Source organism: Amycolatopsis tucumanensis (genome assembly GCF_021654135.1).
In the GTDB taxonomy this organism is placed as follows: Bacteria; Actinomycetota; Actinomycetes; order Mycobacteriales; family Pseudonocardiaceae; genus Amycolatopsis_E; species Amycolatopsis_E tucumanensis.
Window position 1 is genome coordinate 1 of the sequence record NZ_JAKGSD010000016.1, and the last position, 57,545, is coordinate 57,545.

At 68.8% G+C, this 57,545-nt stretch carries 50 protein-coding genes, 1 tRNA gene and 1 pseudogene (1 of these 52 running past the window's edge); 26 read left to right on the forward strand and 26 right to left on the reverse strand.

The window, feature by feature from the left end:
- The 4 genes from L2C96_RS17490 to rimP all read right to left on the reverse strand — a co-directional run.
- A partial coding sequence (locus L2C96_RS17490) for a translation initiation factor IF-2 N-terminal domain-containing protein (RefSeq protein ID WP_237336975.1) occupies window positions 1-291 on the reverse strand: 291 nt, incomplete at its 3' end.
- Between the two features lie 78 nt (window positions 292-369).
- Entirely contained in the window at window positions 370-771 is a 402-nt protein-coding gene (locus tag L2C96_RS45090) for a YlxR family protein (RefSeq protein WP_308191160.1), read from the reverse strand.
- Window positions 768-1,790, reverse strand: a complete 1,023-nt coding sequence (nusA, locus tag L2C96_RS17500) for a transcription termination factor NusA (protein ID WP_020418714.1) — start codon at window positions 1,788-1,790, stop codon at window positions 768-770. Before nusA ends, L2C96_RS45090 begins: the two co-directional genes overlap by 4 nt.
- Entirely contained in the window at window positions 1,787-2,320 is a 534-nt protein-coding gene (rimP, locus tag L2C96_RS17505) for a ribosome maturation factor RimP (RefSeq protein WP_027935973.1), read from the reverse strand. Before rimP ends, nusA begins: the two co-directional genes overlap by 4 nt.
- 107 nt (window positions 2,321-2,427) lie before the next feature.
- On the opposite strand from rimP, the gene L2C96_RS17510 reads away from it, so the two are divergent.
- Both L2C96_RS17510 and L2C96_RS17515 read left to right on the forward strand, forming a co-directional pair.
- A complete protein-coding gene (locus L2C96_RS17510; protein WP_237336976.1) occupies window positions 2,428-3,360 on the forward strand; it encodes a ferritin-like domain-containing protein in 933 nt (310 codons plus the stop codon).
- A 68-nt stretch (window positions 3,361-3,428) separates the two neighbouring features.
- A complete protein-coding gene (locus tag L2C96_RS17515; RefSeq protein ID WP_237336977.1) occupies window positions 3,429-4,001 on the forward strand; it encodes a hypothetical protein in 573 nt (190 codons plus the stop codon).
- Here the strand turns inward: L2C96_RS17515 and L2C96_RS17520 are convergent.
- From L2C96_RS17520 to L2C96_RS45505, 4 genes and pseudogenes are all read right to left on the reverse strand, one after another.
- Window positions 3,998-4,198: pseudogene (locus L2C96_RS17520) on the reverse strand (helix-turn-helix domain-containing protein); the annotation flags it as partial. The gene L2C96_RS17515 and the pseudogene L2C96_RS17520 overlap by 4 nt on opposite strands.
- A 27-nt stretch (window positions 4,199-4,225) precedes the next feature.
- Window positions 4,226-4,861 carry a hypothetical protein gene (locus L2C96_RS17525; protein ID WP_020418709.1) on the reverse strand — a complete coding sequence of 212 codons (636 nt, stop codon included), beginning with the start codon at window positions 4,859-4,861 and terminating at the stop codon, window positions 4,226-4,228.
- A gap of 33 nt (window positions 4,862-4,894) precedes the next feature.
- Entirely contained in the window at window positions 4,895-5,908 is a 1,014-nt protein-coding gene (locus tag L2C96_RS17530) for an aminotransferase class V-fold PLP-dependent enzyme (RefSeq protein ID WP_237336978.1), read from the reverse strand.
- A gap of 9 nt (window positions 5,909-5,917) precedes the next feature.
- Window positions 5,918-6,295, reverse strand: a complete 378-nt coding sequence (locus L2C96_RS45505; RefSeq protein WP_425550241.1) for a CysS/YqeB C-terminal domain-containing protein — start codon at window positions 6,293-6,295, stop codon at window positions 5,918-5,920.
- A gap of 35 nt (window positions 6,296-6,330) precedes the next feature.
- Here L2C96_RS45505 and L2C96_RS17540 point away from each other — a divergent pair, with 35 nt between their 5' ends.
- Window positions 6,331-7,017 carry a rhomboid-like protein gene (locus L2C96_RS17540; RefSeq protein ID WP_237336980.1) on the forward strand — a complete coding sequence of 229 codons (687 nt, stop codon included), beginning with the start codon at window positions 6,331-6,333 and terminating at the stop codon, window positions 7,015-7,017.
- Window positions 7,018-7,029: 12 nt separating this feature from the next.
- Window positions 7,030-7,818, forward strand: a complete 789-nt coding sequence (locus L2C96_RS17545; RefSeq protein WP_237336981.1) for a tyrosine-protein phosphatase — start codon at window positions 7,030-7,032, stop codon at window positions 7,816-7,818.
- Window positions 7,819-7,821: 3 nt separating this feature from the next.
- Here L2C96_RS17545 and L2C96_RS17550 read toward each other — a convergent pair whose 3' ends face one another.
- From L2C96_RS17550 to cysD, 3 genes are read right to left on the reverse strand one after another with little or no spacing between them, the layout of a single operon-like run.
- Window positions 7,822-8,283, reverse strand: coding sequence for a pyridoxamine 5'-phosphate oxidase family protein (locus L2C96_RS17550; protein WP_235716144.1), 462 nt, complete (start codon window positions 8,281-8,283; stop codon window positions 7,822-7,824).
- A gap of 20 nt (window positions 8,284-8,303) precedes the next feature.
- Window positions 8,304-10,136: an adenylyl-sulfate kinase gene (gene cysC / locus L2C96_RS17555; protein WP_237336982.1), complete on the reverse strand. Its 1,833-nt coding sequence runs from the start codon at window positions 10,134-10,136 to the stop codon at window positions 8,304-8,306.
- Window positions 10,136-11,047 (reverse strand): sulfate adenylyltransferase subunit CysD, encoded by a 912-nt coding sequence (gene cysD, locus L2C96_RS17560; RefSeq protein WP_020418703.1) that lies wholly within the window; start codon window positions 11,045-11,047, stop codon window positions 10,136-10,138. The genes cysC and cysD overlap by 1 nt, the downstream gene beginning before the upstream one ends.
- Window positions 11,048-11,104: 57 nt before the next feature.
- Here cysD and L2C96_RS17565 point away from each other — a divergent pair, with 57 nt between their 5' ends.
- The 4 genes from L2C96_RS17565 to L2C96_RS17580 are packed head-to-tail and all read left to right on the forward strand — an operon-like array spanning window position 11,105 to window position 14,698.
- Window positions 11,105-11,584 (forward strand): nuclear transport factor 2 family protein, encoded by a 480-nt coding sequence (locus tag L2C96_RS17565; RefSeq protein WP_237336983.1) that lies wholly within the window; start codon window positions 11,105-11,107, stop codon window positions 11,582-11,584.
- 21 nt (window positions 11,585-11,605) lie between these two features.
- Window positions 11,606-12,772 carry a hypothetical protein gene (locus L2C96_RS17570; RefSeq protein ID WP_237336984.1) on the forward strand — a complete coding sequence of 389 codons (1,167 nt, stop codon included), beginning with the start codon at window positions 11,606-11,608 and terminating at the stop codon, window positions 12,770-12,772.
- The gene (locus L2C96_RS17575; RefSeq protein ID WP_237336985.1) at window positions 12,772-13,548 is read left to right on the forward strand and encodes an SDR family oxidoreductase; all 777 of its coding nucleotides are present in this window, start codon (window positions 12,772-12,774) and stop codon (window positions 13,546-13,548) included. Before L2C96_RS17570 ends, L2C96_RS17575 begins: the two co-directional genes overlap by 1 nt.
- Window positions 13,549-13,561: 13 nt before the next feature.
- Window positions 13,562-14,698 carry a sulfotransferase family protein gene (locus L2C96_RS17580; RefSeq protein ID WP_237336986.1) on the forward strand — a complete coding sequence of 379 codons (1,137 nt, stop codon included), beginning with the start codon at window positions 13,562-13,564 and terminating at the stop codon, window positions 14,696-14,698.
- A gap of 14 nt (window positions 14,699-14,712) precedes the next feature.
- On the opposite strand, the gene L2C96_RS17585 is transcribed toward L2C96_RS17580, so the two are convergent.
- Window positions 14,713-15,021 (reverse strand): TetR family transcriptional regulator C-terminal domain-containing protein, encoded by a 309-nt coding sequence (locus L2C96_RS17585; RefSeq protein WP_237337094.1) that lies wholly within the window; start codon window positions 15,019-15,021, stop codon window positions 14,713-14,715.
- On the opposite strand from L2C96_RS17585, the gene L2C96_RS17590 reads away from it, so the two are divergent.
- A complete protein-coding gene (locus L2C96_RS17590; RefSeq protein WP_237336987.1) occupies window positions 14,917-15,588 on the forward strand; it encodes an alpha/beta fold hydrolase in 672 nt (223 codons plus the stop codon). The two genes, L2C96_RS17585 and L2C96_RS17590, sit on opposite strands and share 105 nt — an antisense overlap.
- A 1-nt stretch (window position 15,589) precedes the next feature.
- Here the strand turns inward: L2C96_RS17590 and L2C96_RS17595 are convergent, their stop codons facing one another.
- Window positions 15,590-16,435 (reverse strand): helix-turn-helix transcriptional regulator, encoded by an 846-nt coding sequence (locus L2C96_RS17595; protein ID WP_020418696.1) that lies wholly within the window; start codon window positions 16,433-16,435, stop codon window positions 15,590-15,592.
- Between the two features lie 100 nt (window positions 16,436-16,535).
- Here L2C96_RS17595 and L2C96_RS17600 point away from each other — a divergent pair, with 100 nt between their 5' ends.
- Window positions 16,536-17,297, forward strand: coding sequence for an SDR family oxidoreductase (locus L2C96_RS17600; RefSeq protein ID WP_237336988.1), 762 nt, complete (start codon window positions 16,536-16,538; stop codon window positions 17,295-17,297).
- On the opposite strand, the gene L2C96_RS17605 is transcribed toward L2C96_RS17600, so the two are convergent.
- On the reverse strand, window positions 17,294-18,187 hold the full coding sequence (locus L2C96_RS17605) for a phosphatase PAP2 family protein (protein WP_237336989.1): 894 nt from the start codon (window positions 18,185-18,187) through the stop codon (window positions 17,294-17,296). The genes L2C96_RS17600 and L2C96_RS17605 overlap by 4 nt on opposite strands.
- A gap of 36 nt (window positions 18,188-18,223) precedes the next feature.
- On the opposite strand from L2C96_RS17605, the gene L2C96_RS17610 reads away from it, so the two are divergent.
- Window positions 18,224-19,438, forward strand: a complete 1,215-nt coding sequence (locus tag L2C96_RS17610) for an amidohydrolase family protein (RefSeq protein WP_237336990.1) — start codon at window positions 18,224-18,226, stop codon at window positions 19,436-19,438.
- On the opposite strand, the gene L2C96_RS17615 is transcribed toward L2C96_RS17610, so the two are convergent.
- Together L2C96_RS17615 and L2C96_RS17620 are read right to left on the reverse strand one after the other, a co-directional pair.
- The gene (locus L2C96_RS17615) at window positions 19,417-20,562 is read right to left on the reverse strand and encodes a serine hydrolase domain-containing protein (RefSeq protein ID WP_237336991.1); all 1,146 of its coding nucleotides are present in this window, start codon (window positions 20,560-20,562) and stop codon (window positions 19,417-19,419) included. The genes L2C96_RS17610 and L2C96_RS17615 overlap by 22 nt on opposite strands.
- Before the next feature lie 24 nt (window positions 20,563-20,586).
- The gene (locus L2C96_RS17620) at window positions 20,587-22,359 is read right to left on the reverse strand and encodes a bifunctional homocysteine S-methyltransferase/methylenetetrahydrofolate reductase (RefSeq protein WP_237336992.1); all 1,773 of its coding nucleotides are present in this window, start codon (window positions 22,357-22,359) and stop codon (window positions 20,587-20,589) included.
- Between the two features lie 260 nt (window positions 22,360-22,619).
- On the opposite strand from L2C96_RS17620, the gene L2C96_RS17625 reads away from it, so the two are divergent.
- The 3 genes from L2C96_RS17625 to L2C96_RS17635 all read left to right on the forward strand — a co-directional run bounded on the left by L2C96_RS17625 (window position 22,620) and on the right by L2C96_RS17635 (window position 25,741).
- Window positions 22,620-22,693, forward strand: a tRNA-Ile gene (locus L2C96_RS17625).
- Window positions 22,694-22,762: 69 nt separating this feature from the next.
- On the forward strand, window positions 22,763-24,067 hold the full coding sequence (locus L2C96_RS17630) for a site-specific integrase (protein ID WP_237336993.1): 1,305 nt from the start codon (window positions 22,763-22,765) through the stop codon (window positions 24,065-24,067).
- A gap of 150 nt (window positions 24,068-24,217) precedes the next feature.
- Window positions 24,218-25,741: a hypothetical protein gene (locus L2C96_RS17635; RefSeq protein ID WP_237336994.1), complete on the forward strand. Its 1,524-nt coding sequence runs from the start codon at window positions 24,218-24,220 to the stop codon at window positions 25,739-25,741.
- 103 nt (window positions 25,742-25,844) lie between these two features.
- On the opposite strand, the gene L2C96_RS17640 is transcribed toward L2C96_RS17635, so the two are convergent.
- On the reverse strand, window positions 25,845-26,333 hold the full coding sequence (locus L2C96_RS17640; protein WP_237336995.1) for an immunity 26/phosphotriesterase HocA family protein: 489 nt from the start codon (window positions 26,331-26,333) through the stop codon (window positions 25,845-25,847).
- 360 nt (window positions 26,334-26,693) lie between these two features.
- Between L2C96_RS17640 and L2C96_RS17645 the strand changes: the two genes are divergently transcribed.
- Window positions 26,694-27,077 carry a hypothetical protein gene (locus L2C96_RS17645; protein ID WP_237336996.1) on the forward strand — a complete coding sequence of 128 codons (384 nt, stop codon included), beginning with the start codon at window positions 26,694-26,696 and terminating at the stop codon, window positions 27,075-27,077.
- A gap of 100 nt (window positions 27,078-27,177) precedes the next feature.
- The gene (locus L2C96_RS17650) at window positions 27,178-27,726 is read left to right on the forward strand and encodes an NUDIX domain-containing protein (RefSeq protein WP_123682787.1); all 549 of its coding nucleotides are present in this window, start codon (window positions 27,178-27,180) and stop codon (window positions 27,724-27,726) included.
- Here the strand turns inward: L2C96_RS17650 and L2C96_RS17655 are convergent, their stop codons facing one another.
- Window positions 27,727-28,842, reverse strand: coding sequence for an NsdA family TPR-like regulatory protein (locus L2C96_RS17655; RefSeq protein WP_237336997.1), 1,116 nt, complete (start codon window positions 28,840-28,842; stop codon window positions 27,727-27,729).
- Window positions 28,843-28,968: 126 nt separating this feature from the next.
- On the reverse strand, window positions 28,969-29,355 hold the full coding sequence (locus tag L2C96_RS17660) for a helix-turn-helix domain-containing protein (protein ID WP_237336998.1): 387 nt from the start codon (window positions 29,353-29,355) through the stop codon (window positions 28,969-28,971).
- Between the two features lie 155 nt (window positions 29,356-29,510).
- Here L2C96_RS17660 and L2C96_RS17665 point away from each other — a divergent pair, with 155 nt between their 5' ends.
- Genes L2C96_RS17665 through L2C96_RS17685 form a run of 5 tightly spaced genes read left to right on the forward strand, consistent with a single transcriptional unit; the run spans window position 29,511 to window position 33,337 of the window.
- The gene (locus L2C96_RS17665) at window positions 29,511-29,789 is read left to right on the forward strand and encodes a helix-turn-helix domain-containing protein (RefSeq protein WP_237336999.1); all 279 of its coding nucleotides are present in this window, start codon (window positions 29,511-29,513) and stop codon (window positions 29,787-29,789) included.
- Window positions 29,786-30,127 carry a WhiB family transcriptional regulator gene (locus L2C96_RS17670; protein ID WP_094005818.1) on the forward strand — a complete coding sequence of 114 codons (342 nt, stop codon included), beginning with the start codon at window positions 29,786-29,788 and terminating at the stop codon, window positions 30,125-30,127. The genes L2C96_RS17665 and L2C96_RS17670 overlap by 4 nt, the downstream gene beginning before the upstream one ends.
- Complete coding sequence (locus tag L2C96_RS17675) at window positions 30,124-30,453, forward strand: hypothetical protein (RefSeq protein ID WP_237337000.1); 330 nt, start codon at window positions 30,124-30,126, stop codon at window positions 30,451-30,453. The genes L2C96_RS17670 and L2C96_RS17675 overlap by 4 nt, the downstream gene beginning before the upstream one ends.
- Complete coding sequence (locus tag L2C96_RS17680; RefSeq protein ID WP_237337001.1) at window positions 30,450-31,241, forward strand: hypothetical protein; 792 nt, start codon at window positions 30,450-30,452, stop codon at window positions 31,239-31,241. The genes L2C96_RS17675 and L2C96_RS17680 overlap by 4 nt, the downstream gene beginning before the upstream one ends.
- Window positions 31,238-33,337: an FtsK/SpoIIIE domain-containing protein gene (locus tag L2C96_RS17685; protein WP_237337002.1), complete on the forward strand. Its 2,100-nt coding sequence runs from the start codon at window positions 31,238-31,240 to the stop codon at window positions 33,335-33,337. Before L2C96_RS17680 ends, L2C96_RS17685 begins: the two co-directional genes overlap by 4 nt.
- A gap of 34 nt (window positions 33,338-33,371) precedes the next feature.
- On the opposite strand, the gene L2C96_RS45095 is transcribed toward L2C96_RS17685, so the two are convergent.
- Together L2C96_RS45095 and L2C96_RS45100 are read right to left on the reverse strand one after the other, a co-directional pair.
- A complete protein-coding gene (locus tag L2C96_RS45095; protein ID WP_308191161.1) occupies window positions 33,372-33,755 on the reverse strand; it encodes a GntR family transcriptional regulator in 384 nt (127 codons plus the stop codon).
- A complete protein-coding gene (locus L2C96_RS45100) occupies window positions 33,748-34,119 on the reverse strand; it encodes a hypothetical protein (protein ID WP_308191162.1) in 372 nt (123 codons plus the stop codon). Before L2C96_RS45100 ends, L2C96_RS45095 begins: the two co-directional genes overlap by 8 nt.
- Window positions 34,120-34,301: 182 nt before the next feature.
- Between L2C96_RS45100 and L2C96_RS17700 the strand changes: the two genes are divergently transcribed.
- The 3 genes from L2C96_RS17700 to L2C96_RS17710 all read left to right on the forward strand — a co-directional run bounded on the left by L2C96_RS17700 (window position 34,302) and on the right by L2C96_RS17710 (window position 39,907).
- The gene (locus L2C96_RS17700; protein WP_237337003.1) at window positions 34,302-35,459 is read left to right on the forward strand and encodes an NsdA family TPR-like regulatory protein; all 1,158 of its coding nucleotides are present in this window, start codon (window positions 34,302-34,304) and stop codon (window positions 35,457-35,459) included.
- A 547-nt stretch (window positions 35,460-36,006) separates the two neighbouring features.
- A complete protein-coding gene (locus tag L2C96_RS17705) occupies window positions 36,007-37,914 on the forward strand; it encodes a hypothetical protein (protein WP_237337004.1) in 1,908 nt (635 codons plus the stop codon).
- A gap of 148 nt (window positions 37,915-38,062) precedes the next feature.
- The gene (locus tag L2C96_RS17710; RefSeq protein WP_237337005.1) at window positions 38,063-39,907 is read left to right on the forward strand and encodes a hypothetical protein; all 1,845 of its coding nucleotides are present in this window, start codon (window positions 38,063-38,065) and stop codon (window positions 39,905-39,907) included.
- Window positions 39,908-40,758: 851 nt separating this feature from the next.
- On the opposite strand, the gene L2C96_RS17715 is transcribed toward L2C96_RS17710, so the two are convergent.
- Entirely contained in the window at window positions 40,759-41,076 is a 318-nt protein-coding gene (locus L2C96_RS17715; RefSeq protein WP_237337006.1) for a hypothetical protein, read from the reverse strand.
- 608 nt (window positions 41,077-41,684) lie between these two features.
- Window positions 41,685-51,458: a LamG-like jellyroll fold domain-containing protein gene (locus L2C96_RS44520; protein WP_272882787.1), complete on the reverse strand. Its 9,774-nt coding sequence runs from the start codon at window positions 51,456-51,458 to the stop codon at window positions 41,685-41,687.
- A 1,015-nt stretch (window positions 51,459-52,473) separates the two neighbouring features.
- Between L2C96_RS44520 and L2C96_RS17735 the strand changes: the two genes are divergently transcribed.
- Both L2C96_RS17735 and L2C96_RS17740 read left to right on the forward strand, forming a co-directional pair.
- Entirely contained in the window at window positions 52,474-53,385 is a 912-nt protein-coding gene (locus tag L2C96_RS17735; protein WP_237337007.1) for a hypothetical protein, read from the forward strand.
- 245 nt (window positions 53,386-53,630) lie between these two features.
- Window positions 53,631-54,782, forward strand: coding sequence for a hypothetical protein (locus L2C96_RS17740; RefSeq protein ID WP_237337008.1), 1,152 nt, complete (start codon window positions 53,631-53,633; stop codon window positions 54,780-54,782).
- Window positions 54,783-55,789: 1,007 nt separating this feature from the next.
- On the opposite strand, the gene L2C96_RS17745 is transcribed toward L2C96_RS17740, so the two are convergent.
- The 3 genes in view from L2C96_RS17745 to L2C96_RS17755 are tightly spaced (each overlapping or abutting the next) and all read right to left on the reverse strand, a layout consistent with a single transcriptional unit that may run on beyond the window.
- Entirely contained in the window at window positions 55,790-56,074 is a 285-nt protein-coding gene (locus tag L2C96_RS17745) for a DUF202 domain-containing protein (RefSeq protein WP_237337009.1), read from the reverse strand.
- Entirely contained in the window at window positions 56,071-56,427 is a 357-nt protein-coding gene (locus L2C96_RS17750; protein ID WP_237337010.1) for a YidH family protein, read from the reverse strand. Before L2C96_RS17750 ends, L2C96_RS17745 begins: the two co-directional genes overlap by 4 nt.
- On the reverse strand, window positions 56,424-57,545 hold the 3' portion of the coding sequence (locus tag L2C96_RS17755) for a sulfatase family protein (RefSeq protein WP_237337011.1). 204 nt of this gene lie beyond the right edge of the window; the window shows 1,122 of its 1,326 coding nt (coding positions 205-1,326); the start codon falls outside the window, past its right edge — the gene reads right to left on this strand; its stop codon occupies window positions 56,424-56,426. Before L2C96_RS17755 ends, L2C96_RS17750 begins: the two co-directional genes overlap by 4 nt.

Below are 57,545 nucleotides of genomic sequence, written 5' to 3' on the forward strand. Positions count from 1 at the left end.
GGCGCCCGGGACCGGGCGCGCCTGCGGCTGCTGCTGACGCGGCGCGCCGGGCTTGGGCGCCGCGCCGTTGCCGTTCCCGGCCGGCGGTGCCGGCCGGGCGCCGCCGGACCGGCCGGCGGGCTTGCTGTCCTTGGTGACGAAGGCGTCACGCAGCCGCCGGGCAACGGGTGCCTCGACGGTCGACGACGCCGACTTCACGAACTCGCCCTGCTCCTTCAGCTTGGCGAGAACTTCCTTGCTCGTAACCCCGAGCTCCTTCGCGAGCTCGTGCACACGGGCCTTGCCTGCCACTGCTCTCCTCAACTGGTGAGGCCGGGCGGCAAAACCCGCTCGACCTCGTCCTATCGTCGCGCGTTCATGGCTTCAGCTTCACGGCTGACTCATGACGGGTCGACCTGCTTCCTTCGTTCCATCCGGACCGGGGACGCTCCCCTGTCCATGCTTCCCGGTGACCTGCCCCAGGTGCTCGCGCAGCTCCGCCGCGTCCAGCGTCCCGTGGACCCTCAGGGCCCTGGGGAACGCCCGCCGCCGCTCGGCCTTGGCCAGGCAGTCCGGCCCGGGGTGCAACCAGGCACCCCGCCCCGGCAGCCGCCGACGCGTGTCGGCGACCAGCCGCCCGTCCAGCGCGACCACTCGCAGTAGTTCACCGACGGGAGCTCGCTTCTTGCACCCCACGCACGTCCGCACCGGGGTGTCGCCCCGGTGCTTCGAGCGTGCGGTATCCGAGCGCGAGCTCCGCACCACCGTCGAGTTTAACTCCTGGCCCCTCACTCAGCCGAACCGGTTGTCGCTGCGGGCGTGGCGTCCTCCTCGGAGGCGGCCGCGTCGCTGCGGATGTCGATCCGCCACCCGGTGAGCCGGGCGGCCAGGCGGGCGTTCTGGCCCTCCTTGCCGATGGCCAGGGACAGCTGGAAGTCCGGCACCACGACGCGGGCCGTCTTCGCACGCTCGTCCACCACCCGTACCGAAACAACCTTGGCGGGGCTCAGCGCATTCCCGACGAAGCGAGCCGGATCCTCGGAGTAGTCGACGATGTCGATCTTCTCACCCCCGAGCTCGCTCATCACGTTGCGCACCCGCTGGCCCATCGGGCCGATGCAGGCGCCCTTCGCGTTGACGCCCGGCACGGTGGACCGGACGGCGATCTTGGTGCGGTGCCCGGACTCGCGGGCGACCGCGGCGATCTCGACGGTGCCGTCGGCGATCTCGGGGACCTCCAGCGCGAACAGCCTGCGCACCAGGTTCGGGTGGGTGCGCGACAGCGTGATCGACGGGCCGCGGGCGCTGCGCGACACGGTGACCACGTACGCCTTGATGCGCTCGCCGTGCTCGTACCGCTCGCCGGCCACCTGCTCGCCGGGGGGAATCACCCCCTCGGTGTCGCCGACCTGCACGATCACCATGCCGCGGGCGTTGGCCCGCGCGTCGCGCTGGATCACGCCGGCGACGATCTCGCCCTCGCGGGTGGAGAACTCGCCGTAGGTCTTCTCGTGCTCGGCGTCGCGCAGGCGCTGCAGGATGACCTGCCGCGCGGTGGTCGCCGCGATGCGGCCGAAGCCCTCGGGGGTGTCGTCCCACTCCTCGTCGACGTCGCCGTTCTCGTCCAGCGTGTGCGCGAGGACGCGCACGACGCCGGTCTTGCGGTCGATGTCGATGCGGGCGTGCGGCTGGTGCCCCTCGGTGTGCTTGTAGGCCGTCAGCAGCGCGGTCTCGATGGCCTCGATGACCGTTTCGAAGGGGATGTCCTTGTCCCGCTCGATCGCGCGCAGGGCCGCGATGTCCACGTTCACTTCGGATCCTCCTCCGGCTCGCCTGCGTTGTGCTCCGAGGCGTCCTGGTCGAGCAGCTTCAGCTCCTCGGTCGGTGGTTGCCTGAACTCGATCTCGATCACGGCCTTGGCCACGTCGGCGTAGGGCACGTCCCGGATCGCACCGGCCACCAGCACCCGCACCGAGTCCTCGCCCGCGTGCCCCACGCGGCCCACGTACTCGGCGCCCTCCCGCGGCGTGATCCGCACGAGGCGGAACCGCGAACGGCGCCAGTGGCGGGGGCGGGTCAGCGGGCGGTCGACGCCGGGCGAGGTCACTTCGAGCGTGTAGGCGCCCGCGATCAGCTGCTCGTTCTCGTCCAGCGCGGCCGAGACGGCTCGGCTGACGTCGGCGACCTCGTCGAGTCCCACGCCGTCGTCGGAATCGACGACGACCTTGACGAGCTTGCGGCGGCCCGCCTGCTGGACGTCGAGCGCGTCGAGGTCGAAACCCGCGCCGGACACGGCTTCGGCCACGATCGGCTCGAGCCGGGCGGCGAGTTCTCCAGGCACCTTGGCGCTCTCCTGTTTGGTGTGCTGTCGGTCGGTGAGGGACAAGCTTATCTTGTTGGCCCCGGTCACCGCCCGTGGTCACCGGTCCCCTGGCAGGATGGGCGCACGTGAGACCCCGTACCCGTCGTGACGTCCTGCGGGCGAGCGCCCTGGCGGCACTGGCCGCGCCCCTCGCCGCGTGCGCAACCGGCTACTCCGACGAACCGGATCCGCTGGCCCTGCTGGCCGAGCAGGCCCGCGCCGACGCCGCCGCGGCCGACGCCGTGGCCGCGTCCTCGTCCGCCGACGCGGACGTGGCGCGCCAGTACTCGGCGGCCCGCACCGCGCACGCGCGGGCCCTGCAGTCCGAAGTGGACCGGCTCAACCGGCCGAAGTCGCAGCCGGCCGTGGTCGTGCCGTCCGAGCAGGGCATGGCGGGGCTGAAGCAGCGGCTGGCCACCGCCCGGCAGCAGGCCGAGGGCCTGGTGGGCGGGCTGCCGCGGTACCGGGCCGGGCTGGTGGCCGCCGTCGCGGGCGGTTGCGCCGGGCTGCAGCAGGTCGGCACCAAGCTGGGGCCGGGCGCCGAGCCGGGTCAGGTGACCGCGACGGCGTCGGCGATCCCGCCGGAGTCGGTCGGGCCGGTGCAGCAGGCCCTGTCGGCCGAGCACGCGGCGCTGTGGGTCTACGGGCTGGTCAGCGCGTTCCTGCCGGGCAACTACACCGCGGGGGTCGCCGACGGCACCGCCGAGCACCAGGACCGCCGCGACGCGTGCGTGCGGATGCTGACCGCCGCCGGCGTGGAGCCGGGCGTGGCCGAGCCCGCCTACGTCCCGCCGCGGCCGGTCACCGACGCGACGTCGGCGAAGAGCGTGGTCGCCACCGCCGAGGCCGACGCCGCCACGGCCTGGCGGGGCGTGCTGGAGCAGACCGACGACGCGGCGCTGCGGGACGTGGCGCTCAAGGCGCTGCTCGCCTCGGCGCGGCGCGGCACCCGCTGGCGCGAGGCGGCGGGCGAGCAGCCGACCGCGATCGTGCTGCCCGGCTCGGCCGCCCAAAGCTGACTGGGGGCGCGCGACGGCGCGTGACGACATAACCTTCCCCGGACACGTTCGACGCCCGAGGACGCCCCTTGCTGACCCTGACCCGCACCCTGGCCGGCCTGTCCGGGGACGGCGCCGCCCGCCTGCGCGGCCTGCTGCTGCGCCAGCTGATCCGGATGCCGCACGGGCGGCCCGGCGAGTTCGTCGTGCTGCACCTGTTCCTGGTCCCGCCCGAGCCCGGCGGCAGCCGCTACGCGCTGTACGAGGTCGCGCAGCCGCTCGTCGACGAGCCGTTGCCGCAGGTGCAGGGCCGGGCGCTGAGCGAGCAGCAGTCCGCCCACGGCGATCCGCGCCTGGTGCCCGGCGCCGACCAGGGCTGGCGGGAGGCCGACCCCGGCCGCCGCGGCGTCTACCTCGGCACCGGCGCCCGGTTCACCGGCTCGCGGCCCGGCATCACCGGCACGACGATCGCCCGGCTGGTCGACCACACCGCGGTGATGTTCGTCCTGGACGAGGGGCACCAGCCGGTGTTCCTGCAGAGCTCGAAGGAGCTGGTCGTCGCGGGCGAGCGGCTCCCGCCGTCACCGGACATCCCCGCGCTGGGCAAGCCGCCGTTCCTGCTGATCGACTCGCTGGTCGCCTACCTGCGCAACGCCGGCTAGGCGCCCAGGATGCGGTGCACGGTCGAGGCCGGCACGTCCAGGACTCCGGCGATCCTGGCGGGGCCGGGCCGGCGGTCCTGCCGCACCCGCAGGACCTTGCGCTCCACCTCCGCAGACGTTCGGGTCGGTGAGGTGTGCGGGCGACTTGGACGGTCGGCCGGCCCGGCCTCGCCCTCCTCCCGGAACCGGCGCAGCCACTTGTGCCCCGTCCATGATCCCTACAGCTAGGCGCCCGGCGCGAGGTCCAGCGCCTCCTTGCTGATGCGCTGCAGCGTGGCCTCGTCGGCGTGGCCGTCGAAGAAGGCGGACAGCACGATGGTCACCGAGGCGCCGGTGACGCGGGACAGGTAGTCGCCGTCGGCGAGTTTCGGCGCGCCCGGGATCTTCGCCGTGCCGTCGCGCACCAGGTCGTTCACGTTGCCGGTGCCGTCGGTGTCGGCGAGCTTCTTCAGCTGCTGCGCGTCCTCCGGGGTGGACATGGTGACCACCGCGACCGACACCAGCGCCCGGGTGGCCCCGCTGCTGGTCGTGTAGAGGGCGCGGGACAGCCGCTGGCACGGGTGCTGCGTGAAGAACTGCTTCACCTGCGAGTAGGAGTTCGCGGCGCAGTCGGTCGCGGCCACCGGGCCGTCGCTGACCACGAACTGGAACTCCTTGGCGGGCGACTGGGCCGCCGGCGGGGTCTCCTCCGCGGAGCCGCCGCGGACCAGCCACCACACGAGTCCCGCCACGACCGCCACCGCGACCAGTCCGGCTGCCTTGAGCAGCGGGCCGCCCGCGCGCCGGGACGGCGGCCCGGCGGGGATCCGGGGCAGCGGCGCGGTGTCGCCGCGGCCGGGAGTGAACTGCGCACCAACCACGGGGGGACACCGTAGCTCACTCGTCAGGGTGACTCACCGCAACGCGTCCACAACCCGTTCGACGTCGTCTTCGGTGTTGTACAGGTGGAAGCCGACGCGCGCCCGGCCCGCGCGGACGCTGGCCGTCACCCCGGCACGGGCGAGGGCCGCCGGATCGGCGTCCAGCGCCACGATCGCGCTGCCCCGTTCCGGCAGGCCGAGCCTGGTCAGCAGGGTGTCGGCCAGTTTGACGTCGTGCGCGCGGACCGCGGTCAGGTCCAGCGAAGCCAGGTACGGCAACGCCACCGCCGCGCCGGCGTGCGCGAACCACACCGGCGACACGTCGAACCGGCGCGGCCCCTCGGCCAGGCGCAGCGGCATGCCGTAGGTGGCCTGCCACGGGTCCTCGCCCGCGTACCAGTTCGCGGCGACGGGCACGGTGCGCTCCGCGGCGCGCGGGTGCACCGCCAGCCAGGCGCAGCCGCGCGGGGACATCAGCCACTTGTAGCCCGCGGCCACCACCCAGTCGGCCCACTCCAGGTCCAGCGGCAGCCAGCCGGCGGCCTGGGTCGTGTCGAGGGCGACCGGGACGCCCGCGGCTTCGGACTCCGCACGCAGCGCGTCCAGGTCCACCACCGCGCCGTCCCGGGACTGCGCGACGCTCACCACCACCAGGTCGTGGCCGCGGACGGCGCCGGGCAGCTCGGCGACCGGGACCTCGGTGACGCGCGCGCCGCGGGCGGCGAACGGGAACGTCGCGCTCGTGAACTCCCCCTCCGCGGTCAGCACGCGGGCGCCCTCGGGCAGCCCGGCCGCGACGCTCGCGAGCAGCTGCGACACGGCGGCGCCGATGGCGATCCGGTCCGCGGGCACGCCGACGAGCCGCGCGAAGGACTCCCGGGCCCGCGCGACGAGCGGGTCGAAGTCGCCGGGCTGGTGGGCCCCGGCGCGCCAGGCCTCGACGGACGCCGCCACCGCGTCGGCCACCGCCGCGGGCGGGATCCCGATGCTCGGGGTGTTGAGGTATCCGGCGGGGACGTCGAACTCGGCTCCGAAGGCTGTGCGCATGCCCGGACGCTAACCGACCTCCGCTGGGCGGTCACCGCGTTTTCGGCGAGACCGGCCGCCATGGCCGCGGGTGCCGCGAGCCCCGCTCCCGCCCGACGACGCCGACGTCCCGCGCCCGGTCCCGCGGCTCCGCCGCGGCGCCGAGCTCACGTCGCGCAGGGCGCGCTCGCGGCGTCGGAGCAGGTCGTGCGCCTCGGAGGGCAGGTCCGGGCCGCCGTCGGTCGAGGGCCGGTTCGTCCGGGTCGCATGCGCCGATGTCGGCCTCGCGGCGCCGCCCGCGACCAGCCACCTCGAACAGGGCACCCTCGACGTCGCCGCCGAGGCCCCGCTCCTCGTGGAGCAGGTCGAACTGCTGCTCGGCGGACGGTGACCCGGACGGGTGGTCACAGTGTTTTCACAGCGGGCGCGGGAAAACTGCGAACGTGACCAGGTTGCTGCCCAGCCCCGTGAGCACCCCGTTCACGTTCTGGTACCTGGTGGTGCTGCTGGCCACCACCGCGCTGCAGCACCTGCTCGGCGAGACGGTCTCGGCGCGCCTGCTGGAGCTGGCCAGCACCGACGCGCACAACCTGTGGCACCGGCCGGTGATGAGCCTGGTCAGCAGCGCGCTGTGGCTCGGCGACGACGGCTGGCTCGTGTACGTGATCATCTTCACGTTCGCCGTCGCCCCGCTGGAGCGCCGGATCGGCGCGGGGTGGACGTGCGCGGTCTTCGCGAGCGGGCACGTGCTCGCGACGCTGGCGACCGAGCTGCCGGTGATGTGGGCGCTGGCCGAGGGGTTGCTGCCCGCCACCGACGGCCGGTGGCTCGACATCGGGGTCAGCTACGGGTTTTTCGCCACCGCCGGCGCGCTCGTGCCGGTGCTGGCGCGGCGGTTCCGGATGTGGGCGGTCCCCGCGATCGAAGCCGGGATCGTCGTGATCTACCTCATAGACGGGCCGGGGACGCTGGGCGGGATCGTCACGTTCGCCGGGCACCTGATCGCGCTGCACATCGGGATGCTGGGCTGGTGGCGGTGGCTGGGGCGGCGCGGGGTCACCGGCACGCTCCCCGCGCCCGCCGGCCCCGGCGACTGCGCGCGGCCCTTGGCTGGATCGGCGGCGCGGTGAACGATGGGGGCCATGCACTGGCTCGAACTGGAGGGCGCGGTCAACGCGCGCGACGTCGGCGGGCTGCCCACCGAGGACGGCGGCGCGGTCGCGGAGCGGCGGCTGCTGCGGTCGGACAACCTGCAGGGGCTCACGCCACGCGACATCAAGGTCCTGGTCGAGGACTTCGGCCTGACGACGGTGGTCGACCTGCGCGGCACCCCCGAGGTGACCAAGGAGGGCCCGGGGCCGCTGACGAACGTCGAGTCGGTGCGGCACCACCACTACTCGGTCCTGCCGGAAAGCGGCGGCACCACCGACGCGACGGCCGACGACATCAGTGACGCCCTGTACCTGAAGCGGCGGCAGCGGACGATCGAGCGGTTCCCCGACGACGTGATGACCGCGCTGTACCTGGGATACCTGGAGGACCGGCCGGAGAGCATCGTCGGCGCGCTGCGCACGATCGCCGGCGCCCCGGGCGCGGCGCTGGTGCACTGCGCGGCGGGCAAGGACCGGACCGGCGTGGTGACCGCGTTCGCGCTGACGGTCGCCGGTGTGCGGCGGGACGCGGTGGTCGCCGACTACGCCGCCAGCGGCGAGCGGATCCGCGCGATCCTGGACCGGCTGCGCGCCTCCCCCACCTACGCGCCGGACCTGGACAAGCGCCCGGACGACGACGACCACCGCCCCAAGCCGGAGACGATGTCGCTGTTCCTCGGCGAGGTCGACCGGCGTTACGGAGGCGCGGTAAGGTGGCTGGACGCGCACGGCTTCGACGCGGCCGACGGGGCCGAGCTGCGCGGCAAGCTGCTCGGCTGAGGGCTACGGCGCGGTCGATCCGCCGAGCGGCATCGGGTCCAGCCCGAGCTTGCGGTGGTCCCACGAGCGCACCCGCACCGGGTCGACCCGCACCACCACCCGCTTGTTCAGCATCATCTCCACCGCGGGCCGCAGCTCCGCCGAGTACGGCCCGTAGTAGCGCTCGAACACGTTGACCCCGACGGCCCAGATCTCGTCCGGGTCCTCGCTGATCACGCCGCGACCCTCGATCGACACGCCACGCAGCGCGTCGTAGGTCAGGCCGTCCTCCACCAGCACCGTGATGCGCGGGTCGCGGCGCAGGTTGACCGCCTTCTGCGACTTGGCCTTCGTCTCCAGCCAGATCGTCCCGTCCAGCACGGCGAACCACATCGCGACCAGGTGCGGTGTGCCGTCCGCGCCCAGGGTCGCGATCGTCGCCGTCCGGCTCGCCGCCACGAACTCCGCGATCTCCGCCTCGGTCATGCGGATCTCCGCCCGCTGGTTCACTCCCACAGCGCACTCCGGTTCAGCAGGGTCAGGATCCGCGCGGCCGGATCGGGATCGTCCGGCCGCAGCACCAGGTCCGGTGAGACCGGCGCCTCGTAGGGGTCGTCGACGCCGGTGAACCCGCGGATCTCCCCGGCCCGCGCCTTCGCGTACATCCCCTTCGGGTCCCGCGCCTCGCACACCTCCAGCGGCGTGTCCACGAACACCTCCAGGAACGGCAGCCCGGCCCGCTCGTGCACCTCCCGCACGCGGTCCCGGTCCGCCCGGTAGGGGCTGATCAGCGACGCCACCGCCACCACACCGGCATCGGCGAACAGGCGCGCCACCTCCCCGACGCGCCGCACGTTCTCGGCCCGGTCCTCGGCGCTGAACCCGAGGTCGGCGTTGAGCCCGTGCCGCAGGTTGTCCCCGTCCAGCAGGTACGCCGGACGCCCCGCCGCGACCAGCCGCCGCTCCAGCTCGACCGCGATGGTCGACTTCCCCGACGCCGACAGCCCGGTCAGCCACACCGTCAGCCCGCGCGTGGCACGTTCCTCCCGGCCCACCGCGGCCGCGTGCCACACCACGCGCGACGCGGGCAGCGCGGGACCGGTGATCATGCCGGCCGCGACGGTGTTCCCGGTGGTGTCGTCGACCAGGATGAAGCTGCCGGTGGCCCGGTTGCGCCGGTACGGGTCGAACAGCAACGGCTTGCGGGTGCGCAGCTGCACGCGCCCGATCTCGTTTAGCGCAAGCGCTTTCGCGGTCTCGTCGCGGTGCAGCGTGTCCACGTCGAGGCGGTAGTCCAGCTTCTGCACCGCCGCCGTCGTCTCCGCCGTGGTGTGCCGGATCGTGTACGTCGCGCCGGGCGTCAGCGAACCGGCCTCGGCGAGCCAGCACACCATCGCGTCCAGGTCCTGCCCGGTGTGCGGCCGGTTCGCCGGGCGGCAGATCAAGTCGCCGCGGCCGACGTCCAGTTCCCCGGTCAGCTGCACCGTCACGGCCTGCGGCGGGAACGCCTCGGTGACCGGCATCCCACCCGGCCCCCAGATCGCCGCCACCCGGCTGGACAACCCGGACGGCAGCACGACCACCTCGTCGCCGGGCTTGAACACCCCGCCCGCCACGGTTCCCGCGTAGCCGCGGAAGTCCCGGCCGCCCTGGCGGATCACGTACTGCACGGGCAGCCGCGCGTCGATCAGGTTGCGGTCGGAGGCGACGTGCACCTCCTCCAGGTGGTGCAGCAGTGATGTCCCCTCGTACCACGGCATGCTCGCCGAGCCGTGCACCACGTTGTCGCCGTGCAGCGCGGACACCGGGATGAAGGACAGGTCGGTGACGTCCAGCTTCATCGCGAACCGGCGGAAGTCCTCGCGGATCTCGTCGAACCGCTCCCGCGACCAGCCCACCAGGTCCATCTTGTTCACGCACAGCACCAGGTGCGGGATTCCCAGCAGGGAAGCCAGGAACGCGTGCCGCCGGGACTGCTGCAGCACGCCCTTGCGCGCGTCCACCAGGACGAGCGCGAGGTCCGCTGTGGACGCTCCGGTGACCATGTTGCGGGTGTACTGGATGTGGCCCGGCGTGTCGGCGATGACGAACTTCCGCCGCGGTGTGGCGAAGTAGCGGTAGGCCACGTCGATCGTGATGCCCTGCTCGCGTTCGGCGCGCAGGCCGTCGGTGAGCAGCGCGAGGTTCGGGTAGTCCTCGCCGCGCTGCCTGCTCGCCCGCTCCACCGCGGCGAGCTGGTCGGTGAACAGGGACTTGGAGTCGAACAGCAGCCGCCCGATGAGCGTGGACTTGCCGTCGTCCACGCTGCCGGCCGTGGCCAGGCGCAGGAGCTGGGGCATCAGAAGTAGCCCTCCTTCTTGCGGTCCTCCATGCCTGCCTCGGAGATCCGGTCGTCCGCGCGGGTCGCGCCGCGCTCGGTGACGCGCGTCGCGGCGACTTCGGCGACCACTTCGTCGGCCGTGCTTGCGGTGCTGTTCACGCAGCCGGTGCAGGTGGCGTCCCCGACGGTGCGGAACCGCACGGTCGCCTCGTACGGCTCCTCGCCGTCGAGCAGCCGCAGGAACCTGGTGTGCGCCAGCAACATCCCGTCGCGCTGCACCACCGGGCGGCGGTGCGCGTAGTAGATCGGCGGCAGCTCGATGCGCTCGGCCGCGATGTAGGACCAGATGTCCAGCTCGGTCCAGTTGGACAGCGGGAACACGCGGATGTGCTCGCCGCGCCGGTGCCGCCCGTTGTAGAGGTTCCACAGCTCCGGCCGCTGGTTGCGCGGATCCCACTGGCCGAACTCGTCGCGGAAGCTGAAAACGCGTTCCTTGGCGCGCGCCTTTTCCTCGTCGCGGCGGGCGCCGCCGAACACCGCGTCGAACCCGCCCTCGCGGATCGCCCGCAGCAGCGTGACGGTCTGCAACCGGTTGCGGGAGGCGCGCGGGCCGGTGTCCTCGGTGACGCGGCCGGCGTCGATGTCGTCCTGCACGCGGGCGACGTGCAGCCGCAGGCCCATCCGGTCCACCACCCGGTCCCGGAACTCGATCACCTCGTCGAAGTTGTGGCCGGTGTCGACGTGCAGCACGCCGAACGGCAGCGGCGCGGGCCAGAACGCCTTGGCGGCCAGCGCGAGCATGACCACCGAGTCCTTGCCGCCGGAGAAGAGCAGCACCGGGTGCTCGAAGGTGGCCGCCACCTCGCGGAAGATGTGCACCGACTCCGCCTCGAGCAGGTCGAGGTGGGACAGCTCGTAGACCGTGGTCACCCGGAAAAATTAGAACACGTTCTTGCCAGCGGTCAACCGGGCGAGCATGCTGGGCGCATGGACCTTGCCGCGATCGAGGCGATCCGCCGGACCAAGCACGCGTACCTGCGCTGCGTCGACCTGAAGCGCTGGGACGAGATCGGCGGGACCTTCACCGAAGACGCCACCGCCGACTACGGCACCCCCACCTACGGCGACCCGATCCGCCTGTCCGGCCGCGACGCGATCGTGGGCTTCCTGCGCGAGCGCCTGGTGCCCGAGATCATCACGGTGCACCTGGCCACGCAGCCGGAGATCGACGTCGACGGCGACACCGCCACCGGCACCTGGGCGTTCCAGGACCAGGTGATCGCCACCCAGCACAACGTCGCGATCATCGGCGCCGCGTTCTACTCCGACCGCTACCGGCGCGAGGCCGACGGCGTCTGGCGGATCTCGCACACCGGGTACGTCCGCACCTACGAGGCGATGCTGTCGCTGGCGGACCTGAAGAGCTTCCAGCTCACCGCGAACCGGTGGGCCGTCCCGTCCGCTTAGAACACGTTCCAGGAGTCGCCGGTGCTCACGCAGCCGTTCGCCGAAGCCCTCGCCGAGGCCGAGAAGATCATCCGCGAAGCCCCGCACATCGCGGGTGAACAAGATCTGGTCGAGGGTCTGGACTACCTGGCCGGCAGCATCCGCGCCTCGCTGCAGATGGCCTGGGCGTACGAGAAGGACTTCCCGTTCTTCGTCCGCTCCACCGGCCCGTACACGAAGATGGGCCTGGACAACCCGGACACCCTGTACTTCCACTCCTACCTGCGTGACGACGCCGAGTACGTGGTCACCGGGCAGCGCGGCACCACCGCCGACCTGAGTTTCCAGGTGCTGAACGGCAACTACTCCCCCGTCGAGGTGCCGGACAGCCTCACCGCGTTCGACGACCGCGCCTTCGACATCGACGACGACGGCCGGTTCGAGATCCGGTTCGGCCCCGGGCTGAGCGGCCGCAACCGCTTTCCGCTCGGGCCGGGCTCGGCGATGCTGATCGTGCGTGAGGTGTTCAGCGACTGGGCCGCCGAGCGCCCGGGGATGGTGCGCATCCACCGCGTCGGCGCCGAAGGGCAGGCTCCGCCGCCGCTGTCGCGGGACACGCTCGCCAAGCGGTACGGCGTCGCGGGCAAGATCCTGCTGTCCCGGCTGAACACCTTCCTCGCCTTCCCGAAGTGGTTCTACCTCGACCTGCCGGTCAACACGATGACCGAGCCGCGCGCCACGCCGGGCGGGCTGAGCACGCAGTTCTCCTCGGTCGGGCACTACGACCTCGACGACGACCAGGCGATGGTGGTGACCGTGCCGCGCTGCGCGGACGCGCCGTACCAGGGCATCCAGCTGGGCAGCATGTGGTACATCTCGCTGGACTACGCCAACCACCAGACGAGCCTGACCGCGGACCAGGCGCGGGTGGACCCGGACAGGAAGATGCGGTTTGTCATCAGCGAGCGCGATCCCGGCGTGGCGAACTGGCTGGAGCGCACCGGTCACCGGCGGGGGTACGTGCAGATCCGGTGGCAGCGGCTGTCGCGCGACCTGAAACCGGACGACGGGCCGGAGGTCGAGATCGTGCCGGTGGCCGAGCTGCCGGACCGGCTGGCCTACTACGACCAGGCGACGGTGACCCCCGCGGAGTGGTCCACCCGGATCGCGGCCCGGCAGGCCGCCACGGCCGCGAGGATGCTGGGCTGATGTTGTTGCGCGACAAGGTGGTCGTGGTGTCCGGGGTCGGGCCGGGGCTGGGCCGGTCGATCGCGGTGGAGAGCGCGAAGGCAGGCGCGGACGTGGTGCTCGCGGCGCGCACCGAGTCCCGGCTGGCGGAGGTCGCCAAGGAGATCGACGAGCTGGGCCGCCGCACGATCTCGGTGCCGACGGACATCACCAGCGAGACCGACGCCCAGCGGCTCGTCGAGGCCACTGTGGACACTTTTGGCCGGGTGGACGCGCTGGTGCACAACGCGTTCGCGATCCCGCCGATGACGAACCTGGCCGACGTGGACCTGGACGGGGTGCGCGCGGGGTTCGAGGCGAGCTCGATCGCGGCGCTGCGGCTGACCCGGCTGTTCCTGCCCGCGCTGGAGTCCGCGGGCGGCTCGGTGGTAGTGATCAATTCGGCGGTGCTGCGGCACTCGCGGCAGCCGTACGGGCCGTACAAGATGGCGAAGGCGAGCCTGCTCGCGCTCGCGCAGAGCCTGGCGACCGAGCTGGGGCCGCGCGGCATCCGGGTCAACTCGGTGGCGCCCGGCTACATCTGGGCGGACTCGCTGAAGTGGTACTTCGGCTACCTCGCCGAGAAGCGCGGGATCACGCGCGACGAGGTGTACGCCGAAACCGCCTCGACCATCGACCTGCGCCGGCTGCCCGAACCCGACGAGATCGCCGACGCCGTGATCTTCCTGGCCTCGCCGATGGCGCGGGCGATCACCGGGCAGTGCCTGGACGTCAACTGCGGCGAATACCACCACTGAGGAGGCTCCGGCGATGAGCATCGGACGCGACAGCGTCGGCACGGTCGACGACCTGCACGCCTCCGCGACCCGGTTTTGCGGATTGAGCGACTTCGGGGGCGACGAGTACCGCGAGGGCCTGGCCGTGCTGCTGGAGTCCTACGCGCGGGACGCCGGGCTGACCCCGTTCGGGAACAAGATCAAGCGCGCGTTCCTGCGGCAGGCGCTGGTGGCGCGGCTGCTCAGCGAGGAGGCGTGGAAGCGTTTTCCCGAGTACGCCGAGGTGCGCCTCGAGCGGCCGATCTTCGTCACCGGGCTGCCCCGCACCGGGACCACGGCCCTGCATCGGCTGCTCACCGCCGATCCGGCGCACCAGGGGCTGGAGGTGTGGCTGGCCGAGGTGCCGCAGCCGCGGCCGCCGCGGGAGACGTGGGCGGACAACCCGGTGTTCCAGGGCATCCAGGCCGGGTACGAAAAGCACCACGTCGAGCACCCGGAGTTCCTCGGGGTGCACCACAGCTCCGCCGAGCAGGTCGAGGAGTGCTGGCAGCTGCTGCGGCAGTCGGCGAAGTCGGTGTCGTACGAGTGCCTGGCCCACGTGCCGACGTACTCGGAGTGGCTGGCGGCGCAGGACTGGACCGACGCGTACGCACGGCACCGGCGCAACCTGCAGCTGATCGGGCTGCCGGACCGGGACAAGCGGTGGGTGCTGAAGAACCCGTCGCACCTGTTCGCGCTGGACGCGCTGCTCGCGGTCTACCCGGACGCGCTGGTGATCCAGACGCACCGCGCGCCGGAGACGATCATCGCGTCGGTGTGCAGCCTGAACCAGCAGGCGTCGGCGGGCTGGTCGACGGTGTTCGAGGGTCCGGTGGTCGGCCGGTCGCAGCTGGAGCTGTGGTCCCGCGGGGCGGCGACGTTCAAGCGGGAACGGGCCAAGCACGACCCGGCGCAGTTCTGCGACGTCGACTACGCCGACTTCGTGGCCGACCCGCTGGCGGTGGTCGCGTCGGTCTACGAGCACTTCGGGTTGCCCTTCACGACCGCCGCGGAGTCGGCGATGCGCGCGGTGTACGAGGAGAGCACCACCGGCGCGGGCCGCCCCTCGCACCGCTACACCCTGGAGGAGTTCGGCCTGACGGCGGAGGAGGTGCGGGAGCGCTTCGCCTGAGGCTGCTGCCGCCGTCACGGCGTCAGGCGGGACAGGTGGTGATCCACGAGCGAGATCACCTCCGCCGGCGTCCGGTGCCCCAGCAGGACCGCGTCGCCGAGACCGGTGACGAGGGCCAGCAGCAGGTCGGCTTCCCGGATCGGGTCCAGGTCCGCGTGCAGGTCGCCGTCGGCCTGGCCGGCGGTGATCATGGCGGAGACGGCGTCGCGGAGTTGCGCGTGACCGAGGCGGAACCGCTCGGCGATCTCCGGGTCCTTCAGCGCCTGATCGGTGAGCCGGGACGCAGCGAGCAGACCGCGCCCATCCGCGACGCCGACGACCAGGCCGCGTGGCTCGGCACCGTGCTCGCCACGCTGGGCCTGCGCGACGTCCACCTCGTCGGCTACTCCTTCGGCGGGTGGCTCGCAGCCGACTTGGCCGTGCGCGCACCGGACCGGCTCGCCTCGCTGCCCCTGATCGACCCGGTGCGGACCTTCGCCCCGTTCCCGGTCCCCCTGCTCGTGCGCACCGCCCTCACGCTCGTCCCCGCCTTCCTGGCCTGGATCTCCGGCGGCGCCGAAGTGGCCGAGGACGACCCCGTGGCCACGGTGATCGACGAGGGCATGCGGACCTACCGGATCGCGCTGCCCACTCCTGCGCTGTTCACCGACGCGCGACTGCGCGGCCTGACCGTCCCCGTCCTCGCACTCATCGCGGCCCGCAGCGTCATCCACGACGGCCGGCGCGCGGCCACCCGCGCGCGGGAGCTGCTGCCGGACGCCCGGGTCGAGCTGTGGCCAGCGACCACCCACGCGATCGCGGGCGAATCGGCCGACGAGGTCAACGCCCGGGTGCTGGAGTTCCTCGCCGAGCTCGAGCAACGACGTGAGTCACCCGAGCGCTTCGCCTGATCTAGCGAACGCTGTCGAACCGTTCCGTGCCGACCACGCCCAGCAGCTGCAGCTTCTCCGCCGCCTCGGTGCGTGGCGGCGCCGTCAGCACCAGCAGCATCTGCGACTGGTCCTCGGTGAACAGCACCTGGCAGTCCACCTCGATGTCGCCCAGCTGGGGGTGCACGAGCACCTTGTGGTCCACGAACCGCTTGGCCACCTCGTGCCGTTCCCACAGCTCCGCGAACTCCGGGCTGGCCTTCGTCAGCACCCGCACCAGCTCGCCTGCCCGGGACTGCGGCCCCATCGACCCGAGCGCCGCCCGCAGGCCCGCCACGAGGGCCCGGCCCTGGCGCCCCCGGTCGTGCTCCGGGTAGATCCGGCGCTCCGCGGGGTCGGTGAACCAGCGGTAGATCTCGCTGCGCGCCCAGCCCGTCAGGTGCGACCGGTCGCCGTAGAGGGCGTCGGCCATGCTGTTCTGCACCAGCACCTCGCCGAGGTTCGACAGGATCAGCGCCGGCGTGTCCGACAGCCGGTCCAGGACGCGCTGCAGCGCGGGCGCCACGTGCGCCGCCGCCACCACCGGTGTGGGTGCGTTGCGGCCGGCGATGCGGAACAGGTAGTCGCGCTCGGTGGCGGTCAGACGCAGCGCGCGGGCGAGCGCGGCCAGCATCTGCTCGCTCGGCTGCGGGCCACGCTGCTGCTCCAGCCGCGTGTAGTAGTCGGTCGACATCGCCGCCAGGGCCGCGACCTCCTCCCGCCGCAGACCCGCCGCCCGGCGGCGCGGCCCGGCGGGCAGCCCGACGTCCTCCGGCCGCAGCTGTTCGCGGCGGCTGCGCAGGAACGCCGCCAGCTCTTCACGCTCCATACCCCCAGTATCCGCCCCGGGGCGGGGCGAACCAGGGACCGCCGATCCCCCGATGAGCGATCTCTTCACCGCCCCGTCGCGCCCGGCCAGACTCGGGAACATGAACATCAGCGGAAACACCATCTTCATCCCGGGTTCCACCAGCGGCATCGGCCTCGCCCTCGCGCGGCGCCTGCGGGCCAAGGGCAACACCGTCATCGTCGGCGGCCGCCGCACCGAACTGCTCGACTCGCTCGCCGCCGAGGGGTTCGACACCGTGCGCATCGACACCGCCGACGCCGACAGCATCCGCGCCGCGGCCGACGAGGTCATCGGCAAGCACCCCGACCTCAACGTGATCATCGCGATGTCCGGCATCATGCGCGTCGAGGACTGGCACCGCCCGGAGGGCTTCCTGGCCTCGGCCGAGGAGACCGTGACGACGAACGTGCTCGGCCCGATCCGGCTCATCGCCGCGTTCGTCGAACACCTCAGGAGCAAGCCCGACGCGACCATCGTGACCGTGTCCTCGGGCCTGGCGTTCGCCCCGCTCAAGGCCACGCCGAGCTACAACGCGAGCAAGGCCGCCATCCACATGCTCAGCGAGTCGCTGCGGCTGCAGCTCGCGGACACCTCCGTCAAGGTCGTCGAGCTGGAGCCGCCGTCGGTGCGGACCGCCCTGCTGCCCGGCCAGGAGGAGAGCGAGTTCGCCATGCCGCTCGACGACTTCGCCGACGAGGTGGTCAAGCTGTTCGAGACGCAGCCGGACGCCAAGGAGATCCAGGTGGAGAACGTGAAGTTCCTCCGCTACGGCGAGGCCCGCGGCGACTACGACCAGGTCGTGGCCACCCTCAACGCCGCGGACCCGCACGGCAAGCACTAAGTGGCCAGGCGTCGCCAGGACAGCAGGAACACCAGCGCCGCGACGATCGACCCGGCGGAGGCGAACGATCCGGCGCCCAGGTAGATCACCCACTCGTCCGCCCCGGCCAGGCCCTCGCGCGCCAGCGGGACACCCCACAGGATGGCGCCGAGGGTCAGGCCGGCCAGGGCGGCGAGCACCGCGAAGGCACCGATGACCACCCGGCCGAGCCGGCGGTTTCCCTCGTACGGGTGCACCGCGCCGCGCCGCGCGAGCCACCACGACGCCAGCGCCGCCAGCGCGAGGGCGATCGCGTCGGCGGCGAGGGTGTCGGAGAGCCGGTGCCACTTCGCGGTGAGCGTGTACTGGCCGATGCCCACCGCCCACGGCAGCACGACCAGCATCACCACGCCGCGCCAGCGGTACGGCGCGACGATCACGGCCGCGAACAAGACGGTCATGGCGATCGTGGTGTGGCCACTGGGCAGGCTGTTGTGGCCGAAGTCGCCCGTCACCGGCACCAGCGCGGGCCGGACCAGCACGAACCGCTTCAGCACCTGCACGACCACCTGGCCGAGCACGATCACCCCGACCGCCGCGACCGCGAGGTCCCAGCGGCGGCGGAGCGCGCCCGTCAGCGCGATGAGCAGCGTCGCCCCGGCCAGCGAGTAGACCGTGATCTCGTCGAGCGCCTGCCACGCCTGCCCCGACTCGGCCGCGTCCGCCTGGTCGGCGCCCCGCAGCGCGGCGTTCTCCAGCGCCTGTCCACTCGCCGTCCACACGGCCAGCAGGTAGACCGCCACCGTCAGCGCGGCCGCCACGGCGGCGATCACCAGCCACCGCCGCGACGAAACACCGGCGGTCTGCCCGACCACCTCGTCGTCCACCACCACCCGCTCAGAATGGATCAAGCCGGTCCTCCGCGCCTGTCGTGCGATGCTGACCAGGTGAACGACCTGTACGTGACGGGCGTGCGCCCGTGGGGCGGCCCCCTGTCCGATGTGGAAATCCGCGACGGCCGGATCGCGGCGGTGACCGCGGCCGGCGGCCCCGCACCGGAGGGCGTGCCGCAGCTGGCGGGCGAGGGCCGGTTGCTCCTCCCCTCGTTCTCCGACGTGCACGTCCACCTGGACTCCACCCGGCTGGGCCTGCCGTGGCGGCCCAACGACTCCCCCGGCGGGGTGTGGGCGAACATGCTGCACGACCGCGCCCACTGGCGCGAGGGCGACGTGCCGATGCGCGAGCGGTCCACGCACATGCTCGGCCTGCTCATCGCGCACGGCGTCACCCGCGTCCGCGGCTACGCCCAGGTCGACGCGGACTGCGAGCTGGAACGCCTGGAAGCCGTCGTCGCCGCGCGGGAGGCGCACGCCGGCCGGGCCGAGGTCGAGATCATCGCCTTCCCGCAGGCCGGGCTGTTGCGCGAACCGGGCGTCCCGGACCTGATGGAGGCCGCGCTGCGCGAGGGCGCCGGCGTGATGGGCGGCATCGACCCGTGCGGCGTGGACGGCGACCCGGTGCGGCACCTGGACATCGTGTTCGGGCTCGCCGACCGGTACGGGGTGCCGGTGGACGTCCACCTGCACGAACCCGGCGAGCTGGGCCTGTTCAGCCTCGGCCTGATCATCGAGCGGACCCGCGCGCTGGACCTGCGCGGCCGGGTCACCATCTCGCACGCCTTCACCCTCGCCCACACCCCGTCGCCGCGGCTGGACGAGGTGCTGGCCGAGATGGCCGAGCTGGACATCTCGGTCGCCACCGTCGCGCCGCCGGGCCGCGGCACGCTCCCGCTGCAGCGGCTCACCGAAGCCGGCCTGCGCGTCGGCCTCGGCGACGACGGGCAGCGCGACTACTGGTCCCCCTACGGCAACGCGGATCTGCTCGACCGGACCTGGCAGCTGGCGTTCACCAACGGGTTCCGCAACGACCACCTCGTCGAGCACGCGCTGGCCGTGGGCACCTGGGGCGGCGCGACGGTGCTCGATCCGTCGCTGCCGCGGCTGCGGGACGTGCGGGACCGCCCCGGAGTCGCGGTGGGCGACCCGGCGGACCTGGTGCTGCTCGACGGTGAGGCGCCCGCGGCCGCGGTGCAGGACCGGTTGCCGCACCGCACGGTGGTCCACGCCGGGCGGGTGGTCGCTCACGACCTCGCGCTGGTGTGAAGGAGCGCGCCGACGGCGAGTTCGTAGATCCCGCGCAACCGCCCGAACAGCGCGGGGTCGCTGTCCGGCGTGATCTGCGCGGTGGCACTGACGGCGACGGCCCGGCGGCCGTCCAGGGTGGCCGCGGCGAACTGGGTGTAGCCCGGGGTGTTGCCGGTGTGCCCGTAGACGCGGCCGTACCGCGTGTCGTAGCGGAAGATGCCGAGTCCGGCCGCGTTGACACCCGGCCCCGGCGGTTCCGAACCGCCCGGCCGGAACGTGAGCTGCGCGGCGCGCACCGCCGGGTGCAGGAGCGCCCGGTAGCCGCCGATGAAGCGCGCCAGATCGGCCGGTGTGGACACCACCCCGCCGGAGGCCCAGCTCCAGCCCGCGGCGACGAGCCGGGTCACGTCCTCGGCGCCGTCGTAGCCGTGCAGGTGCGGTTCGGGCAGCGCGGAGCCCCGCGGCAGGCTGGTGCGGTGGAGCCCCAGCGGCTGCGTGACGTGCCGCCGCAGCAGGTCCTCGTAGCGCGCGCCCGCCGCGGCCTCGCACATCAGCGCGACGAGGATGTTGTCCGAGTTGGAGTAGGCGTACCGGGTGCCGGGCGTGAACAGCAGACCGGGGTCGTCGAGGTAGCCGAGCAGGTCGCGCGGGGGCGGCGGGTCCTGCAGGGACGCCAGCAGCGCGTCGCGGAACCGCTGTGACCGGCTGAAGTCCGGGATCCCGCTGGTGTGGCCGAGCAACTGACGGAGGGTCACCCCCGACCACTGCGGGGGGAAACCGTCCAGCCGCCGCCCGACCGTGTCGTCGAGCCCCAGCCGGCGGCGGCTCACCAGGGACAGCGCGGTCGCGGCGCTGAACGCCTTCGCCACGCTCGCGACGCGCATGTGGTCGTCGGGCCGGGGTTTCCGGCCCGTCGCCACATCGGACACGCCGACGCTGTGGAAGGCCGTGCCGTGGCTCCGTCTGAACGCGACGGTGACAGCGGGCGGACCACCTGGCGCGCCTTGCAGTTCGCGCATCGCCTCGCGCAGGGCTCGCTCGACGGGTGGTGATTCACCGGCCACCGCGCGGCCCGTGAGGACCGTGCACCCGGCTGTGCCGAGTGCCCCCAGCTTCAGGACCGTCCTGCGCGACAGTGCCATCGAGCGAGGGTACACCGCGACCGGTCAGAGCTGAAGCGCCGATTTCTCTTGCCGCAGAAGCGATTCGATCTTACCGGGGTGCTCGTCGGCGACCACCACGGCGCCGCGGACCAGGTCGCGCGCCCCGTCGAGCAGCTCCGCGGCGAGCGCCAGCCCGACCTCGGCCTCCCGCTCCCCGGCAGCCTCCAGTTCGGACAGTGCCCGCGGCGGGATGGTCACGTCCGGGACCTCGTAGGCCAGGTACTCTGCTTCGGCGAAGCCGGACAGCGGCGCGATCGCCACCAGCACCGGGATGTCCACTCCGGACAGTTCGGCGACCATCCGGGACAGGCCCTCCAGCTCGTAGACCGGCCGCGTGATGAGGAACTGCGCGCCCGCGGCGATCTTCGCCTTGGTGCGGGACAGTTCGGCGTCCTGGTCCTCCGCGCCGGGGTTGACGCGCGCGCCGATGTGGAAGGCGGTGCGGGTGGCCAGGGTGAGGCCGGTGTGGTCGCGGCCGGAGTTGAGGCCGGCGAGCAGCCCGATCAGGCCGACCGAGTCGACCTCCCAGATGCCGTCGGCGCCCGGGTAGTCGCCCAGCGGTGCCGGCGTTCCGGTCTCGCACACCACCGTGCGCAGGCCGAACGCGTGGGCGCCGAGCAGGTCCGCCTGCAGCGCCGCGAGGGACCGGTCCCAGGCGGTGACGGTGGTGATCGTGTCGACGCCCGCCTCGCGTTCCAGGCGGAGCGCTTCGCCGAAGTTGCCGCGCACCAGCGCCAGGTCGGCGCCGCGGACCCGCTCCACGTCCTCCGGTTCGCCGTGCGGGGTGACCTGCGCGGCGAGCACGAAGCCGGGCCGGGCGAGGCGGCGGGCGAGCGGGCTCTGCGGCGGCGCCGGGCGCGGCTTGGGCACGGCCGTGACGGGGCTGGCCTGGCGGGGCCGCAGGTCGGCCAGGCGGGCGACGACCTCGCGGATGTGGCCGGGTGTGGTGCCGCAGCAGCCGCCGATCATGGCGGCGCCGTGCTCGGCGAAGCGCCGCGCGTACCGCCCGAAGTGCGCGCGGGCGACCGGGTAGGTGAAGCGCCGCCCGGTGCGCCGCGGCATGCCCGCGTTGGGGTGCACGCCCACCGGCAGGTCGCCGGCGTCGCGGAGTTCGTCGAGGATCGCGAGCATGTGCTGGGGGCCGACGGTGCAGTTGGCGCCGACCGCGGTGACCGGGAGGCCGGTGAGGGTCTTGACGACCTCGCGGGGCGTCTCGCCGGCCGGGGTGAGGCCGTCGCTGGTGAAGGTGGCCTGGGCGACGATCGGGAGGTCGGTGACCTCCGCGGCGACCGTGATGGCTTCGACCAGTTCGTCGAGGTGGCCGAAGGTCTCCAGGACCAGCAGGTCGACGCCGCCGTCGACGAGGGCCTGGACCTGTTCACGCACGACCTCGGCGCGCTCGTCCGCGCGGACGCCGGCCCGCGCGGACGAGGACACCGCCGGGGAGACGGACCCGGCGACGAAGATGGTCCGGTGCACCCCGCGACGAGCCTGCCGGGCGAGTCGCACGGCGGCGAGGTTGATGTCGCGGGCGCTGACGGAGCACCCGTGCTCGGCCAGCCGCAGCCGGTTCGCGCCGAAGGTGTTGGTGAGGAGCACGTCCGCGCCCGCGGCCACGTAGCTCTCGTGGATGGTGCTGACGAGCTCCGGGTTCGAGAGGTTGAGTTCCGGCAAGGCCCGGTCCAGCGAATTGCCCGCCACGTGCAGGACGGTGCCCATGGCCCCGTCGAACACCAGAACCCGCTCGGACAGCTGCTCCGCGAACCGACCTCTCACGTACCCTCCCGGCGCCGTTACCTCCGGGCGTGCACGTGCACGAGGATCCGGCCGGCGCCGCACCCCCACCAGAGCACCGCGCCGCCCGCCATGCACCCATCCTAGGCGCTGAAACGGGCACATCGACCGGTTCGACACCGCAGGTGCACCACCACTGGGCCGTCCGGGTGACCCGCCCACCGCGGTGGTGGCCGGTCGGTGTGCGATATGTTGTCGTTCACCCTTGGATGGGTGCGGGCGCGGCTGTGTGCGCCCGCCTGGGGCCGGTAGCTCAGCTGGTTAGAGCAGGGGACTCATAATCCCTTGGCCGCGGGTTCGAGCCCCGCCCGGCCCACCGGTTCTGACCAGGCGTTATGGCTCGTTGGTTGATCATCGTGTCGCGGCTTGTCCATGACTCTGTCCATTGACACTTCCGCGGCCCCGACCCACGCTTGCGTTCATGAGCGAGCCGACAGCCAAGGGCGACAACCGCAAGCGCGGCAACATCCGCCAGCGCGGCAAGTCCCTTCAGGTCCGCGTCTACGCCGGCATCGACCCGGTGACCGGGCGGCAGAGCTACCTCACCGAGACGGTCAAGGGCACCGACAAGGCCGCACACCGCCAGGCGCAGAAGGTCATGACGCGCTTGCAGGCTCAGGTCGACCGCCAGCGCGGCCCCGACTCCTCGGTCACGCTGTCCTACGCGATCGACGAGTGGCTCAAGACCGCCGATATCGAGGCCACCACCCGGCACGGGTACGTGGGCTACATCAACCGCACGATCAAGCCCGCCCTCGGCAAGATCGCGGTCAACAAACTCACGGCCCGCGCCCTCGAAACCTTCTACGCCGAACTCCGCCGCTGCCGCGTCCGCTGCGACGGCCGCCCCTACATCGAGCACAAGCTCGAGGGTGACCATGACTGCAAGGTCGCGAAGTGCAAGCCGCACAAGTGCAGCGGCATGGCCAACTCCAGCGTGCGTCAGATCCACTCGATCATCAGCGGCGTCCTCAACGCCGCCGTCCGCTGGGAGTGGATCAGCACGAACCCGGCGCAGATCGCCCAGCGTCCGCGCCAGACAGCTCCACAGCCCGACCCGCCCTCACCCGCCGAGGCTGCCCGCCTCGTCGAGAAGGCCTTCGCGCTCGACGAAGACTGGGGCACCCTCGTCTGGCTCGTCATGACCACCGGCATCCGCCGCGGCGAAGCCTGCGCCCTCCGCTGGTCCCGCGTCGACCTCGACGAAGGAATCATCGAGATCCGCCGCAGCTACACAAAGCTCCGCGGCGTGGGCCAGGAGAAGGACACCAAGACCCACCAGATGCGCCGCATCGCCCTCGACACCGAAACGATCGTGCTCCTGCGCGAGCACAAGGCCCGCATGCAGCAACGCTGCCACGAACTTGGCGCCAAGTGGTCGGAGAACTCGTTCGTCTTCACCAGCACCCGCGGCTCCGACCTGAACGAGCCCTACTCCCCCGATGCCGTCTCCAGCCGCTACAAGAAGATGGCAACCCGCCTCGGCATCGACACCCACATCCACGCCCTACGGCACTACTCCGCCACCGAACTCCTCACCGCCGGAGTCGACCTCCGAACCGTCGCCGGCCGCCTCGGCCACGGCGGCGGCGGTGCTACGACCCTGCGCGTCTACGCCGCCTGGGTCGCCGCCGCCGACCGTAAGGCCGCTGAAGTCCTTGGTTCCCGAATGCCGAAACGGCGCCCCTAGGCCATCTGCTTTACAGAGGGACAATCGAACCAGCCCTGACCTGCACTTTTGCGTGGCGACTGGCGCACCTTGCCGCCCGGTTGCCGCTCAGTACTGGCCAGAACGTTGAAACCTGTGCAACGCCTCCCGGGAATCTGCGATTCTTCCATCATGGAGAAACGACCGACTGGGAGCACACGTCAGGAGGCGGCAAAGAAGCTTGCTCAGCGCAGCGCGCTGGTCCAGCTGCCCACCTGGCTGTGGGGCGGAAACTTCCAGGACCTCGCCGCCCACCTCGGCTGGCATCTTGAAGGTACAGAGGATCCGGATACGTGGCGGGTACGACTCGTCGAGCGTAAGCGCCACAAGGCAGCTCGGTTGGTGGAGCTCAAGAAGCTTGCTCATAGCGGTAACGTCGACTCCAAGGGGAGTTTCTCGGAACTGAAGACGTTGCCTGCGCACTCACAGTTCATCTCTTTACCTCCCGAGCAAATCAACGACGAGTTTGAGAGGATCGCCCGAATGGATTCGGGTATCGGAGCGTTCCTCGCACAGCTAACACTGACGACTACCGCTTCCCACGAAAATGATCTTCCCGACCTTATTCGGGAAATAATGAAGGAAGGATTATTTAAGCAGCTCCCGAACTCCGTCGCATGGCTACTCAAGCTTGACACGATGCTCCATCACCGGTTTGCAGTCCCAAGAGTTTTGCTACAGACAGAAGAAAACCCGGCAATGTTCAAGCAGAAGCCACCGGATGGTCACGAGTTCCGCAGTTCGTTCGGACTCTACAATGACACCGTCGTGGGACTTCAGTCGTATCTTTCTCCTCTACTCCTCTCCCTGAGCCCGTGGGTATGGGGCATACCTGCAACACGCGCGGGCGGAGTGATTATCTACACTTTCGGAAAAGAGGTCCCAGGAAAGCACGCCCATGCAACGGAACCCCTGCAGCACTTCCATTCAAAAGGGCTCTCCAAGAAGACCCGAACGAAAGTCGACAAGCGTGACATCGAGGAGACGATGCACTGGTGGGTCGACCGCCTGAATCTTCTCTTTACCGAGATCACCGACCCATGCAACTTCCGGAACGCACACGATCAGTTCGAGCCAAGGGTGCAGTTTGAACGAATGCTCAGCCTGGAGCAACTCTTCCGCAACATACAGTCGATTTCGTCTCTCGAGCGCGACCCGCATGCAACACGGATCATGCTGATGGACACTCTAGACACACTTGAGGGAATGAAGTTGCTCAGCTTCGCTGAAATGTGCAAACTGTCCAGAGCAGAGGAGACTTTGAAAATAATCGAAGCTGAACTTCCCGCAAATGTCGCCAAACTGCTACTTCCGCGCGCACGAGCTGGCATACAAGCCCTACGGGACCTTCAAGATGGCTTTTTCCTCAAAGCGCGCATGTCCACAGATGGAAATATCATTCTTCCCGACAAGAAAGGCGGAACAGAGCAGGTGACAAAGGAGAAGGCGGTAGCGCAGTGGTTGAGGGTACTACGAAACGCGGGTCACGGATTCGGCGGAAGAGGCTCAGGAGGCTCTCCCAGAGACCAAGTGTTACTTCTTGTCCATGATGCCAACATACCGCCGGATATTTCCGATCTCGCCTACCTGTATTTGCTACGCCTCGTGACTTTTCCGGAGCTTCTACGACGTTTCGATCCGAGCCTTGGCACCTGATTGGCCGTGCTCCGCTACCCGCAGGTCCGCTAGCCGACTGTCCTCATGTAGTCGCCAGTACTTTGACACTGTGTGCTTTGAGGGCCGAGGTGGTCTAACCCGGCTATTCCGGTGCTCGCGGCACGCCGAGAGCATCACTGAGCCTGTCGTCGAAGGTGCGGAAGCTGCTGAGTGCATGGGTCCCCACCGGCTCGACTGGCTCCGAGAGAACAGCGCCCGAGTCGTCGTAATGGACTTTGCGGCTGAAGCTCCAGAAACAGTGAACCGGCAGCACCTCGCCGACTTCGAGTGGAAGGTTCCCGAGGTGTTCGAAGTAGCCACGGGACCACGGCAGCCGGTTGATCAGCAGCGGCGGCATCAGCAGCTGGTCGGGACGAAGCAGCTCGCGACGAGGCACGTCCGTGCTCTCCGAGCGGGTCTTGAACACATAAATCAGGATGTTGCCGGTCATGGCGTGGATGGGCACGTCGGTCTTGATCACGCGTCCGAACGAGTACAGACCGTCCGGCATCTGCACAGCGAACACATCACCGGGCTGCAGACGCTTCCGAGACGGCTTCAGGATGCGGATATTGGTCTCGAGCAAGCCCACGCAACGCTCCTTCGATCAGCTGCCGCAACGGTAGCGTCCGGCGGTCACCGGTCGGCCTGCAGACCAGTTGCCGACACCTCGACGGCGCCGGCCTTTGCCACCGCATGCTCCTCGCCGGGCTGTCCTCGACGCCAAAGCCGCGACACGCCGTACATCTTGCGTCGGCCGATGGTGTCGGACCCACGATCTAGAATTCGTCACAGGCTCAAGAGCGGTGTTGCTGTTGAGGCTTCTGCGTTCCGCATGGCCCGAGACCACATCAGGGCCAATACAGGGGGCGGCACGCATCCCCACCTGGAACGCGGCGTCAGCCGTAAGCCGCAGAGGGCACCCTGTGGCCCGCGCAGAAAAGAGCTGGTCGTGCAGGTCGTCAATTGGCTCAGCCAAGTGCCACCCCATGGATTGTGGATTGCCGGCGCGGTGGTCGTCGCCATGCAAGTTGTCCGATGGATCGCCGTCTCCGTGATCTTCTTCAATCGACGGCCCGAAGAGGAACTCAAGATTGTCGGCACGATCCGTCCTACGGTGGAATGCCGTCCGGTCCGTAGTGATAATCCTGATGTCACGCCGGCGTTGACGAACCGCAACGAACGCCCGCTAGGCAAAGCCGGCAAACATCCGCGACGGCATTCCAAGCTCCAGGGCGAGCATGCGGCGCAGCCCCTCGCGGACAAGCGCCCTCCCAACGGGCCGTCCTCCCGTTCCCGGACACCCCGCCACAACACGACCGCCAAACGCACGTAAAGCGGGCCGCACGGCCATGTGATCAAACCCCTGCTCCATCGACCTAGCATGCCTGCCTGACCGGGGCCTCGACAGATAGCAAGGCCGTAGGCTGCCACCCGTGGCTGAGGAACGTGGTTCGTGGGAGACGTTTGGTGAGCGGCTGGTCTACGACAACAAGTGGGTCAAGGTCGGGTTGACGGATGTCCGGGCGCCGAACGGGGAGCGCTGGGACTACCACGTCGTCCACCTGGCCCGGATCGCGATCGCCCTGATCGTGAACGACCGGGACGAGGCGCTGATGCTCTGGCGCTACCGCTTCGCCACCGAGCAGTGGGGCTACGAGCTGCTCGGCGGGATGGTCAACGACGGCGAGGACGCTGCGATCACGGCGGCGCGGGAGGCGGCCGAGGAGAGCGGCTGGGAGCCGGTCGGCGAGCCGAAGCACCTGATCAGCTTCGAGCCCCTGCCCGGGCAGGTCACCGCGCCGATCGACGTCTACCTGTGGCGAGAGGCGCGGCACGTCGGCGACCCGACCGACACCGAGGAGGTCGGCCGCATCGAGTGGGTGCCGCTCTCGCGGGTCACCGAGCTGGCACAGCGGCAGCAGCTGCTGGGCTCCGGGACTCTGGTCTCGCTGCTCTACTACATGGCCAAGCGCCGAGGCTGATCAGCCGGGGAAGATCAGTCCCTGCAGCCGGCGCAGGTGCCGGTCGGACTTGATCTGCTGGCCGAGACGGCGCGCTTCGCGGGCGTAGCGGAGCGCGCCGTCGCGGTCCTGAGCCGCGGCGTGGGCGAAAGCGAGGTCCACGAGCATCCCCACCTTCGCCCGGACGAACGTCTCCGGGAGTCGTGGAAGCGCTTGAGTCAGGTGATCGATGGCGTCAGGATCTCCGAGGCGCGCGAGCGCGTTGCCTCGCCAACGGTCGAGGTGTGATCCGCCGAGGAACAGGAACGGCAGGGCGGCGTCGACGGGGTCGCTGGGCAACAGGACGTCGGCGGCGTCGAAGGCAGCGAGCGCTTCGTCGCGCCGGCCGACGACGGCCAAGCCCTCGCCGTGCGCGGCGGACAGCCAGGCCTGCAGCAGCGGCGGCACCACGCCCTCTCCCAGCGCACGGGCGTGCTCGAGCTGCTCGGCAGCCTGCACCGTCTCACCGAGGTCGATCAGCACGAACGCCTGCTCCGCTGTCGCGTGTGCGAGTGCTGCCTGATCGCCCGCTTCCCGGGCGGCGGCTTTGGCTCGTTCGTAGTGGTCCCAGGCCTGGACGATGGCGTTGCGGTCGAGGGCGACCCAGCCGGCCAGGGTCGAGGCCTCGGTGAGGACCTTCGAGAGAGCCTCGCGGTGGCCTCGGACGGTGCTGTAGCCGAGGAGCCGCTCGAGCTGCTTGATGTGGCTGCGTAGCTGGTCGAGGAGCACGACCCCGCCGTACTGGCGGTCGACGTGCCGGGCATCGTCGACCTGCCGGCGGAACCGCTCGATGGTCTCCGCATCGACACTGCGCGCGGCCGCCAGCCGGGCTCGCAGCTCGAGCGCTTCCCCGTCGTCGGCCTCGGGTGGGAAGCCCAGCTCCTCGTTGGTCCGGCCGTAGACGTCCCGGAAGAGGCGCTGGTACGGCTCGCTGACGGCCGAGTGCCCGTTCTCCCACTCCGACAACTTCGTCTTCAGGCTGCCCTCGGACATGATCGGCATGCCGATCTGATCGGCGCGCTGACGCATCCGCCGGATGACGTCGGCCGCCTTGTATCCGAGGCTCTTGCGAACCGCCTGAAGCTTTGTCGCCGGCATCAATCAAATCGCTCCGGATAACCGCGCTGACCTGCAAGGTTAATTCGAGTTAATGGCGTCCGCGTTAACCGCAGCCACCTGCGCGAATAGCTTCCACTGCCGTTTCCTTGAGGCATGGAAAACACCTCAGGCACCCCGATCACGACGATCGTGCATCAGTGCGGCGACGTTCGCGGTGAGCGAGGCGAGCTGCTCGCTGATCGTGTCCAGCCGGTCTTCGATCGTTCCGAGCCGGCTGATGATCTGGTCGAGCGGCTCGTCGCCGGTCTCACCAGGGGCGAGCGGCTTCCGCCCGCGCAGGATCGCGTTGAGGTGACCGGGATGCCACCCGAGCGCGAGGGACAGCGCTTCGAGGGTGCGGGCGCTGCGCTTCCGCTCGACAGTGTGGTGCTGGATCTCCCGCACGATGGCCTGGGAGACGTGAGACCGCTCGGCGAGTTCTCGCTGTTTCCACCCGAGCTCGGTCACGCGCTCGTTGATGGCCTTCGAGACCGCCGCCCAATTCTCCGTCACCTATTCCTCCGTGCTCCGCCTCGGAGCCGAGGTTAGCGCCTGATCGCTTTACGCGGCGCAAGTAGCACATTGCGTCGCCAATTCGGATCAACCACACGCCACCACGAGCTGATATCAGCCCATATTTCCGCTGAAATCACTTGAAGGAATCCTCCATGAGTACCTCTATGCCCAATGAAGGCCGCCCGGCCTTCTACACCGTCAAAGAAGCGGCCCGGATCCTCCGGGTCGACGCGGCCACCCTCTATCGCGCCATCCGGGACGACGCGTTCCCCGCTGTCCGGGTCCGGAGCCGTTACGTCGTGCCGGCCGCGGCCCTGGACAAGCTGATCGCCGAGGCCGCCGAGACCGGAGGTTGTGTCGATGTGGCCCGGATGGCCGCCGAGCGGCGCACGGCTCGCGCCATCGAGCGGCTGACCGGGGGTGCGTCATGACCCCCGACGACTACGCCGCCATCGCCAAGCGCCTGGACCGCTTCGCCCCCGTTCCAGACGAGGTTCTCGCCGACATCGTGACCCACGAGGGCCTGTGCTTCTGGGTGTTCGACCGCGACGAGATGCCCGATCTGTCCGGCGAGACCGAGCCCGACCGCGAACTCGCGGCCTGGTCGTGCGCGGGCTGCCCGGTCGTGAACTCGTGCCTCGAACTGGAACTCCGCGTCGCCGGCGAGCACACCGTCGGCGTTTGGGGCGGTCTTGCCGACACCGACCGCCGAAAGGTGCACCGCTTCTGGCAGTGGCGACGTCAGCACCCGCAGGGAGGCGCCCGATGAACGTCAACCTCACGACTTCCCAGATGGTCGTCGGTGCGGGTGGCATTCTGCTCCTCCTCATGGTCTGGCGCTCCGGCGCGCGCCGCGCCCGCAAGGCCGCCGAACGTGCACGGGACGGCGCCCGGGTTGTGTCACTGGCCGGTCGAGTGTTGTTGATGACCGCCGGCCTGGTCTGCATCCAGTGGCTGGTGTTCACGCACTCCACCGACACCACGCTGCGGCTGGTCGCGCTGGCGCTGCCGGATCTCATCGCCGCCTACGTCCTCACCCGCGCGTTGACCGTCACCGACCTCGGCACCAGGCGCTCGCGAGGTGATCGGCGATGAACCAAACGGACCATCAGAACCGGGTGGCCGCCCCGCGGCAGCCACCCGCCGACCTCACCCGCGCCCAGCGCCTCGCCCGAGACGCAGCGGAGGCGGCGGAGGTTCGCGCCTATCAGACGCACCCGGACGTCATCGCTCTGCAGGTCGAGCGGGTCCGCAAGCAGGTCGACCGGCTGTGCTGGACAGGCATCGCGCTGGGCCTCGCGTTCACGATGGCCAACGTTCAGCACTTCGCGGCCGCCGGGTCGGCCCCGTGGTCCACGCCGTGGCTGATCGCCTGGCTGCTCGACCCCACCGTGTCCCTGGTGCTGCTGGCGATCCTGCGCGCCGAGCAGGTCACCTCGCGATATCAGGTCCGAACCGGCCGCTGGGTCCGGTGCGCGAAGTGGCTCACGCTCGCCGCGACCTACGTCATGAACACCTGGTCGTCGTACGCGGCAGGATCGGTGTCCGCGGTGGTCCTGCATTCGGTGCCACCGCTGGTGGTGTTCGCCGCCGCCGAAGCAGTCACCGACCTACGCGACAAGCTCACTGAAGCCGCGTCAGTGGCGTTCACGGAGGCAAGCGAGCGGCGCCCCCGCACCGTTCACAAGCCGTCCTCCGCGCCGCGTCCGAAACGGACTTCGAGCAAGCACCGGAAGTCCTTTGACGACTATCTCGAGCAGGCCCGAGCAGCGTGGACACCCGACGTGACGATCAGTCCGGCATGGATCCGGGAGGTGACGGGCTGTTCGCGCGGCCTGTCGCCCCGGCTCGCCAACGCTCTGGCTCGTGAGGTGCGGCCATGAACGATCAGCAGCGTTCACAAGCGGTCGAGAAGGCCGAGCCCGTGTACGACGCCGAACTGGTCGACGACACGCTGCCCCAACCGCGGCCGCGTTCACGGTGGCATCGGCTCAGGCGCTGGTGGCTGATCTCGCCACGGGTCCCCGCGACACTCAAGTCCAAGGCGCAGGCCTGTCAAGCGCTGAAAGATCTGATCGTCGCACTGCTGAAGTCCCCTTGGCGCTACGTGGGCGCCGTCGTTCGAGGTGCCATTGCTGGCCTGCGGTGGTGGCGGCGGTGGGTCACGGTGCGCGAGTACCGGGAAGCCGCTGAGCACCAGGAGAAGCTGGCAGACAAGTTCATCGAGATCCGCGCGCTGACTCTCTTCCGCTGGCGCGTGACCGGGGCGGTGATCGCCACCGCGATGCTGGCCGGCTTGGCGATCGTGCTGATCTGGGGTCCGCGTCCGCTCTGGCTCACGATGGCTGCCGGCTCTGTGGGGCTCGCGGTCCTCGGCCGGAGGAAGGAGGGCAGCCCTGGTCGCAAACCAGCGCTTGCCGGTCCGCGGACCCTGACCTGGACGATGGATCCGCAGGTTCTGGTCGACGCCTTCCGCGACGCCAAGCTGATCGGCAAGGATGAGATGCTGCGATTGGTCGAGCGAGCCACCCGGGTCGGTGACGGCTGGGCCGTCACGGTCGACCTTCCCGCCACTCGCAAGGCCGCCGACGTGATCAAGAATCGAGAGGCCCTGGCGTCGGCGCTGGCGGTGGACGAGGTCCAGCTGATCGTCGAACGTGTCCGCGGCAACGGCGGGCACGCGGGCCGGGTAGCGCTGTGGGTCGCCGACACGGACCCCTACGCCTCCCCTCCCCTGCGAACACCGCTGCTGCAAGCGGAGCGATGGGACGCCTGGCAGCCAATCCCGTTCGGACGCGACGCCCGCAACCGGCGGATCGACCTGCCGCTGGTGTGGACCTCGCTGCTGGTCGGAGCCATCCCTCGCCAGGGCAAGACGTTCGCCGCCCGCCTCGCCGCCGCCGGTCTGATCATCGACCCGTGGACGCGCCTGTACATCGCGGACTTCAAGGCCGGCAAGGACTGGGACGCCGCAGCGCAGGTCGCCCACCGCTTCATGTCCGGCGACGAGCCCGAGCATGTCCTCGCGCTCAAGAACTGGCTGGTCGAACTGGTCGGCGAGGTCCAGGGTCGGTACCGGCGGATGCGGCAGCTCGACGACGAGATCTGCCCCGAATCCAAGATCACCCCGGTGATCTCCCGCGATCCCGCGCTCGACATGCCGATCACCGCGATCTTCATCGACGAGGTTCAGGTTCCGCTGGAGGATCGCACCCCGGTTGACGTGCAGGGCAAGAAGCTCACCGCCGGCGAGTACGTCGGCGAACTGCTGACGTGGCTGGCGAAGAAGGGACCTGCTGCGGGCATCGTGCTGGTTCTGGCGACCCAACGGCCGGACTCGAAAACCATCCCGTCCGGGCTGCGTGCCGTCCTCGGCTCTCGCTTCGCGCTGCGGGTCATGGACTGGCGGGACAGCAACATCGTGCTCGGCGAACAAATGAACACCCGAGGCTACGACAGCAGCAGGCTGCTCCCCTCGCACAAAGGTGTCGGGATCCTGCGACCCGACGGCGAAACGCAGTCCTCTGGAGACACCCTGGCCATGACAGTTCGCACCTACTACATGCCGAACGAGGACTGGCAGGCCATCTGCCGCCGGGGCAGGACGCTGCGCGAACAGGCCGGCACGTTGACCGGTCACGCTGCGGGACAGGACGCGATCCCGGTCCTCGACCACGCGGGCGTAGCCCGCGCGATTGGAGGCGCGAAGCCCCGGTCGCAAGCCGAGTTGCCCGAGCCCCTCGCCGCCGTCGTCGAGTACCTCGGTCGCGATCTGGACGAGCGCGACTTCGTCCCGACGGCCGAGCTGGTCGAGGCACTGGACGTGGAACCGACTGCGTTTGGGCGCCAGATGGGCGAGCTCGGGTGCCCGCCGGAACGAGGACGGGTCGCGGATGACAGCGGTACCGTCCGGCAGGTCCGCGGCTACACCACTCGCGCGATCCACGCGGCGATCGAGTCGTGGAACGAGGACACCTGACCCGTCTTATCCGTCCTGGCAACCCGTCACGGCGTCACACCGCTCGTGACGGGTTGCCACCTCCATTGACCTGCTCGAACTGTCCATGTGACGGCTGTGACGGCACCTGCCCAACCTCGTCACCACGAACAGAATCTCGCCGATCCTCGCGGAGAACAGCCTCGCCCCGAGAACCCGTCACGAACGTCCCCTTCGAGGGGACGGTCACGACCAGACCACGCTCGCGGAGCAGCTCGGTGGCATGCCGGGCGGTGCCCAGCGACACGCCGTACATCTGAGCGAACCGCCGCTCCGAGGGCAGCGGAGCCTCCGGAGGGAGCCCCCCGGCCTCGATCAACCGAGCGATGTAGTCCGCCAGCTGCTGATACAGGTACCCGGGCGGACAAGCTGATGGGTCGAACGGCTCGAGCTCAGCCATCTCGGTTGTCCTCGTGGTCAGCCTTGCGATCCGGTCCGGCAATCAGCTCGAGGACGGAAGCGAGCTGAGTGGAGAACGACTCCAATCGCGACTCGATCGCCGCCAGCCTCGCCAAGATCCCCGGGCCGAGCTGGGGCAACCCCGGGCTCTCGGCTCCTGGAGCCTTCACCAGGCACTCCTCACAGGGCATGCCGGCGATCTGATCCAGCAACTCCAGCTCGCCCGGCCCGAAACGTGCTCCACAGCAGGCACGCAAGTAGGCAGGACTCCCGGGTTCCTGCGGCATCGGAATCAAGTGCGCCACCCGCTCGCGTTCTCCCACGGAACCTGCGATCGGCCTCGCCAAGAGCAACTCAGTGGGCATGTCTACCTCCCCTCCAGCACCTCCATCTGAGCTGATGCGTTCGCTGAATCAGCGTCGGCTCGATCAGGAGAAACAGCTGTGTCAAACTCGATATCAGCTTGACATCAGCTGATCGGCGGCGAGGTGCCATCAGGAGGCCACTAGCGGGCCATATCGCGCCAAGGCGCGGCAAGGAGGACGAGATGAGAGCCAATCGAGAACCGGCTCGAACGGTGCTCGAACTGAAGATCCGAGAACGCGGCGAGACGCTGACAGAGTTCCTCGACTACGCGAGCCGGTTCGCGAGGCGAACGGGTGAGAGTGGCACCCTCAGCGAGCGCAACCTCAAGCGGCTGATCAGCGGTCGCAAAAGCGATGGATCGCCGATCGGCCTCCCCCGGCCGGCGACCGCCCGGCTGCTCGAACGGATCTTCGACCTTCCTATCGAACAGCTGCTGTCACCACCCGACGAGACCCAGCTTTCCCGCGCCGGCACCGAAGACGAACTTCGGCAACGCCTCCGATCGTCCAGCCGGGTCGACCCCCAGGTGATCGCCATCCTGAAACGGCAGCTCGACGAGATCCGCCGGCTCGACCGCCAACTCGGCGCGATCATGGTCCGCGACGAGGTGAGTATCAAGGTCAGCCAGGTCTCTCAGCTGCTCTCCCACAGCCTGTCACCAAGAACACGACAACAACTCGCCGGCCTGCTGGCAGAGCTCTGCACCCTGCTCGGCTGGCAGACCCTCGACGCCGGCAACCCCGAGCAAGCCTGGCGACACTACGAACAGGCCAAAACCGCAGCCCTGGAGTCAAACGATCCCCAGCGGCTCGCGCACGCATCAGCCGAGCAAGCCTTCGCACTGCTGGACATCGGCGAGACCGACGCTGCCGTCGATACCCTCGCCGCTGCCCGGCGCACCGTCGAGCGCACCGCGAGCCGCCACCTCCGCGCCTGGCTCGCAGCCGCACATGGCGAAGCCTTGGCTCGCGGTTCCGATCGCTCCCGGGCCCTTCGAGCGTTCGACCAAGCCGCGGCACTTCTGCCGCCAGGAGACGCCGAACCCGCTGAGCCGTACCTCGCCCTCGATGACGTCCATCTCTCCCGGTGGCGCGGTCACGCTCTCGCGCAGGTCGGGGAACCCGAAGCAATCCAGGTGCTCACCTCGGCGCTCGACAGACTGGACCCAACGTTCACCCGAGCCGAAATCGGCCTGCGCGTCGACCTCGGCATCGCTCTGCTGAAGCACGATGAACGCGAAGAGGCCGCCAAGCACCTCGGAAGGGCCGCTTCCATGGCGACGAGCGTTGGCTCACAACGCCAAATCAGTAGGATTCGGAAGGCTCAGCTGACCCCTTGACCCCCAGAGTGGTCGACGCGACGTTCTGACCTGCGCAAACAGAGAATCGCCTGCACAAGTTGGGGCAGTTGCGGCACGTTGCGAACAGCTGACCGACCAACGCGAACATCCGCAGCTCCACATTCGCTCCTTGTACCGCCTGGCTCGGAGGGACTGAGACCGCCGTGACCACCTCCTTCACCGCCGCTGTTGGAGGACGTTCTCGACTGCGGCCACCCGCCCACCGGCGCCATGAGCTGCTACCCGTGCTCGAACGAACGCGAACGCCACGCGATGACCCGCGCGAACACGTTCGTCGCCTTACGTGTCCTCGGCCGACGAGGCGCTGACCACCTGGTCCGGCGGACACCTGGCCACGACCGACCCAGCCGACGCCGACCACGTCGGCCGGCGCGCATACACCCCTCCGGCGGGATGTGGACCCGCAACATATCGCACGCCACCGACTTCGACGGACGTCACACAGAACCCAGGTCCGTATCCTGAAGTGAATGACGCCCCTGCACTCCGTCCCTGATCCATCCGTCGAACAGGCCGAGCGTCCACGATGATCGACTACAATGTCAGCGACCATTGGTCGGAGGACGATCCGGACTGGCTGAAATCTTTGGTGTCGTCACTCGATCGAAACCACGGCGCCAGCACCGTCCTGCCCCTCACGGCCATCGTCAAGGAGATCGCCGACTGGGTCGAACTCGCCAGCGGCACCGACGCCTGGAAGAAGACAGCCAACCGGGACTCGCTCCAATGGGATCTCGATGAGTCGGTGGGCGCGATCAGCTCATCGCTTCGTGCGCACATCGCTCGACCGCTCGCCGCCTTCCAGACGGCCTTTGCGAACCTCACTAGTAGCTCTCCGGCGATCCTCAGCCAGCCACCTGGAACTCGCGTCGACGCCGTCTGGACGGAAGCGCTCTCGACCGCCCGCAACTTGTTGAACGCTCTCGACTCGGACCAAGCCGTCCGCGCGAGCTGGGACGGCCTGGTCTCGACGGCCCAGGACCGAACCCTTGCCCGACGCGAGTACCGCCCGATCGCCGAACTACTGTTCGAGCAGGTGCGGCGGCAAGGCCTCAGCGCAGAGCGGATGTTCCGCGATCTTGTCTCGATCGTTGCATACGGTCGGGACTCTGATGAGATTCCCGTCGGCACGAAGGACACACCGCTCGCAGAACGGCTTGCGAAAGCCCGCGCCCTTGTCGGGACGCCCGCCGCGGTCGAGCCGATCGTCGTTTGGCTCGGGTACCAAGGTCGGATCCATCTCCACCTCTCCGCAGGTCGCGTGTCGTTCATCGATGCACACTGGGCAGTACCGAACGCAGGGCCAGATGGGCAGGACTTCGAGCACAAGGCAGAGCTCTGGGAGCTCGTTCAGCACGGCCATGTGTTCAAGGTCGCGAAGCTGGTGAACGAGGAGTCTGATGTCGACTTCCTGGTGCGCGTCGACCTCGGTGACACAACGGCTGCCGGTGCGTTTGCGCGCGCCGTCGATATCGTGAACACGATCCTGAACGTGGCGATTCACAACGCGGGCGGGATTCGTCCACACCTTGCTCAGTACGGCCTCATTCGCTCAGGGAAATCCGACTGCTTCAATTTCATGGTCGCCAGGCGCGAGACCGGCTTTCCGGACGATCACTATGGGGCACGTATCACCGCCGACGCGATCGAGAAGCATGGGTCGCGGATTGCAGAGGCACTCGCCCGTGAGGAACTCCCTCGGTTCCTCGCTGCGGCCATTGAGGTGCAGACAACTGCCGATCGCCCGTTCAGCCGCGACATGGTGCTGCGCAAGCCATCTGCAGCCGACATCAGCAGCGTGATACCACTCGCCGATCGCGTCGTACAGCACGTCGCGGCGCATGCGGCGATGAACCCGAACAACCTGTTCAGTCTGCTACAGGAGCGCTGGCCACACGCCCGGTGGCTTACTGATCTTCAGCGTGCGGCGGGGATGTGCCTACTCGGCGGCGGTCGGCGCGACGAGCTACTCCACGAACTTACCGTGGGATGGTTTTCAGATAGGCCGAAGCAGCCGTGGATCCTGTTCCTCGCGGATCGAGCCGACGACTTCATCTCGCTGTGTCGCTTGGAACACGAGCGTGCCTGGATCGCGCGAATGTTCGCAAGTATCAGTGATCACGCCATCTACAGCATCATAATCGACGAGTACACAGCCGAGAGCAAAGTGCTGGAAGCACGCCGTCGCCGCGTCCGCAACGCGTTGGTCCACGGCAACCCCGCCAGCCCGACGGTGGTGGCGTCCGTGCGCGAGTACGCCGAGTTCCTGGGCGGCAGCGCCCTTAACCTGGGGCTCGAGTCCTACGTCGAAGGCACGGCGCCTGCCGCAGCATTGGCGGCCAGAACGGGCGAATTCACTGCGATGCAGGGCGGACAGGATGCCGCGAGCTACTGGCGCGCTCGCATCGCGGCGGACGGATGGCCGACCGTCTAGCTTGAGTTACCGTTGCGGCAGGGCGTCGTATGCAGGTTCGCGGGACACAAACTCGTCGCCCTACTGGCTTGCGACCCGCCACGACCGGGCATGGTCGGGCGGAACAAATTCGCTGGTGGAGACGCTCACCGCCAGCGATACTAGACCGGTGGCGAAGAAGAAGATGGCGCGGCAACTACGTGGGCAGTTGATGCTCCAGATCGCCGCAGGACGATTCTTCCGTCCTGACGTCCCGCTCAACGAGACGGAGCACCGCTACACGGTCTACAGCAACGCCTGTTTCGTCGGTGAGCCGCCGATCGCGTTACCGGTCGGCGAAGTGATCGCTTCAACCGAGATGGGGCTCACCTCGTCGGCGATGATCGCGGTCGTCGACCGTCTCGAGAGACAACGCCCCGACGGCACCGATGACTTCATGATTTCCACTGGCGGAACTGACCTGGTCGACGACCTTGCCTACCTGATGACGTTTGTTTTGAACCGCACGGTCAGCCGGAACCACGACCAGACCCGACGCCTGGTCACCGGCGACGGCACGCCGCGCGGACGCTCTGCCAATGACCTCTTCCCGGGCCTGTTTGAGCCGAGGCAAACGGTGCTGCCCGACCAGTGGGACGACCTCCGGCGGTTCATGAACGACGTCCTTAGCCTGAGCCGAGACGACTTCGCGCGCGTCATGCGGGCTATCCGTAAGGCGGTCGATGCGACACGGCGGGCCCTCGACGACCCGACGGGTGCCTACACAGACCTGGTGGCCGCTCTCGAATCGATCTCGGACGACGAACTCTCCACCCCGCTAACCTGGGACCGCTTCGACGGCTCTAAGCGCAAGCTTGTCGACGCAGCCTTGGTAGACGTGGACCAGGAGGCGGCCGACAAGGTGCGTACTGCTGTTCTCAAAGCCGAGCGGGCAGGCTCGAAACGACGTTTCATCTCCTCCGCTCTGGCCCGACTGTCACCGGGTTACTACCGCGATGGCGCAGTGGGGACGGTCCGGCCGCCGCGGGGCCCCGACATCGAGCGGATGCTCAGCATCGCCTACGACATCCGTTCACGGCGAAGCCACATACTCGAGGACCTTGGCGAAGGCGTGTGGCTCTTCACCGACGGCGCAGAAACGGCCTACGAGCCGAACTTCGAGCGCGTGCTTACCCTCGCTGGGCTGTGGCGCCTCATCAGGCACGTCGTCCGACGGTACGTCACCGATGCAGAGAAAATCGCGCCCGCCCCCTGGGACTACCGTGGCACCCTGTCTGGCATCGTTGAAATGCAGCTTGCACCCCAGTACTGGATCTGGCAGACCGGCGGACTCACAGCGGAGGCGGCGGCCCGCCGGCTCGATGGTTTCTCCGAGGCACTCATCGGATGGATCGGGGGACACCACAGCGACGGATTTCCCCTCGACCAGCTCTGTCAGGAGATCGAAGGTCTGGCCCCGAAGCTGCCCGACGGTGAGGCCAAGACGGCCCTGATCGCCATACACGTCCTTTGGCATGCGTGGGTTGATCCGGAGGATCGCCGCCCCGAGGCAGCGGCCTTCATCAACCAGTACAGAGCCGTGCTCGAAACACCGTCACCCAGTGCGTTCACAGTTTCGCTGCTGTCCAACGATCCGATGCCGATCTGGAGCGCGGACGACTGGGCCGCTATGGCGCAGGCGCGAAACGACGCCCGTTACAGCAAGAACCACGCACCGCTTCCCGCCATCATCGATGCATTGATTCAACTTCACGCCGCCGACGAGCTCGAGGCCACCGGCAGACACGAGGAGGCTGTCATGTTCGCCGCGAACGCCGTCGCAGAACTGCCTGGTAACGAGGCTCTTCTCGCGTGGGAAGCGCGCCTCCTCGCAGGCAACCACGATCCCAATTTTGATGTTCACGCGTTCCTCTTCGGCGAGCGAAAGGGCGAGGCCGACAATGTACCCTCCGGACATGAGCCGCCAGACGAGTCTGCAACCGAACAAGGTGGTGCGGCGTCGGAAGAAGGATGAGCTACGTTTCCAATCATGGCCAGGCAGACGCGGCTGCCGGCGGCAGGTGGACATTGCGATCTTCACAAAGTCGTCGACGACCAGGTGCTCGGTGCTGCCGGAGCCTGGCGGGCATCGGCACGATGTCGGCGGGGCAGGCGCTGGGTGAGCCTTCGTACGTCCGGTCGAGGTTGTGAGTGGTGCTGGCAACCAGGAGGCGCAGATCGACCACCGGGGATGCGACCCACCGCGGGACTACTACGGAGCCTCATGGCGAAGCCGGCTGAAACCGCACCGCCGCTCCGATCGGTGCTCGCCCGCGCTGTCCCAGCTTGACGACAATGACCGACTGAGCCTGTACTTCCGATGGGTTCCGCTCCCGATCATCAAGATCCTCACCAACCACCCCTCCTTGGATTGAAGCCGGATGAAAGGATCGGTGCAGCAGCAGGCGCGGGCTCACACTCGCCGGGTGGAACTGCAGCGAGTGGGCCAATATGAGCCCAACCCCCACCAACCGAACCCGCCCCGCCAAGAAACCAGGGAAGGTCTCCTCGTTCACGTCCCCAAGACTCTTCCCGACCTCAACCCCACTGCTGCAAGCACTCTGCTCAACATCCTCGAGGACCTCGCTGCCCAGAACGAACAGCCAGCAAATCGGACCAGAAAGCGAGTAACCGACCCCACGGCGAACGCCTACGCACCTCAGGCAGACGGTGTGAAGATTACCAAAACCGAGTGAAGGAATTCCATCGAAGCAGGGCGCCCACGCGGGGAGGTCCAAGTGACCGTATAGAACGCATCCTTGACGCAACACGGCACGCTTTAACGGCCAACGCCCGACCTTCATCGAAATCCAGGGAATCAGGAACTCACCACGTCGTGTAATTCAAGGCGTAAACCGCACTCGGTGACTGCAGCTTGCCCAGAGCCGACACGCCATCCTCGTGCTTGTGATGCCAGTGCGCTGACGCCAAGCCGATGGGCAGCTCAGGGTGGTCTAAGGAGAAGCCGAGCCTAGCGCACACAATCAGCGCCATCTCCACATCCACCCCATCCCGACCCTCGACGGGGTTACGCAGCAGGCTAAGCCCGAGGGCCCGCCCGCCCGTCGCCCCGAAGTGGCGGAGGACGCCTTCATGCGAGGCCCCGTCGGGACGACCGGGGACCACCACCAGTGACGAGATCACGCTCCTCTCCTCGGGTGTCATCCTTTCACCCTCTTGAAGACGACAAGCTTGACACAGCGACAGCTCGTACGGTTTTGGCCCCTACAAGGTGTCCGACTAGGTTCCGCAGCTGCGCACCTAACGTCGACTGGCAAGGAGCGAATTAGCCGTTTCTCTAACCCGGCCACGCTCATCATCTACAACGCTTTCGATAACACGCCAAGCCGCGTCCGTGTCAATACCCGCCAGCGCATCGAGCGCTTTGAAAGCAATGTCGTCAAACTCATCCCATTCAGGACGCCACTCAAGTACCCGTTCCAGCGCAGGGATAGAATCAGATGATCTAATCCGCCCTAAGGTCAACAAGACGTCACCGGGCTGCACATGGGCCTCCCTCAAGTCGAGAGCCGAGCTTAAGTGGGCAACATAGCGCGGCGAAGGAAACCGGTACGCCATTCCATTGTATGCCTCGAAGTTGTACCAATCCCTGGCCTTCAAGGTCGTTTCGAGTCCCCGATTCAGACACTCTTCTAGCTCTGACCGTCCCGCGAGGAGCTCCGCGCGCTCTCGCGCTGGTTTGTCACTCGTTACGATTGCATGGATCTCCCTGCACGAAACCTCCGGGCCGCTCACGGCATTCCTCCAACGGTGTAGTAGACGATCTGACTGTTGAAGAGCATAGAAGACCCCGTTCCCTTACCACGCAACCCGTAGGTGAGGTACTCGTCCGCTTCGGTCTTCACATGGACCTGGTTGACGTTACCCTTCTGCAGGACCGGTAGATACCCCAGCCCACGGCGGAGAAGTTCGCGTGACGGAGGGTCGTCTCGGCCACCGTTGTCGCGAAGAAGTTGCTCGGTGCCTGCCTGCGTGTAGATCGTGACAAGCACGTCGTAGGCTCCCGCTTTACTTTGAGGGATCCTGTCACGGATGTAACCAAGCTCCTTCGTCACGAAACTTTCGCCGTTCCGTGGATATATACCCCTGGCAGCGAATGAGGCGAACTCTTCGTTGGACATCGCTCGATAGAAGACCTCGTAGTCCCCGCTCTCTGGGTCAAACCCTGCCGGAGCCTGCACAGGCACGACGACGTCAGGCTGGTAGGGCCGGTCCGGAGCGGTGGTTGTACCCGGATTGATGACGATAGGCGGCTGTCTGTCGGCTTCGTCGAGTTGCTTCTGTACGCCCGGCGCGAGGCTGTCGGTGAGCGGTGGTGGGGCGACTGCGGTGTTCGCTCGGCGCTCGTTCTCCGCCTGACGTGCAGCTTCGGCAGCTGCCTTGAGAATTGCCTTGAGGATCGCGTCGGAGGGGCTCCCGCCGCCTCCGCCGGGGCCTCGCGGCGGTTGCCCCGGCTTCGGTTTGCAGGCGACGCCGCACTGGGGCTTGGTGTTCGGCAGCCGAACGTTGCCAACGCGTCCTCGTGCTCGGAGCTGGAGTGCTTCATTAATCTGGCTTACAGTCCCGTAAACGCTGATGATCTGCGCCGCAGTATTTACGTTGCCAACGCGGTTTCGCGCCTGGTTGATCGCATCCGAGGCTTTGTCAGCGACCCAGAGGCCTCCGGCCAGAGCGCTGAGAGCTGCCACCCCTTCGGCAATTCCCCAGACAATCGGTACCGCGCAGACCGGCAGACAGTGTCCGGTGGGGTCGGTGTTGATGAGCGGGTTGCTTGCACCGTAGGCGTACCGGTTTGCGTTTAGCTGGTCGCGAGGGTCGAGGGCGATCGTGTCGCGTGAGGTGAAGCCACCGGTCTGCGGGTCGTACCAGCGGGCGCCCATGTTGGTGTTGCCGCTGGTCGGGTCGGTGTATTGGTGCTGGTACCCGAGGGCGGTTTGGGTGCCGCCGGTGTTGGTGATTTCGCCGAAGGGGCTGTAGGCGCGCGATCCGTTGACCGCGCCTGTGGCTGGGTTGATCAGTGCGGTGAGGTCGGTGTGCAGGTCGGTCAGTGCCAGTGACGCTGCGGCGCCTTGCTTGGTGCCGAGGAGGTCGCCGCTGGGGGTGTAGGTGTAGCTGGTGGTGCCGTCGGTGGTGATGTTTTGGCTGGTGCCGGCGTAGCTGAGGGTGGTGGTGCCGGTGGTGACAAGCCGGTTGAGGGCGTCGTAGGTGTTGGTGGTGGTGCCGTCGGTGGTGAGTTGGTCGTAGGCGTTGAAGGTGAGTTGGGTGGTGACGCCGCCGGTGGTGCGGGTGTTGAGGGTGCCGCGGGCGGTGTAGGTGTAGCTGGTCGCGCCCTTGGTTTGGAGTTGGTTGCGTTCGTTGTAGGTGGCGGTGTCGGGGCCGTCGCGGGTGAGGTTGCCGGCGCCGTCCCAGCCGTAGTCGGTGGTGGTGTTGCCGACCGTCCAGGAGGTGAGGCGGCCGGCATCGTCGTAGCCGTAGGTGTTGGCGGCCGCGCCGGCGGTGCCGGTGGTGGTCTTGGAGGTGAGGTGGTCTTCGAGGTCGTAGCCGTAGCTGACCGAGGCGGTCACGGTGCCGCCGGGGGCGGTGATGGTGTCGCTGGTGAGCCGGCCGAGCGGGTCGTAGCTGAAGCCGCGGGTGGCGTTGCCGGTGCCGTAGCTGATGCTGGTGAGCTGGTCAGCGTTGTCGTAGCCGTAGCCGGCGATCGCGCCGGTGAGCGGGTCGGCGGCGGTGGCCAGGCGCCCGGCGGTGTCGTAGCCGTAGCTTGTGGTGCCGGCGGTGCTGGTGGCGGTGGCTAGCCGGTTGTCGTCGTCGTAGGTGGCGCTGGAGTCGCCGGACGGGCCGGTGGCCGAGATGAGGTTGCCCCGGTCGTCGTAGGCGTAGGTGTTGGTCCCGCCCGGCGCGGAGACCGTGCGCAGGTCACCGCGGGCGGTGTACGTGAAGGTGCGGTCCGGGGTCGCCACGGCCGCGCCGGTGCCGGTCTGCTTGGTGATGTTGCCGAGCGCGTCGTAGCTGTTGGTGATCACCACGCCGCCGGGCTTGGCCAGGCTGGCGAGCTGTCCGTTGCGGTCGTAGCTGGTGGTGTAGGTGCGGTCGGCGACGTTGGGGTGCTGGGCGGTGGTGGGTTCGATGGTGGATTCGGCCAGGTTCCACGGGGTGACGGTGAAGACCGTGGTGTGGTTGTTGCCGTCGGTGGAGCGGGTGATGTTGCCGGCGGCGTCGTAGCCGTAGCTGGTGGTGATCGACTCGGTGGCCGAGACCGGGCGGGTGACCGAGGTGAGGCGGTTGCCCGCGTCGAAGGTCTGGGTGGTGGTTTTGCCCAGGGCGTCGGTGGTGCTGGTCTGGTTGCCGGCGTTGTCGTAGCCGAAGCCGCGGGTGCGCAGCACCGTCCCCGCGCTGTCGAGGTCGGCGGTGCTGGTGAGGCGGCCGGCCCAGTCGTAGCTGGTGGTGGTCTTCTCCCCCAGCGGGTTGGTGACCGAGGTGATGCGCCCGGCGCCGTTGTAGGTGCTGGTGGTGGTCTTCCCGGCACCGGACACGACGGTGAGCTGGTTGCCCAGGTCGTCCCAGGTGGCCTTGGTGGTCACACCACTGGGCGTGGTGACCGAGGTCGGGTTGCCGAGGGTGTCGTAGGTGTAGTGGGTGGTCAGGTTCCGGGTGGGGGCGGGTTCGCGTTCGACGACGGTGCTGGTGATCTTGTTGCCGAGCTTGTCGTAGGTGGCGAAGGTTTGCGCCCCGGTGGGGTCGCTGGCGGAGAGTTGTTCGCCGAGCGGGTCGTAGGTGGCGATCCAGGTGCCGCCGGCCTGGCCGTAGAGGGCGGGTGGGTCGGTTTTGCGGCGCTGGTTGCCCAGTTCGTCGTAGCCGTAGGTGGTGGTGTTGCCGCGGCCGTCGGTGGTCGAGGTGACCTGGCCGGCGAGGTCGTAGCCGATGGAGCTGGTCGCGATGATCGGCTCGGTCGCGTCCGGCGGCGTGTAGGGCGGCAGGGTGGTGGCCGTGGGGCGCCCGGCGAGGTCGTAGTCGGTGTGGGTGACGTTGCCGTTGGGGTCCCGGACGTCGACGACTTCGCCGAAGGTGTTGTAGCCGGTGGTGGTGACCGGGGCGACGGTGGTGGCCGGTTGCCCGCCCGTTTCGACCGGCACCGGGGGTGCGGTGGTGGTGACGGAGCGGTCGTATTCGTCGTAGGTGGTGCTGGTGGTGTAGGCGGCGGGGTCACCACCGGGCACCGTGCCGCGCGGGTCGACGGTGGAGGTGATGTTGCCGCGCGGGTCGAGGGTGATCCAGGTGGTCAGGGATTCGGTGGGGCTGGTAGCCACGGCACGGCCGGTTTCGCGGCCGAAGGTGTCGTAGCCGTGGGTGATGTCGGCGACGGTGCTGCCGTCGGCGTTGCGGTGGATCTCCCGGGTCGGGTTCCCCAGCGCGTCCAGCGCGAGCGCGGTGGAGCGCAGCACGGTGGTGGTGCCGTCGCGGTCGGTGGTGCCCGCCACGAGACCGGCGCGGTCGTAGTCGGTGGTGGTGGAGTAGCGGCCCTCGGCCTTGGTGGCCACCGCGACCTGTCCGGTGCCGGTGTAGGTGTAGCGGGCGAGCTGCACGTCGCGGGTCTGGCCGGTGGCTGGGTCGGTGTAGCCGAGCAGCGTTTCGGTCGCGAGGGTGTTGTCGTTGTAGTAGGTGTAGGCGGTGGTGCGGCCCATCGCGTCCGTCACGCTGGCGAGGCGGCCGGCGGGGTCGTAGGCGCGGGACTCGAGCACCACGTCGCGGGCGGCGCCGCCGTCGCCGGTGAAGCCCTTCACCGTGCGGGTCGCGAGCTGGTGATGGGCGTCGGTGTAGGTCGCGGTGAACTCCACTCCGACCGGGTTGACGGTGCGGATGACGGCGCCGAAGGCGTCGTAGTTGGTGGTGGTCACGCCGCCGGCGGGGTCGGTGACGGTTTCGACGCGGGCGTAGGCGTCGTAGGTGTAGCTGGTGGTGCGGGCCGGGTCGTGGCCCGCCATGTCGTCGACCGTGGTCGAATCGAGGGTGCCGTCGGGGTTGTAGACCCAGGTGGTGCGCCGCTGGTGCGTGACGCCGGTGACGGCGTTGGTGGTTTCCGGGTCGATCTGCCCGACGAGGCGGTTGAGGTCGTCGTAGCCGTAGATGGTGACGTCTTCGGTGTCCCCGCCGGCGACGCTGACCTTCTTCACGGTCTGGCGGCCGAGGTCGTCGTAGCCGTAGTTGGTGACCGCGCCGGCCGAGTCGACGACCTGGGCGACGTCGCCACCGGAGGTGTAGCCGTACCAGGTGATCCCGCCCGCCGGGTTGGTGGTCGAGGCGAGCAGACCGGGCGGGGTGATACCGCCGCCAATGGCGTCTTCGGTGCCGTCGGTGTAGGTGTTGCTGGTGATCCGGGTGGCGCCGTCGTTCGTGGGCGGCTGCGTGACCGTGGCGACCTCACCGGTCGGGGTGTAGGTGTAGCTGGTGAGGAAGCGGTTGTCGGCCGCGGAATCGGAGCGGGCGTCGCGGTCCTCGGTCACCTTGTCGTTGCGCGGATCCAGCGGATCGGCGGTGTTGAGGTAATAGGAGCGGTAAGAGCTGTAGCAGTCGCTCGGCCCCGCCGCCCGGCACACCGTCCGCGACAACACGTTCCCGCGAGCATCGTTCGCGAGGGTGGTGGTGTGGCCGTTCTCGTCGATGACGCGGTTGAGGTAGCCGCCGGTGTCGTAGCCCAGGACCTTGGTTCCGCCGGTGGGTGTGGTGGTGGTGACCAGCCGGCCGCTGCGAGTGGGGTCGTAGGTGTAGGTGGTGACCTTGGCGGCGGGGTCGGTGGCCTGGATGGTGTAGGCGGCGACCTTGGCCGAGTAGTGCGTGCTGACGCTGGCCGAGTCCAGTGGCCGGTGGTAGAAGGCCACCTCGCCGATGGAGCCGCTGAAGTAGCTCCACGTCCCGGCGGGTTTGGCGGGCCAGTTCTGGTCGTTGACCGCGCCGGCGCCGATCAGGTCGTAGCGGTCGATGTTGTCGATGTCCCCGACCGCGGTGCCGGCCACGTTGCCGTCCAGGTAGAGGCGCTGGATGTCGCCGTCGCCGGAGAGCACGACGTGGTGCCACTTGCCGTCGTTGACAACCCCGGGGGTGACGATCCCGGCGACGTTGCCGTTCCAGAAGTGCCCGTACAGCTTGCCGTCCGTGCCCACGTACAGCACCGGCATCGCCCCGGACGGGTTCGCCGCGCCCGGCAGATTCGCCGCGCTGGTGGAGTACAGCACGCCTGGGCTGGTGGTCTGGAACCACATCTCGATCGCCAGCCGGGTGCGGCCCTGGGCCTGGCGGTCAGGGAGCCGGACGTAGGAGCTGGTGCCGTTGAAGGCGTAGCCGCTGGAACCGCGCATCACCGGGCTCGCCGCCGGCGCGGTGCCGGTCGAGGTGCCGGTGACGGTGGCCGGGTCGTTGACCGCGGTCGGGCTGTTGTTGGCGTCCTCCAGGCCCCACCACCCCACTGGGCCAGTGCCGCGCACCGCGTTGAGGTAGCTGGTCTTGGACGTGGTGGCGGTCCAGTGGGCCTGGACCTCAGCCGCGGGCAGGCTGCGCGAGTACAGGGCGATGTTGCTGACCGCGCCGGGCAGGTAGCCCCAGTCATTCGCGGGTCGGGCGGGCCAGGTCATGGTGTTGACCGCGCCGGCGCCGACGAACGCGTAGGGGTCGATGTTGGAGATCTCACCGGCCAGCGTGCCGACCGGTTGCCCGTCGAGGTAGAGGGTCTGGGTGTTGTGGTCGCCGGTGAGGGTGACGTGGTGCCAGGCGCCGTTGTTCACCGGGTTCGGGGTGACGATGCCCGTGGTGGAGCCGTTCCAGAAGTGCCCATACAGCTTCCCGTCCGTGCCCACATACAGCACCGGCATCGCGCCGCCCGGGTTCGCGGTGCCGGGGGTGTCGTTGCCCGTGGAGAACAGCACCCCGCCCGAGGTCGTGGTGGTGCGGAACAGCAGCTCGACCGAGATCTGGTTGGTGCCGTTCACCGCGTCGTCCGGGAGCCGGATGTAGCTGCCGGTGCCATCCAGCCACTGGCTCTGACTACCGGTGAACGGCCCCGGGGTGGTACCGCCCCCGCTGCCCCGCACATACGTCGCACGCGACAGCGTCGGATCGCCGCCGACGGTGGCGCCGCTGGTCTCGCCCAGCCGCCAGTTCGCGTGCGGGTCCGAATCGACAACGCTGGTGGCGTAGCGGAACCCGTCACCATCCACAGTCGGCTTGGTGTAGCTCGTCGTGCCGCCGTTGGCGTTGGTGTATTCCGCCACCCGGTCGTTGGCAGCGTTGTAGGTCAGGTGAGCGGCGACGCTGCCGCCGGGGCGGGTGATCGTGGTCAGCTGGTTGCTCGCCGCCCGTGCCGCGTAGTGCTCGGCCACCGTCGTCGCCCCGAGGGGCTGGTGGTAGAGCGCGACCTCGGCGATCGAGCCGGTGAAGTAGCTCCACGTCCCGGCCGGTTTCGCCGGCCAATCGCGGGTGGACACCGCGCCCACACCCACGAAGTTGTAGGGGTCGATGTTGGCCAGCTGCCCGGCCATCGAGCCGACAGCGGCCCCGTCCAGGTACAGGGTCTGAGTGTTCTGGGCACCGGAGAGCACGACGTGGTGCCACGCGCCGTCGGTCACCGTGTTCGGGGTAACGATTCCGTTGACGCTGCCGTTCCACAGATGCCCATACAGCTTGCCGTCCGTGCCCACATACAGCACCGGCATCGACCCGCCCGGGGTGGCGGCGCCAGGCTGATCGTTACCGGTGGAGAACAGGACTCCGCCGGCGGTGGTTGTCTTGAACCACAGCTCGATGCCGATGTAGTGCGAGTTGCGCACCAGATCATCCGGCAGGCGCGCGAAGCTCGCGGTGCCGTTGAACCCGGCCGCGCTGGTGGGGCTCCCGGCCAGCGGACCGGCCTGCCCCCAGGCCACGTCGGTCGCGGTGGCGTCGGCAGTGCCCCAGAAACCAGGCTGGTCGCTGACCGCCGTCGTGCCGGTCGTCTCGGCCAGGCGCCAGTACCCGCGCGGATTGGCATCCATGGCAACCGTCCGGTAGTGCGAGCCGGACGTGTAGTCGTAGGTGGTGCAGGCCTGCAGCGGGTCGCACACCTGCGTCAACCGGTCACCGTCATAGACGTAAGACCACGTCAGCTGCGGATCCGGATGCGTGGTCACCGACGTGACGTGCGCCCCGGTCCACACGAACGACAGGGACCGGCCAGACGCGGCATCGGTCGCCGTCGCCAGCTTCCCAGCCCCGTCATAGGTCAGCGTCTGGGCACGGCCGGCCGCGTCCTTCATCGAGGTCAGCTTGCCGCTGGCGTCGAAGGTGTACTGGCTGCCGTCCTTCGTCCGCAGCGTCCACCCCCCACCCGTAACCGCGAGCAGTGTGGCGAACTGGCCCGGTGGCGCCGCGTAACTGCCGTCCGGGTTCTTCCCGAACCGTGACTGCTGACCGTTCATCCACGTCAGCACCACGTTGCCGCTGCCATCCGTATCCGGATCCAACCGGGTGTCCCAGCGGGAGGCCCAGCCCTCACCGAACGCGCCGTCGTTGCGCGGGTCGAGACTGTTGTAGGTACGCACCACCGACAACGCCGGTCCCACTGCGGCGACCGAGGCATCCGTCACCGGCGTGGTGAAGTTCGCGACACCCGGATCCACCCCGCCACCGTCCACAGACGACAAGTGGCTGGTGATCGCCGGCTGCGGCACTCGGGTCGACAGGTAGGAACCGCCGCTCCACAAGCTTTCCGTCTGGCGGTCACCGACCTGACCCTGCCAGATGTAGGTCTTCGACCACGTCATCCAGCCCGCCGGCACCGACCACACCGGAGAGTCGATCCACCCGCTGTCCTGGCAGTTGGCGGCGTCGTCCGCCTCGCAGATCTTGAAGTGGTAGTTCACACCCTGCCCGGGATAGACATCCCGGTCATGCCCACTCATCGCCAGCGTCGGCGTCAGCGTGGTCGAGTTGTAGTTACTCGGCGGCGCCATCGAATCGATGACCGGCGTCTGGTTGGCGATGGTGAATGTCACCGGGCCCGACATTGGGACGTTCTCCCAAGAGAACCGGCCGTATCCCACGTTGTCCATGTCCCACCGCAGTGTGTAACCACCGGGCGGCAACGATTTGATCTTCGCGTTGAGCGTGACGGTCTGCCCAGGGGCGACGTCGTAGGGCATCTTCGTCCACGCCGTCATCTCCGCCGGGAGCTCGTTGCCGTTGGCGTCCCACAACCGGTAACCCAACGCGTAGTTGTTGTTCGGGCTCCACACGTCCCGACCACCGTTGGTGACCGTCACAGCCATGGTGCCGTCGGTGGACGAGGTGACCACCGGGTCCATCGCCCCGACGCTGTAGGTGGCCCAATAAGCCGTGAAGGTGATCTCCAGGAACGGCGGGTTGGCCGAGGCAGCGGAGGCGAACTTCTTCCACCCGTTGCTGTCGGTCTCCGACGCCCGGATCGTCAGGCCGTTGTTCGGCGCGCCGTGCGTCCAGCCGTGCACCAGATCACGACCGGCATCCCCGAGCGGAATCTTGACCCACCGGTAACCGCACGCGTCGCTGTTGCCGAACGCGAAGCTGGCCCGGGCGATCTCCCCACCGAATGCCGGGCCAGGATAGGTTTTGGCACCGCCGACCGACCACCCCTGCGTGACCGGATAGATCATCACGTCGCTGGGGGTGCACGAGTAGGACCACGTCTCGTACAGGTTGAGATCGACGCCCTGGATGTAGTTCCCGGCGAGATCGGAGGACACCGAGTCGAACTTCAGGTATGCGGCGGCCTTGTTCCCACCGCCGTTGTAGGTGCCGACGCTGAGCTGGGGATCGCCCGAGTTGTCGGCGTTGAACGGGGACTGCACGAAGGTGCTGCCGTTGGTGTTCTTCCCGACGGTGGGGTCGACCATGACCGGGAACACACGGGCGGGGTCGGCGAGCCAGGCCTGGTCGACGCTCACACGCAACACCGGCTGGGCCGAGTCGCCCACGAGGGCATAGGTCACCCCAGTCGAGCGAGCGCCCTCACCCGAGCGCGGGTCGATCGCCGAGTCCTCCATGAAGCCGGGCGGGATGGTGGCCCGCACCGCGCCAGCCGTATCGGTCAACTGCACCGCCCCGCCAGCGTCCAGCGTCGCCGTCAGACCGTTGAGTTGCAGCGGAAACTCCCACACCGTGGGGGCGTCCTTGGACTTCAGCAGGATCGTTTCCTTGACCCCGGACGGGGTCGCCTGCAGATGAAGATCCGCGTTCGGGCGAGCGTCGCGATAGGTGACGGCGTCACCGGCGACCTCCGCCGCCGCAGCCCTCGCCTGTGCCACGCCAAAGCCCATCGAGGTGCCACCATCCAGCGGCACCGACGCAACCTGCCCCGCATCCGCCGTCGCGGCGAACCGCTTCGTGCCCGCCTCCGCCTTGGTCCGGAAGGTGGAACCATCGCGGACCAGGCCAGTGTCGATCTTCTCCCACGATCCGTCAGACTTCTGATAGAACGCCTGGCTCTGGTACTTGCGCAGGGTCATCGTGCCGTCGGCATTGCGAAAAAGCTGGCGGTCGGCCGACCGCTTGCTCACTTCCTCGCGACTGGTCGCGGCGTCGAAGCCCTCGAGTGGTTCCTCAGCCTCGGGGGCGCCGACCTGCACGGTGGTGCGGCCGACCTCCGCATCGCTCAGCCCCGGAGAAGGGAACCGCTCGTCTGGCGCGAGACCAGGGGCCGGTTTCGCGTTGTGCCCGCCAGCGCCCGTGGTCGCGCTGGTTGCCTCAGACGGTGCGTCGTGGCTGCGGCCTTCTGCCGTGCCCCATTCCTGCTGGGGGACGCTGCCGCTCGCCGCCAAGGCCGCCGGGGTGCCCGGCAACACGGAGACCAAGCCTGCGGCGAGGACCACAACCATGATCCAGATCAGGCACCGATGACCCCACAGCACCGCAGCGCGCACCATCTCGTACACCCCTCACGCAGCCCAGAGCCACGGCATACTAATTGCCATAGGAATAGGCGGAAGCAACAACAATGCCTTTTCGAACAGCGGTGGTCGCACAACTCTCGCGGCCTCCGCCTCAAGCAGGCCCACGGACGATATATGGCGCACCCTTGCGAACGTTTCACCCGAGACCGAACCGTGATCAACGCACGGGCAGGCGGCGTCGAACTGCCCTGGACGGTCGCTTACCGACAGTGCCGCTCCAGTGTGATCTACTCCACCGGATCACCACTGGAATTAGGACATTCGAGTGAGACCGCAAACACGACCGCTCACAACCAGCGCCGTGCCGCCCGGAACAACCCGAACGACTGGGCCAACTTCGCGATTCCATCGCAGCGCGACGCCCTACGGTCTGGAACTTTCCACCTTGCTACGACAAGAGGGAATGAGCCACCACCGTGTGCGACGTCACCTTTCGCACGCGGAAGTAGCTTACTCGTCGTTATTGCTCCGTTCGGCGTAGTGCCAATTTCCACAACCGAGGAGTAACGGAACGCATCCCGACGCGATATAGGCAGCGTTTTTCGTTACGTCATCGGTGAGGGGTTGCGTCGTGTCCGTGTCTCTGCTCAATCGTGTTTCCCGCAAGGCCGCGGCCGCGTTGCCCGCCGGACTGGTGCAGCTGGCGGTGCGGGTACGCGAGGTGGTCGCGCCGCAGCCCTGGCCCTGGGATGAGGCCGCCGTGCGACTGCACCGCATGGAAAAACGCGGACGCGGCCCGCTGCCCTACCCGCATTACCTCTACGGCCTGATCGCCGCCGCCCGCACCGCCCGCGCCCTCCGCACCGAGGCGTTCACCGCGCTGGAGTTCGGCGTCGCCGGCGGCAACGGCCTGCGCGCCCTCGAGGACCACGCCGACCTCATCCAACATTGGTACGGCATCCGCGTCCACGTGGTGGGCCTCGACTCCGGTGCCGGACTCCTGCCCGCCAGCGACCCCCGCGACTGCGGTTTCGCCCTGCACTCGGGCGCCTTCGCCATGGACGAAACCGCCCTGCGCGCCCGCCTGCGGCACGCCGAACTCGTCCTCGGCGACGTCACCCACACCACCGCACCACTGATGCAGCGCATCGACAGCGGAGACCTGCCACCCCTGGGATTCGTCGCCCACGACCTCGACGTCTACACCGGCACTCACGCAGCCCTCGACGCCATGACACTCCTCGCCCCGGACCGCACCCTCCCCCGCGTGCCCATGTACTTCGACGACCTCACCGGCTACCCCTACACCACCGAAACCGGCGAACGCGCCGCCATCACCGCCTTCAACGCCAAACACGACACCCGCCGCATCGGCCAGGTCGAAAACCTCGAGAAGACCCTCGGCGGCAGCTCCCGCTTCGCCACCTGGCCCCGTCACATCTTCGTCTTGCACACCTTCGACCACCCCCACTACAACGCGCCCGAACCCATCACCGGCCTCCCCGACCTCTCCCTGCGGGACAACCCCCGCGACTGGAGCTGATCACGCAACGGGCACTTGCAGAAGAGTGGGTCGACCTCAGTGGGACGGATCCTTCGTACGGTGTGGCAGATCCGTTCGGAAATCCTGCGCGACTACCGCCGCGCCGTACACACCCTCGCCCACATCGTCCCCGCATCACCCACCTCGCAACATCCGTCTCCTCGTGGGAGAAACACCAGTGACACCAACCAAGCCACAAAGTGCAGGCTGCGTAGGAGAACTTGGATACCACGTACGATCACTGAGTGGCGGACTCAACACACGACTGGCTTCCTCAGCGCCATCTCGGCGTCGCCGCGACGCTGGCACATGCTGACGAGCTGATCGGGGAGATCAGCGACCTGCTTTTCGATTACCAGACACAGGCGGAAGGCTTGTTCGGTCTGCGCGAAGTTCCGGCGGGCCCAGTCAGCCGAACCGTCGTCGACCGCGTGGCTCCGATCCCACGCAGGGTGCCGTTGCTCGTGGCTGACGCACTGGTGACGTTGCGGGCGGCCCTCGAGCATGCGCTGTTCGCCGAGGTCGAGTTTCTGGACGGTGCACCACTCGACGAGAAGGCCGCCAGACTCGTCGAGATGCCGGCGTCGGACACCTACGAGAAGTTCGAGGAGTGGACGAGGAAACGAGCCCGCAACGGCCCTGCGGCTCTCCGAGAGGGCAGCGAACTACTTCGACGTATCGCCGGCCTGCAGCCCTTCCACCGGCAGGTAGAACCGCAGATGCACCCGCTGGCCCGACAGGTGCTCCATACAAACCATGCGAAGCACCGGACGCCTGCGATTACCGCGGTCCGCTTGGCTGCCATGTACAAGGACGATCAGAGACCTCGTTCGGTTCGCGACCTGCCGCCACAGCCCGAGAAACCGCTGCGTATCGGTGACGTCATCGCAGAGACCCCGATCAGCACAAGGGTCCCCGTCACTCTGTTTCCGACAGTGGGGATCAACCGGCCCGGCACGGACCGGTGGCCTGTTCTGATGCGGGAGCTTGATGAGATCTCCCGCTGGGTTCGCCTCCAAGCGGCGCCGCGCCTGATCACAGGTACGGAGCCGCCCGAGCCAGCGCTTCCGGCACGCTACGAGATCGGAGTTGGTCACGAGGACGAACGCCGTGCGATAGCAGCAGGGTCAGCTGTATCAGCCGCCGATCGCCACGCACAGCGCCTCGGTGCTGCGTCCGCTAGGACCGATCTGATTGGTCTTCTCGGCCAGGACGATGGATCCCCGAGCCACCAACAGGTGTCGGCATGGCTGGCTCAACTGGCCGACGAAGAGGTGCTGAGCAAAGTCTCGATGCTTAAGATGACACACGACTACGACCCGCTTGTTATACGTCACAATGCCGAAGTTTTGGCACGCATACGCGAGGCAGTCTTGAACTTCGCCCGCAGCGACTAGCCTCCCGAAGAACGAAGGATGAGGTGTTCGCCGCCAGCGTCGACAGGTAATGGATCGCGGGTCCGGTGCTTACCCCCAAGAAAGATCGATCGCCAGGGCGCGTGATCGAGGATCACACCGGGGATCACTTGTCCGAGAGCGAGTGCGCTCGGACTCTCGTCCTGTCCATGAACTTGTCCATGAACCCAAGCCCACTCCTGCCACGGACGCGACCAAACGCGCACCTGATGCCTGTCCTGCCTGCAGGTTCTCCTCCTGCTGGGTGATTTCGGACTCTCATAATCCCTTGGCCGCGGGTTCGAGCCCCGCCCGGCCCACCGGTTCTGACCAGCGAAAACAACTTCAGACGATCAACCGAAGTTGATCATGGGTGCGAGTATCCGAGGGTGATGGCTCGAACACGCCTTGAAGCCCGCCAGCGCGGCCGCATCGAGCAGCGCGGCGACAGCCTCCGAGTGGTGCTCTACGCCGGCATCGACCCAGTCACCGGCCGTCGTTCTTACCTGCGCGAGACGATCAAGGGCTCCGACGACGCCGCATGGCGCAAGGCCGCCGAGACGCACTTCAGGCGAGAGGTGCGACCACTACGGCAACATCGTCCCACGGCTCGACACCAAAGCGCGTGGCCCCACCGGACCGAACCCGAGGCAGACCTTCTTCAGACAGTTCCCTCGCACCCCGCCGACGGAGGATGCACCGACACCGTGCGCCGACCAAGTGATTGCCGCGAGCTCCATTGAACCGCGATCGGGACGTGTGGGCTTCGCCATGGGGCAAGTGAGAACCAAGAGTGCACCCAGGCCCGGCAGCTACCACGCGGTCGCCGAGTGCACGAGCGCCAGGTACGCCTATGGAAGCTGGGAACGGCTGGAAGCTCCGGGCAGCCCACCGCCAATTGCGGCAACGTGCGTCCGATCTCGGCCAGCGTCGGCCTGGGCCAGTCACAGGCACGCAGCCCGGGTACCACTGGAATCCACCACTGCGGGATCAGGCCCGTGGTCGGCCTGTCAGCTCCACAGGAGCTGGCCGCCGGCGAGCATTCCGGTCACGCTGGTGATCGCTGTTGCGACGAGCAGCACCCGCGGCCCCACCGCACGGCGCGGGAACAGCCCGGCCCACCCCGCGAGCACCGCCAAGACCAGCGAGCAGAACCCGGCGAGCAGACCGGGCGCGGACCTTTCGATCAGCCCGGCCCGCAGCAGCACGACGGCGGCCACCGCGGCGGACAGCGCCGTCCGCCGCCACGCCAGCGCCGTCCGCTCCGGCTGCAGCCCCGGGTCCCGCTCGCTCACGGCCGGTGGGTCAGCACGACGAACACCACGACCAAACCGGTGAGTGCCGCGATCGTGCCCATCGCGGCCGGTAGCCAGTCCACCGGCAGCGGCCGCTGGTGCCGCATCGCCCGCTGGACCGTCGCCCACCGCCGGTGGGCGAAGGCCGCCAGCACGGTACCTGCCACCGCCAGCAAAACCGCCAGCCCGGTACGCAACCAGGCCACCGAAAACGACGGCACCAACTGCGCCAACGCGACCGCACCGGCGATCAACGCCAACGCCGTGCGCAGCCACGCCAAGAACGTCCGCTCGTTGGCGAGGGTGAACCGGTAGTCCGGCTCCTCCCCCTCCTCGTACCAGCGGGGCGTCACGATTCGGCCAGGAACGCCCGGTAGGTACCGAGCAACGGATCGCCGGTGGCGTCCAGCCAGGCGAGCAGCTCCCGCCGCGCCGCGGCCAGGTCCTCCCCGTACGCGGGGTCCGCGGCGAGGTTGGCCAGCGAATGCGGGTCGGCCCGCAGGTCGTAGAGCTCCTCCGGGGCGCGGTGCAGGTAGAAGCCAACCCGGTCACCACCCGCTTCGACCATCGCCGGCCAGGTCAGGCCCAGCATGTTCTCGGCGCGGTACTCGCGAACGCCGTCGGACCAGGCGTTCCAGATGTAGCCGAACCGGGCGTCCTGGCGGCAGCGCATCTCGAACCGGCCTTTCGCGGCCGTCTCGTGGAACACCGTGTGCACCGCGTCGCGCCCGTCCTGCGGTTCCCCGCGCAGCAGCGGAAGCAGGCTCTGTCCGTCCACTCCAGACGGTACGGGCACCTCGGCGGCCGCGCAGAAGGTCGGGAAGAGGTCCAGCGCCGACACGAACGCCGTGTCCTCACCCGTGCCGGGCCGGGTGACGCCCGGCCAGCGCACGATCAACGGCGTCCGGCTGCTCTGCAGGTAGCAGTTGGCCTTGGCGAACGGAACCGCGATCCCGTTGTCGGAAAGGAAGACGACGAGCGTGTCCGTCGCGTCCACGGCCCCGAGGACGGCGGCCACCACGTCGTCGCAGCGCCGGGACGAGCTGAGGTACTCGCGGTACTCCTGCCGCACGGCGGGCAGGTCCGGCAGGAAACCGGGCACCCCGACGTCGTCCTCGGGCCCGAACACCCGCGACGGCGCCGGGTACGTCGCGCGGGCTTCGGCGGGAAACCGCTCCTGCTCGGCCTGGCTGCCGGAGTAGGGCCGGTGTGGATCGTGCGCGTTCGCCATCAGGAACCACGGCCTGCCCTGCTCGGCCGCCTCGGCGACGAAGGCCGCCGAAGCCTCGCCGTAGGCCGCGGGGCTGCGGCCCATGCCCAGCTCGCGCATGCCCCGCGTGAAGTCCCAGCCGAACCGCTCGACCGGTTGCAGGTGGTCGACCTTGCCGAGGATCCCGCAGAAGTAGCCGGCTTCGCGCAGCACCTCGGTCAGAACCGGGACGCCGTCGGCGATCGGTTCGAAGCCCTGCGC

Bases quoted from the DNA above. Each gene is read 5' to 3' on its own strand.
- L2C96_RS17530 (WP_237336978.1), bottom strand. From the start codon at position 5,908: ATGCGCACAGCCTTCGGAGCCGAGTTCGACGTCCCCGCCGGATACCTC.
- L2C96_RS17545 (WP_237336981.1), top strand. From the start codon at position 7,030: ATGCACTGGCTCGAACTGGAGGGCGCGGTCAACGCGCGCGACGTCGGC.
- L2C96_RS17550 (WP_235716144.1), bottom strand. From the start codon at position 8,283: ATGACCGAGGCGGAGATCGCGGAGTTCGTGGCGGCGAGCCGGACGGCG.
- cysC (WP_237336982.1), bottom strand. From the start codon at position 10,136: ATGCCCCAGCTCCTGCGCCTGGCCACGGCCGGCAGCGTGGACGACGGC.
- L2C96_RS17565 (WP_237336983.1), top strand. From the start codon at position 11,105: ATGGACCTTGCCGCGATCGAGGCGATCCGCCGGACCAAGCACGCGTAC.
- L2C96_RS17575 (WP_237336985.1), top strand. From the start codon at position 12,772: ATGTTGTTGCGCGACAAGGTGGTCGTGGTGTCCGGGGTCGGGCCGGGG.
- L2C96_RS17580 (WP_237336986.1), top strand. From the start codon at position 13,562: ATGAGCATCGGACGCGACAGCGTCGGCACGGTCGACGACCTGCACGCC.
- L2C96_RS17595 (WP_020418696.1), bottom strand. From the start codon at position 16,435: ATGGAGCGTGAAGAGCTGGCGGCGTTCCTGCGCAGCCGCCGCGAACAG.
- L2C96_RS17600 (WP_237336988.1), top strand. From the start codon at position 16,536: ATGAACATCAGCGGAAACACCATCTTCATCCCGGGTTCCACCAGCGGC.
- L2C96_RS17615 (WP_237336991.1), bottom strand. From the start codon at position 20,562: ATGGCACTGTCGCGCAGGACGGTCCTGAAGCTGGGGGCACTCGGCACA.
- L2C96_RS17635 (WP_237336994.1), top strand. From the start codon at position 24,218: ATGGAGAAACGACCGACTGGGAGCACACGTCAGGAGGCGGCAAAGAAG.
- L2C96_RS17655 (WP_237336997.1), bottom strand. From the start codon at position 28,842: ATGCCGGCGACAAAGCTTCAGGCGGTTCGCAAGAGCCTCGGATACAAG.
- L2C96_RS17665 (WP_237336999.1), top strand. From the start codon at position 29,511: ATGAGTACCTCTATGCCCAATGAAGGCCGCCCGGCCTTCTACACCGTC.
- L2C96_RS17670 (WP_094005818.1), top strand. From the start codon at position 29,786: ATGACCCCCGACGACTACGCCGCCATCGCCAAGCGCCTGGACCGCTTC.
- L2C96_RS17675 (WP_237337000.1), top strand. From the start codon at position 30,124: ATGAACGTCAACCTCACGACTTCCCAGATGGTCGTCGGTGCGGGTGGC.
- L2C96_RS17680 (WP_237337001.1), top strand. From the start codon at position 30,450: ATGAACCAAACGGACCATCAGAACCGGGTGGCCGCCCCGCGGCAGCCA.
- L2C96_RS17685 (WP_237337002.1), top strand. From the start codon at position 31,238: ATGAACGATCAGCAGCGTTCACAAGCGGTCGAGAAGGCCGAGCCCGTG.
- L2C96_RS45095 (WP_308191161.1), bottom strand. From the start codon at position 33,755: ATGGCTGAGCTCGAGCCGTTCGACCCATCAGCTTGTCCGCCCGGGTAC.
- L2C96_RS45100 (WP_308191162.1), bottom strand. From the start codon at position 34,119: ATGCCCACTGAGTTGCTCTTGGCGAGGCCGATCGCAGGTTCCGTGGGA.
- L2C96_RS17700 (WP_237337003.1), top strand. From the start codon at position 34,302: ATGAGAGCCAATCGAGAACCGGCTCGAACGGTGCTCGAACTGAAGATC.
- L2C96_RS17705 (WP_237337004.1), top strand. From the start codon at position 36,007: ATGATCGACTACAATGTCAGCGACCATTGGTCGGAGGACGATCCGGAC.
- L2C96_RS44520 (WP_272882787.1), bottom strand. From the start codon at position 51,458: ATGACCCTGCGCAAGTACCAGAGCCAGGCGTTCTATCAGAAGTCTGAC.